The organism is Cryobacterium sp. MP_3.1, from assembly GCF_035984795.1.
Taxonomy (GTDB): Bacteria; Actinomycetota; Actinomycetes; order Actinomycetales; family Microbacteriaceae; genus Cryobacterium; species Cryobacterium zongtaii.
Map to the genome: position 1 here is coordinate 57,331 of NZ_JAXCHV010000001.1, position 56,876 is coordinate 114,206.

General features: G+C 67.0%; 54 protein-coding genes (2 of these 54 only partly in view). 24 read left to right on the top strand and 30 right to left on the bottom strand.

What is annotated here, in order from left to right; genetic code table 11:
- Window positions 1-17, bottom strand: partial view of a type I glutamate--ammonia ligase gene (gene glnA / locus RCH12_RS00275; protein WP_088456157.1) — the beginning only. The gene continues 1,408 nt to the left of window position 1, outside the view; 17 of the gene's 1,425 nt are visible here — the first part of the coding sequence; its start codon is at window positions 15-17; its stop codon lies off the left edge, out of view.
- A 244-nt stretch (window positions 18-261) separates the two neighbouring features.
- Between glnA and RCH12_RS00280 the strand changes: the two genes are divergently transcribed.
- Window positions 262-606: an RDD family protein gene (locus RCH12_RS00280; protein ID WP_327015720.1), complete on the top strand. Its 345-nt coding sequence runs from the start codon at window positions 262-264 to the stop codon at window positions 604-606.
- Window positions 607-673: 67 nt separating this feature from the next.
- On the opposite strand, the gene RCH12_RS00285 is transcribed toward RCH12_RS00280, so the two are convergent.
- From RCH12_RS00285 to lipB, 3 genes are read right to left on the bottom strand one after another with little or no spacing between them, the layout of a single operon-like run.
- Window positions 674-1,384 (bottom strand): DUF4191 domain-containing protein, encoded by a 711-nt coding sequence (locus RCH12_RS00285; protein WP_103431793.1) that lies wholly within the window; start codon window positions 1,382-1,384, stop codon window positions 674-676.
- A 48-nt stretch (window positions 1,385-1,432) separates the two neighbouring features.
- Window positions 1,433-2,419 carry a lipoyl synthase gene (lipA, locus tag RCH12_RS00290; protein WP_103431794.1) on the bottom strand — a complete coding sequence of 329 codons (987 nt, stop codon included), beginning with the start codon at window positions 2,417-2,419 and terminating at the stop codon, window positions 1,433-1,435.
- Window positions 2,416-3,051, bottom strand: a complete 636-nt coding sequence (gene lipB / locus RCH12_RS00295) for a lipoyl(octanoyl) transferase LipB (RefSeq protein WP_327015721.1) — start codon at window positions 3,049-3,051, stop codon at window positions 2,416-2,418. The genes lipA and lipB overlap by 4 nt, the downstream gene beginning before the upstream one ends.
- Window positions 3,052-3,156: 105 nt before the next feature.
- Between lipB and RCH12_RS00300 the strand changes: the two genes are divergently transcribed.
- Window positions 3,157-4,668: a hypothetical protein gene (locus RCH12_RS00300; protein WP_327015722.1), complete on the top strand. Its 1,512-nt coding sequence runs from the start codon at window positions 3,157-3,159 to the stop codon at window positions 4,666-4,668.
- A 22-nt stretch (window positions 4,669-4,690) separates the two neighbouring features.
- On the opposite strand, the gene sucB is transcribed toward RCH12_RS00300, so the two are convergent.
- The 3 genes from sucB to RCH12_RS00315 all read right to left on the bottom strand — a co-directional run bounded on the left by sucB (window position 4,691) and on the right by RCH12_RS00315 (window position 9,157).
- Window positions 4,691-6,121 carry a 2-oxoglutarate dehydrogenase, E2 component, dihydrolipoamide succinyltransferase gene (gene sucB / locus RCH12_RS00305; protein WP_327015723.1) on the bottom strand — a complete coding sequence of 477 codons (1,431 nt, stop codon included), beginning with the start codon at window positions 6,119-6,121 and terminating at the stop codon, window positions 4,691-4,693.
- Between the two features lie 67 nt (window positions 6,122-6,188).
- Window positions 6,189-7,562, bottom strand: coding sequence for a dihydrolipoyl dehydrogenase (gene lpdA / locus RCH12_RS00310; protein ID WP_103459770.1), 1,374 nt, complete (start codon window positions 7,560-7,562; stop codon window positions 6,189-6,191).
- A gap of 107 nt (window positions 7,563-7,669) precedes the next feature.
- A complete protein-coding gene (locus tag RCH12_RS00315; protein WP_327015724.1) occupies window positions 7,670-9,157 on the bottom strand; it encodes a leucyl aminopeptidase in 1,488 nt (495 codons plus the stop codon).
- A gap of 95 nt (window positions 9,158-9,252) precedes the next feature.
- Here RCH12_RS00315 and RCH12_RS00320 point away from each other — a divergent pair, with 95 nt between their 5' ends.
- The 5 genes from RCH12_RS00320 to RCH12_RS00340 all read left to right on the top strand — a co-directional run bounded on the left by RCH12_RS00320 (window position 9,253) and on the right by RCH12_RS00340 (window position 15,184).
- Entirely contained in the window at window positions 9,253-10,176 is a 924-nt protein-coding gene (locus RCH12_RS00320) for a proteasome assembly chaperone family protein (RefSeq protein WP_103431800.1), read from the top strand.
- A 66-nt stretch (window positions 10,177-10,242) separates the two neighbouring features.
- On the top strand, window positions 10,243-11,577 hold the full coding sequence (locus RCH12_RS00325) for an MFS transporter (protein ID WP_327015725.1): 1,335 nt from the start codon (window positions 10,243-10,245) through the stop codon (window positions 11,575-11,577).
- Between the two features lie 253 nt (window positions 11,578-11,830).
- Window positions 11,831-13,171, top strand: a complete 1,341-nt coding sequence (locus RCH12_RS00330) for an RNA polymerase sigma factor (RefSeq protein ID WP_327015726.1) — start codon at window positions 11,831-11,833, stop codon at window positions 13,169-13,171.
- Window positions 13,172-13,175: 4 nt separating this feature from the next.
- A complete protein-coding gene (locus RCH12_RS00335; RefSeq protein ID WP_327015727.1) occupies window positions 13,176-14,450 on the top strand; it encodes a MurT ligase domain-containing protein in 1,275 nt (424 codons plus the stop codon).
- The gene (locus RCH12_RS00340) at window positions 14,447-15,184 is read left to right on the top strand and encodes a type 1 glutamine amidotransferase (protein WP_327015728.1); all 738 of its coding nucleotides are present in this window, start codon (window positions 14,447-14,449) and stop codon (window positions 15,182-15,184) included. Before RCH12_RS00335 ends, RCH12_RS00340 begins: the two co-directional genes overlap by 4 nt.
- Before the next feature lie 51 nt (window positions 15,185-15,235).
- On the opposite strand, the gene RCH12_RS00345 is transcribed toward RCH12_RS00340, so the two are convergent.
- Window positions 15,236-15,472 carry a DUF7455 domain-containing protein gene (locus RCH12_RS00345; RefSeq protein WP_066595309.1) on the bottom strand — a complete coding sequence of 79 codons (237 nt, stop codon included), beginning with the start codon at window positions 15,470-15,472 and terminating at the stop codon, window positions 15,236-15,238.
- 201 nt (window positions 15,473-15,673) lie between these two features.
- Between RCH12_RS00345 and RCH12_RS00350 the strand changes: the two genes are divergently transcribed.
- Window positions 15,674-17,752 (top strand): DNA gyrase/topoisomerase IV subunit B, encoded by a 2,079-nt coding sequence (locus RCH12_RS00350; RefSeq protein WP_207795522.1) that lies wholly within the window; start codon window positions 15,674-15,676, stop codon window positions 17,750-17,752.
- A gap of 108 nt (window positions 17,753-17,860) precedes the next feature.
- Here RCH12_RS00350 and RCH12_RS00355 read toward each other — a convergent pair whose 3' ends face one another.
- Entirely contained in the window at window positions 17,861-18,568 is a 708-nt protein-coding gene (locus tag RCH12_RS00355) for an SDR family NAD(P)-dependent oxidoreductase (protein WP_327015729.1), read from the bottom strand.
- Between the two features lie 73 nt (window positions 18,569-18,641).
- Window positions 18,642-21,128, bottom strand: coding sequence for a DNA gyrase/topoisomerase IV subunit A (locus RCH12_RS00360; RefSeq protein ID WP_103431807.1), 2,487 nt, complete (start codon window positions 21,126-21,128; stop codon window positions 18,642-18,644).
- Between the two features lie 119 nt (window positions 21,129-21,247).
- Between RCH12_RS00360 and RCH12_RS00365 the strand changes: the two genes are divergently transcribed.
- On the top strand, window positions 21,248-22,375 hold the full coding sequence (locus RCH12_RS00365) for an alkaline phosphatase family protein (protein ID WP_279326949.1): 1,128 nt from the start codon (window positions 21,248-21,250) through the stop codon (window positions 22,373-22,375).
- Window positions 22,376-22,436: 61 nt separating this feature from the next.
- On the opposite strand, the gene RCH12_RS00370 is transcribed toward RCH12_RS00365, so the two are convergent.
- Complete coding sequence (locus RCH12_RS00370; protein ID WP_103431809.1) at window positions 22,437-23,033, bottom strand: DUF3043 domain-containing protein; 597 nt, start codon at window positions 23,031-23,033, stop codon at window positions 22,437-22,439.
- 39 nt (window positions 23,034-23,072) lie between these two features.
- Between RCH12_RS00370 and RCH12_RS00375 the strand changes: the two genes are divergently transcribed.
- The 5 genes from RCH12_RS00375 to ctaF all read left to right on the top strand — a co-directional run bounded on the left by RCH12_RS00375 (window position 23,073) and on the right by ctaF (window position 28,317).
- Window positions 23,073-24,509, top strand: a complete 1,437-nt coding sequence (locus RCH12_RS00375) for a dipeptidase (protein WP_103431810.1) — start codon at window positions 23,073-23,075, stop codon at window positions 24,507-24,509.
- A gap of 141 nt (window positions 24,510-24,650) precedes the next feature.
- On the top strand, window positions 24,651-25,007 hold the full coding sequence (erpA, locus tag RCH12_RS00380; RefSeq protein ID WP_088456177.1) for an iron-sulfur cluster insertion protein ErpA: 357 nt from the start codon (window positions 24,651-24,653) through the stop codon (window positions 25,005-25,007).
- A gap of 259 nt (window positions 25,008-25,266) precedes the next feature.
- Window positions 25,267-26,154, top strand: a complete 888-nt coding sequence (gene ctaC / locus RCH12_RS00385; protein ID WP_088456178.1) for an aa3-type cytochrome oxidase subunit II — start codon at window positions 25,267-25,269, stop codon at window positions 26,152-26,154.
- A gap of 3 nt (window positions 26,155-26,157) precedes the next feature.
- A complete protein-coding gene (gene ctaD, locus RCH12_RS00390) occupies window positions 26,158-27,894 on the top strand; it encodes an aa3-type cytochrome oxidase subunit I (protein WP_088456179.1) in 1,737 nt (578 codons plus the stop codon).
- Window positions 27,895-28,317, top strand: coding sequence for an aa3-type cytochrome oxidase subunit IV (gene ctaF, locus RCH12_RS00395; protein WP_088456180.1), 423 nt, complete (start codon window positions 27,895-27,897; stop codon window positions 28,315-28,317).
- A gap of 68 nt (window positions 28,318-28,385) precedes the next feature.
- On the opposite strand, the gene RCH12_RS00400 is transcribed toward ctaF, so the two are convergent.
- From RCH12_RS00400 to ctaE, 5 genes are all read right to left on the bottom strand, one after another.
- Complete coding sequence (locus tag RCH12_RS00400; protein WP_327015730.1) at window positions 28,386-29,231, bottom strand: hypothetical protein; 846 nt, start codon at window positions 29,229-29,231, stop codon at window positions 28,386-28,388.
- Between the two features lie 73 nt (window positions 29,232-29,304).
- A complete protein-coding gene (gene qcrB / locus RCH12_RS00405; protein WP_174776331.1) occupies window positions 29,305-30,903 on the bottom strand; it encodes a cytochrome bc1 complex cytochrome b subunit in 1,599 nt (532 codons plus the stop codon).
- 14 nt (window positions 30,904-30,917) lie between these two features.
- On the bottom strand, window positions 30,918-31,991 hold the full coding sequence (gene qcrA / locus RCH12_RS00410; protein ID WP_088456183.1) for a cytochrome bc1 complex Rieske iron-sulfur subunit: 1,074 nt from the start codon (window positions 31,989-31,991) through the stop codon (window positions 30,918-30,920).
- Window positions 31,992-32,044: 53 nt separating this feature from the next.
- The gene (qcrC, locus tag RCH12_RS00415; protein ID WP_103431814.1) at window positions 32,045-32,857 is read right to left on the bottom strand and encodes a cytochrome bc1 complex diheme cytochrome c subunit; all 813 of its coding nucleotides are present in this window, start codon (window positions 32,855-32,857) and stop codon (window positions 32,045-32,047) included.
- 24 nt (window positions 32,858-32,881) lie between these two features.
- Window positions 32,882-33,511 (bottom strand): aa3-type cytochrome oxidase subunit III, encoded by a 630-nt coding sequence (gene ctaE, locus RCH12_RS00420; protein WP_370289929.1) that lies wholly within the window; start codon window positions 33,509-33,511, stop codon window positions 32,882-32,884.
- Window positions 33,512-33,653: 142 nt separating this feature from the next.
- On the opposite strand from ctaE, the gene trpD reads away from it, so the two are divergent.
- Complete coding sequence (trpD, locus tag RCH12_RS00425) at window positions 33,654-34,706, top strand: anthranilate phosphoribosyltransferase (protein ID WP_327015731.1); 1,053 nt, start codon at window positions 33,654-33,656, stop codon at window positions 34,704-34,706.
- A 25-nt stretch (window positions 34,707-34,731) separates the two neighbouring features.
- Here the strand turns inward: trpD and glpK are convergent, their stop codons facing one another.
- Entirely contained in the window at window positions 34,732-36,246 is a 1,515-nt protein-coding gene (gene glpK / locus RCH12_RS00430; RefSeq protein ID WP_088456187.1) for a glycerol kinase GlpK, read from the bottom strand.
- A gap of 120 nt (window positions 36,247-36,366) precedes the next feature.
- A complete protein-coding gene (locus RCH12_RS00435) occupies window positions 36,367-37,080 on the bottom strand; it encodes an MIP/aquaporin family protein (RefSeq protein ID WP_241990371.1) in 714 nt (237 codons plus the stop codon).
- Between the two features lie 281 nt (window positions 37,081-37,361).
- Here RCH12_RS00435 and dhaK point away from each other — a divergent pair, with 281 nt between their 5' ends.
- From dhaK to RCH12_RS00455, 4 genes are read left to right on the top strand one after another with little or no spacing between them, the layout of a single operon-like run.
- The gene (dhaK, locus tag RCH12_RS00440; protein ID WP_327015732.1) at window positions 37,362-38,363 is read left to right on the top strand and encodes a dihydroxyacetone kinase subunit DhaK; all 1,002 of its coding nucleotides are present in this window, start codon (window positions 37,362-37,364) and stop codon (window positions 38,361-38,363) included.
- A 10-nt stretch (window positions 38,364-38,373) separates the two neighbouring features.
- Window positions 38,374-39,012 carry a dihydroxyacetone kinase subunit DhaL gene (gene dhaL / locus RCH12_RS00445; protein WP_088456190.1) on the top strand — a complete coding sequence of 213 codons (639 nt, stop codon included), beginning with the start codon at window positions 38,374-38,376 and terminating at the stop codon, window positions 39,010-39,012.
- Window positions 39,013-39,014: 2 nt separating this feature from the next.
- Window positions 39,015-39,758: a dihydroxyacetone kinase phosphoryl donor subunit DhaM gene (gene dhaM, locus RCH12_RS00450; protein WP_327015733.1), complete on the top strand. Its 744-nt coding sequence runs from the start codon at window positions 39,015-39,017 to the stop codon at window positions 39,756-39,758.
- Between the two features lie 53 nt (window positions 39,759-39,811).
- A complete protein-coding gene (locus RCH12_RS00455) occupies window positions 39,812-40,132 on the top strand; it encodes a hypothetical protein (protein ID WP_327015734.1) in 321 nt (106 codons plus the stop codon).
- A gap of 373 nt (window positions 40,133-40,505) precedes the next feature.
- Here the strand turns inward: RCH12_RS00455 and RCH12_RS00460 are convergent, their stop codons facing one another.
- Window positions 40,506-42,893 carry an excinuclease ABC subunit UvrA gene (locus RCH12_RS00460; RefSeq protein WP_327015735.1) on the bottom strand — a complete coding sequence of 796 codons (2,388 nt, stop codon included), beginning with the start codon at window positions 42,891-42,893 and terminating at the stop codon, window positions 40,506-40,508.
- A gap of 138 nt (window positions 42,894-43,031) precedes the next feature.
- Between RCH12_RS00460 and RCH12_RS00465 the strand changes: the two genes are divergently transcribed.
- Window positions 43,032-43,628 (top strand): HdeD family acid-resistance protein, encoded by a 597-nt coding sequence (locus tag RCH12_RS00465; protein WP_327015736.1) that lies wholly within the window; start codon window positions 43,032-43,034, stop codon window positions 43,626-43,628.
- Between the two features lie 20 nt (window positions 43,629-43,648).
- On the opposite strand, the gene RCH12_RS00470 is transcribed toward RCH12_RS00465, so the two are convergent.
- Entirely contained in the window at window positions 43,649-44,407 is a 759-nt protein-coding gene (locus RCH12_RS00470; RefSeq protein WP_088456194.1) for an SDR family oxidoreductase, read from the bottom strand.
- 93 nt (window positions 44,408-44,500) lie between these two features.
- On the opposite strand from RCH12_RS00470, the gene RCH12_RS00475 reads away from it, so the two are divergent.
- From RCH12_RS00475 to RCH12_RS00490, 4 genes are all read left to right on the top strand, one after another.
- Window positions 44,501-44,971 carry an NfeD family protein gene (locus RCH12_RS00475; protein WP_327015737.1) on the top strand — a complete coding sequence of 157 codons (471 nt, stop codon included), beginning with the start codon at window positions 44,501-44,503 and terminating at the stop codon, window positions 44,969-44,971.
- 1 nt (window position 44,972) lies between these two features.
- Window positions 44,973-45,947, top strand: coding sequence for an SPFH domain-containing protein (locus RCH12_RS00480; RefSeq protein WP_327015738.1), 975 nt, complete (start codon window positions 44,973-44,975; stop codon window positions 45,945-45,947).
- Window positions 45,937-46,689: a glycerophosphodiester phosphodiesterase family protein gene (locus tag RCH12_RS00485; RefSeq protein ID WP_327015739.1), complete on the top strand. Its 753-nt coding sequence runs from the start codon at window positions 45,937-45,939 to the stop codon at window positions 46,687-46,689. Before RCH12_RS00480 ends, RCH12_RS00485 begins: the two co-directional genes overlap by 11 nt.
- Window positions 46,690-46,807: 118 nt before the next feature.
- Complete coding sequence (locus tag RCH12_RS00490) at window positions 46,808-47,170, top strand: RNA polymerase-binding protein RbpA (protein WP_088456196.1); 363 nt, start codon at window positions 46,808-46,810, stop codon at window positions 47,168-47,170.
- A gap of 49 nt (window positions 47,171-47,219) precedes the next feature.
- On the opposite strand, the gene lnt is transcribed toward RCH12_RS00490, so the two are convergent.
- The 10 genes from lnt to RCH12_RS00540 all read right to left on the bottom strand — a co-directional run.
- Window positions 47,220-48,821 (bottom strand): apolipoprotein N-acyltransferase, encoded by a 1,602-nt coding sequence (gene lnt, locus RCH12_RS00495; protein WP_327015740.1) that lies wholly within the window; start codon window positions 48,819-48,821, stop codon window positions 47,220-47,222.
- Window positions 48,822-48,830: 9 nt separating this feature from the next.
- A complete protein-coding gene (locus tag RCH12_RS00500) occupies window positions 48,831-51,275 on the bottom strand; it encodes a DEAD/DEAH box helicase (RefSeq protein ID WP_327015741.1) in 2,445 nt (814 codons plus the stop codon).
- A gap of 8 nt (window positions 51,276-51,283) precedes the next feature.
- Window positions 51,284-52,072, bottom strand: a complete 789-nt coding sequence (gene tatC, locus RCH12_RS00505) for a twin-arginine translocase subunit TatC (RefSeq protein WP_327015742.1) — start codon at window positions 52,070-52,072, stop codon at window positions 51,284-51,286.
- 11 nt (window positions 52,073-52,083) lie between these two features.
- Window positions 52,084-52,326, bottom strand: a complete 243-nt coding sequence (gene tatA, locus RCH12_RS00510; protein WP_327015743.1) for a twin-arginine translocase TatA/TatE family subunit — start codon at window positions 52,324-52,326, stop codon at window positions 52,084-52,086.
- On the bottom strand, window positions 52,320-52,661 hold the full coding sequence (locus tag RCH12_RS00515; protein WP_327015744.1) for a hypothetical protein: 342 nt from the start codon (window positions 52,659-52,661) through the stop codon (window positions 52,320-52,322). The genes tatA and RCH12_RS00515 overlap by 7 nt, the downstream gene beginning before the upstream one ends.
- Entirely contained in the window at window positions 52,661-53,683 is a 1,023-nt protein-coding gene (locus RCH12_RS00520; RefSeq protein WP_327015745.1) for a helix-turn-helix transcriptional regulator, read from the bottom strand. Before RCH12_RS00520 ends, RCH12_RS00515 begins: the two co-directional genes overlap by 1 nt.
- On the bottom strand, window positions 53,680-54,720 hold the full coding sequence (locus RCH12_RS00525) for a helix-turn-helix transcriptional regulator (protein WP_327015746.1): 1,041 nt from the start codon (window positions 54,718-54,720) through the stop codon (window positions 53,680-53,682). The genes RCH12_RS00520 and RCH12_RS00525 overlap by 4 nt, the downstream gene beginning before the upstream one ends.
- A gap of 76 nt (window positions 54,721-54,796) precedes the next feature.
- The gene (locus RCH12_RS00530) at window positions 54,797-55,762 is read right to left on the bottom strand and encodes an FKBP-type peptidyl-prolyl cis-trans isomerase (RefSeq protein ID WP_088456202.1); all 966 of its coding nucleotides are present in this window, start codon (window positions 55,760-55,762) and stop codon (window positions 54,797-54,799) included.
- 106 nt (window positions 55,763-55,868) lie between these two features.
- Complete coding sequence (locus RCH12_RS00535; RefSeq protein WP_103431829.1) at window positions 55,869-56,870, bottom strand: tRNA (adenine-N1)-methyltransferase; 1,002 nt, start codon at window positions 56,868-56,870, stop codon at window positions 55,869-55,871.
- Window positions 56,867-56,876, bottom strand: partial view of an HAD family hydrolase gene (locus RCH12_RS00540; protein ID WP_327015747.1) — the final stretch only. It continues 722 nt past the right edge of the window; 10 of the gene's 732 nt are visible here — the last part of the coding sequence; its start codon lies beyond the right edge, outside the window — the gene reads right to left on this strand; the stop codon is at window positions 56,867-56,869. The genes RCH12_RS00535 and RCH12_RS00540 overlap by 4 nt, the downstream gene beginning before the upstream one ends.

Consider the following 56,876-nt stretch of genomic DNA (forward strand, 5'->3'; position numbering starts at 1 on the left):
GACGAATCGCGGAACATGCGGGTTGACTCCAAACGACGTAGGCGTGGGTGACTAGAAATGTCGCACACTGCGGCTTCCCCGACACTATTACGGACGGGTTACTTAAGAATGACGCTTATGTTTCCTCCATGTTACAGAGGGCTCGGTCGGTACACTGGTCGGGTGAATTCGACGCCGTCAAGACCCACAACCTTCGGGCAGTTACCGCCCAGCACTTGGCCTGGGGAGCGACTCGGCCTGCCTCGGAGCGGACCGCATTCCGTGGGGCGGGTCGGCAGGCGCATCGCGGCGCTGGCCATCGACTGGGCCGTCGCCGTGGCCCTGACCTGCCTGATCTGGGGGTACACCTGGCTCAACTATGACGGCTTCGTGGTCCTGATGGTCTTCGTGGGCCTCCAGGCCGTGCAACTCGCCGTGTTCGGGGGGAGCATCGGCCACCGCCTGCTCGGCCTGCGCGTGATCGCCCTCACCGGAGGCCGTGCGGGCCTGTGGCGCCCGATCGTCCGGTCGGTGCTGCTGGGTCTGGCCGTTCCCGCCCTGGTCTGGGATTCGGACCAGCGGGGCTTCCACGACAAGATCGCCGGAACCGTCCTGATCAGGCGCTAGTCTCCGGCACGCAGAGAAGGGCACGGGGTTGACCCCGTGCCCTTCGTTTTCTGGTGGATCCGTATGGCTAGTTGCCGCGCTGCGGACGGGCCTTGGTGGGGTCGACACCCTTGGGAATCGGCAGTTTCTTGGTCATGGAGTTGAGGCGGTTGTTGACCGCGAGCACCTCGGCCTTGGTCAGGGTCGGCTTGATCTTGGTCAGCCGCCGGGCGAGCTTGTGCAGCGGAACGGCGTCGGCGTCGGGGCCCACGGCGATGACGGTGACCGCGACGTTGCCGCCGACCTTGGCCACCGAACGCTTTTCCTCGTCCACCATGCGGGCGGTGCGGGTACGCGGTCCCTCGCTGATGAGCACAACTCCACCGCGGCCGACGGCGCGATACACGGCGTCCTGGGTCTTACCGTTGACGGCGACGGGCATTTCGCTCCCCACCCAGCCGCGCTTCAATGAACTGCGCAGAACCGCGCCGACGGCGCCGGGCTGGCCCTCGATCTGCGAGTACGCGGCCTTCTCTGCACGCCGACCCAGGATGATCAGCATCGCCAGGACGCCGGCGAGCACGCCGGCGACGATCCAGAGGGCGATCGTGAAACCGTTGTCGGGGGTCAGCAGCAGCGCAAGGGCCAAGCCGACAACGACGGGGATCAGGAAACCCAGGATCATGAACAGAACGATGTTCGAGTCGTAGCGCCGGGTCATCTGGAAGACCTGCCACATTTGCTTCAAGCGGCCAGGTTCTTTGGGGGTGCGGGGACTCTTGTCCTTGCTTCGTGCCATGGTTCTAAGACTACCCAGTCGGTCGATATCCGCAGAACGGATTTAGGGTCAAACGGCCTGGCTGAAGCCCACGGTCGCGTCGGCGAGGTGCTGCAGGTGGGCGGGCACCGGGCGTCCGGTGGCCGTCATCGACTGTGCCCAGAGCCGACCGGCCCGGTAGGAGGAACGCACCAACGGTCCGGCGAGCACGCCGAGGAAACCGATCTGCTCCGCTTCGGCCTTGAGGTCAACGAACTCCTCCGGTCGCACCCACCTGGCCACTGGCAGATGCCGGGGGCTCGGTCGCAGGTACTGCGTGATGGTGATGATGTCGGTCCCGGCATCGTGCAGGTCCTGCAGCGCTTGGGACACCTCGGCACGTTCCTCGCCCATGCCGAGAATCAGGTTCGACTTGGTGATCAGCCCCGCGGCCCGCCCCTGGCTGAGAACGTCGAGGGACCTGTCATAACGGAAGGCGGGACGGATGCGTTTGAAGATCCGCGGGACGGTCTCGACGTTGTGCGCAAAGACCTCAGGGCTGGCAGAGAACACCTCGGCGAGGTGGATCGGGTTGCCCGAGAAATCGGGGACGAGGATCTCGACCCCGGTCCCCGGGCTTTGGAGGTGGATCTGCCGGATCGTCTCGGCGTAGAGCCAGGCGCCCTCATCGGGCAGGTCGTCGCGGGCGACCCCGGTAACCGTCGCGTAACGCAGGTTCATCGCCACTACCGACTCGGCGACCCGGCGCGGCTCGTCGGTGTCGTAGTCTGCGGGCTTGCCCGTGTCGATCTGACAGAAGTCGCAACGCCGGGTGCACTGGGAGCCGCCGATCAGGAAGGTCGCCTCGCGATCTTCCCAGCACTCGTAGATGTTCGGGCAGGCGGCCTCCTGGCACACCGTGTGCAGGTTCTCGCTCTTCACCAGATCCTGCAGGTGGCGGTATTCGGGGCCCATCCTGGCGCGGGTCTTGATCCAATCGGGCTTCCGTTCGATGGGCGTCTCGGCGTTGCGTATTTCCAGTCGCAGCATCCGGCGTCCCTCGGGTGCGGCGGTCATACGGACACCGCCAGCCGGCTGCGGAAATGGGTCGTGATGGAGTCGACGACATCCTCGGTGCTGACGTCTCGGCCGAGTACCAGGGACATGGTGGTGACGCCGGCATCGACGATGCCGCAGGCGACAATACGGTCGTACGGTTCGAGCGAGTTGTTGCAGTTGAGGGCGAACCCGTGCATGGTCACACCGTCGGCGACCCGGATGCCGATGGCGGCGACCTTGTCCTCGGCCCCGGCGGGCCCGACCCAGACACCGCTGCGTCCGGGCACCCGTCTGCCGTCGATCCCGAAATCGGCCAGCGCGTCGATCAGGATGTCCTCGAGCAGACGCACGTAGCCGACCACGTCGAGAGGATCGGGCAGCCGCAGGATCGGGTAGCCGATCAGCTGACCGGGCCCGTGCCAGGTGATCCGGCCGCCGCGGTCGACGTCCATGACCGGGGTCCCGTCGGTGGGACGGTCCTCCGGCTGGGTGCGTTTGCCGGCCGTGTACACGGCGGGGTGTTCGAGGAGCAGGACGGTGTTCGGTCGTTGACCGTACACCACCGTGCGATGGACGGCGCGCTGGAGCTCAAGGCCCTCGAAATACGGCACGGAGTTGGCGCTTAGCCCCGCGACGACAAAGTCGAGCATGCGGCAAGTCTATGGGGTCTCCTCCCCAGCCTGAGCACCGCTCGAGTTTCCGCCAGATTCCCGCCGAGGGGCGGGGGCCGTCGGTCCGAGCCGCACGGTGGGGTGATGGAGCACAGGCAGATTCCCGCCCGAGAGGAGACCCTGGCCGGGTTCCGGCTGATACGCCGGATCGGCACGGGGAGCCGTTCGATCATCTACCTCGGCCGGGCGCCCGGAGAACAAGGTGAGGCCCTGAATATGGCGCTGAAGGTGTTCGGGCCGGAGGCTGACAGGCCGGCGCTCGACCGGCAGGTGCGAGCCATGCTCACGGTGCCGCCGGCGATGCTCGCGCCGTTGCGGGACGTGGCGACGGCACTCGACGGCAGGCTGTGCCTCGTGCTGGACCGTCTGACCGGTTCGTCGTTGGACCGGCTGCTGGCCGAGCGGGGCACCCTCGGTGCCGGTGAGGTCGTCACCATTGCTGCGACGATCACGGCAGCACTGCAGGCGCTGCACGACGCCGGATTCAGCCACTCCATGATCGGACCTGCCTGCGTCAGGTTCGACGGCCGTGGGCGACCGGTGCTCCTCGGGCTGGGCGCGCTGGAGGATCTGCCCGCCGGGGGAGCCGGTGTCGCGCGGCGGCGGGACGACCTCGTGCGCCTGGCGGGCTGTGTGAGATCCCTCCTTGACCACCTGGACCCGCAGACTCCGGAGGCGGCGACGGCGGAGTCGGTCGTGGCCGAGTTCGAAGCCGCGGCCACGGCGCGACCCGTCCCAGCGGATTTGTCCGGCGTGGAAGCCGTTCTGTTCGACTGGGCTGCAGCGACAGCCGTCCGGGGTGCGGTACCGGGCACCGTGCCGGCAGATCCCGAGGGACCGGAGGACACCCACGCCCTGGCCGAACCGTCGAACCCACTGACCAGACCGGCCCGCCCGGCCGGGGCGCGTGAGCCGGCCATCCGAGCCCAGGGGCGGCCGGCGGGTGCAAAGCGTGGAAGCCCGGCACAACCGACAGGACCGTTGGAGCGGCAGGTGCGGCGAGGGCTGGCCGGATGCCGCTCAGGGCTCGAAGCCGTGAGCGCTCGGTCGCGGGTGGGCGCTCGGTGGCTGCAGGCGCTGCTGCGGAACCGGAATCGAGTACGGCCGGTCATCGTCGGTGTCTGCCTCTCGGTACTGCTCGCCGTCGGGGGCATTGCGGCGCTGTCCCCGGCCGAGTCCCCGGTGGTTGCCGAGGACGGCTCCGGGGACGGCGACGTCCTGTCGGCCCCCGCGACGCGGTCATCGTCACCGGGTGCCGCAGCGACTCTCGCCTCTGACGATCCGGCGGCGGCGACCCTGGTCCTGCTCGAGCTGCGCGAGGGGTGTTTGGCGGAGGCGTCGGTGCTGTGTCTGGAAAGCGTCGACCAGGCCGGTTCCGTGGCCATGGCCGCCGACTCGTATCGGGCACGTCAGATGGAACCGAGCGCCGACCGGACCGCTGCGGGCTTGACGGCCACCGTGCAGGAGCGCCGTGGCAACGCCGCGCTGATTGTTCTGACGCCGGCGGCCGGCGGTCGCGCACACACACAACCGGCCTCAGCCCTGGTGATCAAGGGCGAGGCCGGCTGGCGGTTACGCGAACTCTTCGACTACTGACCCGGCTGGCGGGTCTGTGACACTAGATTCCGAGGTTGGCCTCGAATGCGCCGGCTTCCAGACGCGCCTTCATGGTGGTGAGGAAGCGCGAGGCGTCCGCTCCATCGATGATGCGGTGGTCGTAGGACAGTGCCAGGAACACCGTCGAACGAATCGCGATGGAGTCCAGACCCTTGTCGGTCACGACGACGGGCTTCTTGTAGACAACGCCGGTGCCGAGAATGGCGCTCTGCGGCAGGAAGACCACCGGGGTATCGAACAAGGCGCCGCGCGAACCCGTGTTGGTGAGGGTGAACGTGCCACCGGACAGCTCGTCGGGCTTGAGCTTGTTGTCGCGGGTGCGGGCAGCCAGGTCGGCGATCTGGGCGGCGAAGCCGGCCAGATCGAGGTCACCGGCGTCGCGGATGACAGGAGTCAGCAGTCCGCGTTCGGTGTCCACGGCGATGCTCATGTTCTCCTGGCCCGGGTACACGATCGAGGTGCCGTCGACGGTCGCGTTGATGATCGGGTTCGCCTTCAGCGCCTCGGCCGCGGCCAGGGCGAAGAACGGCAGGAAGGACAGCTTGTTGCCGGTCTTCTCGTGGAAGGAGACCTTGACCTTGTCGCGAAGCATGGCGACACGGGTGACGTCAACCTCCACAACGGTGGTGAGCTGGGCCGTCTGCTGCATCGAGGCCACGGCGCGCTCGGCAACGACCTTGCGCAGGCGCGACATCGGCACGGTGGTTCCGCGCAGCGGAGACACCTCGACCTCGGCGGCGGCCGGCGTCGCGGGCGCAGCCGTGGCGGAGGCAGAGATGATGTCCTGCTTGCGGATGCGTCCGCCGACACCGGTACCGGTGATGGTGGACAGGTCGACGCCGGCCTCGTTCGCGAGCTTGCGGACGATGGGCGTGACGTAACCGCTGGTGCCGGCGTGGGCGCCGCGCGTCGGCTCGGCAGCGGGTGCTGCCGGTGCGGCGGCGGGTGCTGCTGCTACCGGTGCCGGGGCTGCGGGTGCTGCTGCCACGGGTGCAGGTGCTGCGGGTGCAGCGGGTGCAGCAGGTGCAGCAGGTGCAGGTGCGGCTGCGGCGGGCGGCGGCTCCACGGCGGCCGGGGCCGGCGGTGCCACGGCGGCAGGTGCTTCGGCCGGCGCCGGTGCCTCGGTCGAGGGAACTTCGGCGACGGGCGCCTCAGCGGCGGGCGCCTCAGCAACCGGAGCTTCGGCCGCAGCAGAGCCGTCGCCGATGGTCACCAGCGGGGTGCCGACCTCGACGGTCTCGTCCTCCTGGACAAGGATGGCTTCGATGATGCCGGCAACGGGGGATGGGATCTCCGTGTCGACCTTGTCGGTCGATACTTCGAGCAGCGGTTCGTCGACTTCGACGCGGTCTCCCACGTTCTTGAGCCAGCGGGTGACCGTACCCTCTGTGACACTCTCACCGAGTGCCGGGAGGTTGACGGATTCGCTCATGCGTTTGTCTCCTTTGAAACCATTAATGTCTGACCAATGTTAGTGAGAATCTGTGTGCCGAAACGGGCTACATCGCGTGCAAAGGCTTGCCGGCCAGGGCCAGGAAGGCTTCGCCGAGTGCTTCGTTCTGGGTGGGGTGCGCGTGCAGCAGCGGCGCGAGGTCCTCAGGGTAGGCCTCCCAGTTGACGATGAGCTGGCCTTCGCCGATCAGCTCGCCCACGCGGGCGCCGATCATGTGGATACCGATGATGGGGCCGTCAGCCTCGCGGACGACCTTGATCGACCCGGTGGTGCCCAGGATCGAGCTCTTGCCGTTGCCGCCGAGGCTGTACTCGTAGCTGGTGACCTTGTCGGCGCCGAACTTGGCGACGGCCTTGGCCTCGGTGTAACCGACCGATGCGATCTCGGGGTCGCAGTAGGTGACCTTGGGGATGTTCAGGTCGTCGACGACGATCGGGGACAGGCCCGCGATCTCTTCGGCGACGAAGATGCCCTGCTGGAAACCGCGGTGCGCGAGCTGCAGGCCGGGGACGATGTCGCCGACGGCGTAGACGCCGGGGATGTTGGTGGCGAGGCGTTCGTCGGTGATGACGAAGCCGCGGTCCATGGTGATGCCGGCCTCTTCGAAGCCGAGACCAGCGGTCGACGGGCCGCGACCGACGGCGACGAGCAGCAGCTCGGCCTCGATCGTGGTGCCGTTCTCCAGCGTGACGACGACGCCGGAGTCATCCTGCGTGACCGACTGGAACCGCACGCCGAGAGAGAATTCGATGCCGCGCTTGCGGAACGCCCGCTCGAGCTGCTTCGACACCGACTCCTCTTCGTTGGGAGCGAGGTGCGGAAGGGCCTCGATGATCGTGACGTCGGCGCCGAAGGACTTCCAGACGCTGGCGAACTCGACGCCGATCACGCCGCCGCCGAGCACAGCGACCTTCTTGGGCACGTAGTTGAGCTCGAGGGCCTGCTCGCTGGTGATGACGCGACCTTCGATGGCCAGGCCGGGCAGCGACCGGGAGTACGAGCCGGTGGCCAGCACAACGTTCTTACCGACGATGGTGTCCTCGCCGACCTGAACTGTCGTGGGGGAGATGAGCTTGCCCTCGCCGGCGATGACGGTGATGCCGCGGGCCTTGATCAGTCCCTGCAGGCCACGGAACTTGCTGGCGACGATGCCCTCGCGGAACTTGGTCACCGCGTCGATGTCGATGCCCTCGAAGGAGGTGTTCACCCCGTACTTGGCCGACTCGCGGCTCACGTCGGCAACCTCGGCCGAGTGCAGCAGTGCCTTGGTCGGGATACAACCGACGTGCAGGCAGGTGCCACCGAGCTTGTCCTTCTCAATCAGGCCGACGGTCAGGCCCAGCTGAACGGCACGCAAGGCGGCCGCGTAGCCGCCGCTGCCGCCACCGAGAACTACAAGGTCAAAATTCTGTTCAGACACCCAGATACTCCCTCGTGCATCACATACACTTTCACGGCCCGCCCGACGCACGTGTTGTGCGTGGGTAGGCGTTGAACGGCAAGGATTTTCCTGCCTATAAGACCTTACTACTTGCGCGAAAACTCCTCGGCCAGTCGCAACAGGGTCCGCACCGTCACACCGGTCGGGCCGGGGGCGGTGAAGCCGAGCCCGCCGCCGACAAGCTGGGCGCTACCGGCGATGTCCAGGTGAGCCCAGGGAATGGTGGTTGCCTCGGCGCCCTCGCCTGAGCTGCCGATGAACTCGTTCAGGAAGACCGCGGCCAGGAGCATCCCGCCGCCGGTGTTGCCGATCTTGGCGTTCGCGATGTCTGCGACGTCGGAGTTGAGCAGGGCGCGCAGTTCTTCGGGCATCGGCATCGGCCAGGCCAATTCACCCTCGGCCTTGCTCGCGGCGAGAACCTGGGCCACGAGGCCGTCGTTGCCCAGCACCGCGGAGTAGCGGGTGCCCAGGGCCACGATGGCGGCGCCGGTCAGGGTCGCGACGTCGATGATCGCGTCGGGGTTCTCCTCACCCGCGGCGACGAGTCCGTCCGCGAGGACGAGCCGGCCTTCAGCATCGGTGTTGAGCACTTCGACGGTGCGGCCGCCGCGCATGGTCAGCACGTCGTTGGGGCGGATCGCGGATCCGGACGGCATGTTCTCGGCGATACACAGCCAGGCCGTGAGCCGCACGGGCAGGCGCAGGCGGGCCGCGGCCAGCGTCACGGCCAGTACGGTGGCGGCGCCGGTCATGTCGTACTTCATGCCCACCATGGATGCCGGCGGCTTCAAGGACAGTCCGCCGGTGTCGAAGGTGATCCCCTTGCCCACCAGCGCGAGGTGCTGGGTTGCCTCGATCGGGTCGTAACTGACCTTGACCAGTCGCGGAGGCCGGGTCGACCCCTGGCCCACTCCGGCAATACCGCCGAAGCCGTCGGCGACGAGCTGGTCTTCGTCCCACACCGTCAACGTCACGGGGAGGCCTTCAGCGGCCAAGGCGGCGAGGTCTGCGAGCGATTCGGGATAGAGGTCGAGCGGCGGCATGTTCACGAGGTCCTTCACCAGGCTCACGGCATCGGCCACGATCCCGGCACGGTCGGAAGCGTCCTCATCGGCCTCATCCGTGTGCACGGTGATGTCAGTGGCCGGAAGCTTGGTGGCGGCCAAAGACGCCTTGCGGTAGGTCGTGAAGGAGTACCCGCCGAGCGCTGCACCCTCCAGAACGGCTGCGGCCTGGTCAGCGTCGGCCAGTGGGAGGGCGAACGCCACCGTGTCAACGCCGGTGAGCTGGCGCACTGCAGAGCCGGCCGCGTATCGCAGCGACTCCGGTGTGACGACGGAGCCGAGCCCTATCACGGCGATGGTCTTCGCGGCCCCGACGACGGGCGCAAGACGAACCAACTGATCCTTCGTTCCGGACACGGCGACGGCGGCGAATTGCGCGGCGATCTCCTCGAAGCCCGGGTCGGCGAACAGGGTAGGCCCGTCCTTTCCCTGCACGGCACCGATGACGATCACGTCGGCTGTGGATTCGATGGAGGGCTGTGCGGACACGGAAACGCGGGAAACGGTCATGCCTCGATGCTACGGGGCGGACTGTTCGCTCTGGGCACCACGGCGTGAGGAGCGATTCACCGACAGCGGGCGAATCGTCCGCTTAGAGTTAATGGATGCGCGATCCTGATGAAATCTATACGCTCACTTCGGACGCCGCAGGCGTTCCAGAAGGGTTGCATCTTGTCGCGGGCCTGACCGGATTCGCGGACGCCGGTGGCGCCGTCTCCCAGTTCACCGAATACCTGCTCGCGACCCTCGAGCACGAGGTCATCGCCGAGTTCGACGCGGACCTGCTGCTGGACTACCGGGCGCGGCGACCGATCATCTACTTCGATCAGGATCACCTGACCGACTACCAGCCGCCCCGGCTCCGGCTCTACCTGGCCCGGGATGAGATCGGTCAGCCGTTCCTGCTCCTGGCCGGCTTCGAACCGGACTTTCGGTGGGAGCAGTTCACGGCCGCGGTGCTCGATCTCGTGAGCCGCTTCACGGTGTCCTCTACCACGTGGGTGCACGCCATCCCGATGCCGGTCCCGCACACTCGACCCATCGGTGTGACGGTCAGCGGCAATCGCACCGACCTGATCGAGAGCATGTCGGTATGGCGTCCGCACACCCAGGTGCCGGCCAACGCGCTGCACCTGGTGGAATTCAGGTTGCAGGAAATCGGGGCCTGGACCATCGGATACGTCCTGCTCATCCCGCACTACCTTGCCGACACCGAATACCCGTCCGCCGCCCTCTCCGCCCTGGAGAGCACGAGCGCGTCCACCGGGCTGATCTTCCCCACCGATCGGCTGCGGGAAAAGAACCGTGAGTTCATCGGCCGGATCGATGAGCAGGTGGGGGAGAACCCCGAACTCGCCAAGCTCGTCGGCACCCTCGAAGAGCGCTACGACGCCTACATGGAGGGCAACACTCTGCGGTCGCCGTTGACGGACGAGGACGGCGCGTTGCCGTCCGCGGATGAAATCGCGGCGGAGTTGGAGAAATTCCTCGCGACCCGGCGTGGGCGGGATGACGGCCAGCAGCCCTGACCCGACGCCCATCCGGCGGGCGGCGATGGTCGGGGAGGACCGCCTCGCCCGGCTAGATTGAGGCGAGTGAACTCTCGTCGATCCTGGTTGATCTTTTCCTTCGGATCGTTCGTCTACCTGTCCGCCGTCATGCAGCGCACCTCGCTCGGCATCGCGGGAGTGTCGGCAACCGAACGATTCGGCGGCTCGGCCGCCGTCCTGTCCAGCCTGGCCGTTGTGCAGCTGATTGTTTACGCGGCCGCGCAGATCCCGGTCGGCGTGCTGATCGACAGGTTCGGTCCTCGCGTTCTCATGCTCGCCGGGACCGTCCTGATGGTGGCGGGGCAGCTGACGCTTGCTTTCGCACCGTCCATCACTCTCGCGGTGGCGGGGCGGATGCTGGTGGGAGCCGGCGACGCCGCAATCTTCATCTCGGTGATCAGGCTGATCACCTCCTGGTTCTCCGGGCGTATCGTGCCCCAATTGTCGCAATGGTTCGGCAACATCGGCCAGCTGGGCCAGGTGCTCTCCGCAGTGCCGCTGGCCTGGGTCCTGCACGAGTTCGGGTGGACGCCGGCGTTCCTGGGCGCCACCCTGGTCGCGTTCGTTGCCTTCGTGGTGGTCGTCGTGGGCGTCCGCGACCGGCCGGCCGGGTCGCCGGACCAACCGCGTCCGCAGAGCTGGGGGAGCGCCCTGACCCAATTGCGGCACAGCCTCGCCCGACCGGGAACGCAACTCGGCTTCTGGTCCCATTTCGTCACCCAGTCTTCCGGGACGGTCTTCACCCTCCTGTGGGGCTTCCCGTTCATGGTCTACGGTCTCGGCTACGAATCGAGCATGGCCGCCGCGATGCTCACCATCCCGGTCGCTGCCGGGATGATCTGCGGACCGATCCTCGGCGTGCTGACGGCCCGGCATCCGTTGCGTCGCAGCAATATAGTGCTGGGCATCGTGACCGTCATGGCCGCGACCTGGGCCGTCGTCCTGCTGTGGCCGGTGGCGCCACCGTTCTGGCTCATCGTCCTCCTGTTGATCGTGCTGGGCGGAGGCGGCCCCGGCTCGCTGATCGGCTTCGACTTCGCGCGCACGTTCAATCCGCAACGCAGCCTCGGCTCGGCCAACGGGGTCGTCAACGTCGGCGGGTTCCTGGCCAGTTTCGTGATGATGTTCCTGATCGGGGTGCTGTTGGACCTGCAGGACGGGTGGCGGCAGGCCCAGGGTGGCGGCAGTGATCTCTACTCGCTGGAGTCGTTCCGTGTCGCGTTCACCGTGCAGTTCCTGATCGTCGGCTTCGGTGTGGTCATGCTCGTGAGGACCCGGAAGCGCACCAGGCGACTGCTGTCCCGCGATGAGGGAATAGAAGTGGCGCCGCTCTGGGTTGAACTCTCTAGAAGGATGAGGCGACGCGGGCGCGGAGAGTAAGAGCGCGTGGCTCGGTTTATACACAATCCGTGCAATAATTGTCAATAGGACCCGTTCTGGTTCCTGGACGCGCCGATCGTTTGTCGGCTGCAATCCCAGGGACTTGACATGGGTCCTAGTACTGCCCAAAAACGTACGGCCCACAAACGTACTGCCCATAACCCCGCTCTCAGATGAACCCGGCCCGCGCCGAGTACCGCAACGAGCGAGGCCGCGCCGCACGCGCACGAATCACGGCATGAGAGGTGTTCGAATGGCAACCCCAACGAAGACAGAGCCCGAATTGAAGACCACCGAGACCCAGCCGGCCGACGACGCAACCGTCACCGCGGCCAAGACGCCCGCACAGAAGGCCGCTGCGACGCGCGCAGCCACGGCCGCCGCCAAGGCCGCCGCCGCCGCGGCCGGTACCGACGCCCCGGAGAAGGCCGCACCACGCAAACGCGCCGCGAGCACGAAGACCAAGGCGCCCGCGGGCAAGAAGAAGGCCGGCGATGCCGAAGCCGGCGACGACGAGGCCGTCGCTCCCGGTGACGAGCACGACACCGATGACGACGACACCACCGACGGCGCCGCGAAGCGCGTCGCCCCTGCCGAGCCGCTGCCCAGCGGTGCGCTCGTGCTGTCCCTCGTCGACGACGAAGATGAGGTCCCGGTCTACTCGAGCGCCATCACCGGCGCGACCGCGGACCCGGTCAAGGACTACCTGAAGCAGATCGGCAAGGTCGCGCTGCTCAACGCTGCCGAAGAAGTCGAACTGGCCATGCGCATCGAGGCGGGCCTGTTCGCCGAAGACAAGCTCTCCCAGATGACCGACGCCGAGAAGAAGAGCGCGCTCGGACGTGAATTGCAGTGGGTCGCCAAGGACGGCGCCCGTGCGAAGAGTCACCTGCTCGGCGCCAACCTGCGTCTGGTCGTCTCCCTGGCCAAGCGATACACCGGTCGTGGAATGCAGTTCCTGGACCTGATCCAGGAGGGCAACCTGGGCCTCATCCGTGCGGTCGAGAAGTTCGACTACACGAAGGGCTTCAAGTTCTCCACCTATGCGACCTGGTGGATCCGCCAGGCCATCACCCGCGCCATGGCCGACCAGGCCCGCACCATCCGTATCCCGGTGCACATGGTCGAGGTCATCAACAAGCTCGCCCGTGTGCAGCGCCAGATGCTGCAGGACCTCGGTCGCGAACCCACGCCGGAAGAACTGAGCCGCGAGCTCGACATGACCCCGGAAAAGGTCGTCGAGGTGCAGAAGTACGGCCGCGAGCCGATCTCCCTGCACACCCCGCTCGGCGAGGACGGCGACAGTGAGTTCGGCGACCTGATCGAGGACACCGAAGCGGTGGTTCCCGCCGACGCCGTGGGCTTCACGATGCTGCAGAAGCAGCTGGAAAGCCTGCTCGACTCCCTCTCCGAACGCGAAGCCGGCGTCATCCGGATGCGCTTCGGTCTGGGCGACGGCATGCCGAAGACCCTCGACCAGATCGGCGACACCTTCGGTGTCACGCGAGAGCGGATCCGTCAGATCGAGTCCAAGACCATGGCCAAGCTGCGCCACCCGTCCCGGTCGCAGTCGCTGCGCGACTACCTCGAGTAAAGAGTTGGCTGTACGGTACGCGCCGGCGATCCTGCTCGGCAGGGTCGCGCGCACCCTCGCGCGCTGGCGCAAGCCCGGTGGCGGCTCTGCCGTCCCCGGCCTGGTCGTCAACACCATTGCGCCCGGGTTCCTGCCGCGCACCCTGAACGGTTTTCCGGGCGGGCTCGTCATCGTGACGGGCTCGGCGGGGAAGTCCACGACCACCAAGATGCTGGTGGCCGCGCTGCGCGCCCACGGCCTCTCTGTCTTCACCAACCAGTCGACGGCGAACATCAGCCAGGGGCTCACTTCGGCGCTGTTGGAACGGGTCAGCCTGACCGGCCGCATTGCGGGCGACATCGCGGTCCTCGAAATGGACGAGGGCCATGGCGCCCTGATCTCGGGCTCCCTGAATCCCCGCGTCGTCGTGCTGACCAATGTGATGGTCGATCAGATCGACCGCTTCCACGACTCCGACATGGTCGCCGCGATGCTGGCCAAGATCGCCGCACGGGCCACCGGTTCCGTCGTACTGAACGCCGACGACCTCCACCTGTCCCGGCTGGGCGATGGTATCGCCCCCGGCGTCGCCGTGGCCCGCTACGGCGTGGCTGACGAGGTGCTTGCGGCGAACCCGCGGGGTTTGGGCTATACCCTCACCTCACCGACCCGGCTCGACGCCGCCGACGGCATGGTCCTGACCGCTGTCTCCGGGCTCGACGCGACGGTCCTGGTCGACGGACGGGTGCACACACTGCGGTTGCCGGCCAGAGGCACCCACTACGCGGTGGACGCGGTCACGGCCCTTGCCGCCGCCCGGTCGGCCCTGCTCGACAGGTTCGATGCCGCTGTTGCGGTCGCCGCGATTTCCAGCATCCCCCCGGTGTTCGGCCGCGGCGAGATCGTATCGGTGCGCGGCACCACCGTGGAATTCGTGCTGGTGCAGAACCCCGCCAGCCTGCAGCTCAACGTGGACAGCCTGGACCCCGACACCGAACAGATCCTCGTCGCCGTCGGCTCCGACGTGCGCGACCCGTCCTACCTCTGGCCGGCCGACACCTCCGCCCTCGGCCACGTGCTCACCGCCTCGGGGTCGAAGGCCTACGACATCGGCCTGCAATTGGCCTATGACGGCGTGCTCGTCGACCGCATCGAAGCCGACCTCGGCCGGGCCCTCGACGACTTCCTGGCGCTGCCGGAACCCGCCCACGGTGTCAAGACGATCATCTTCTCGGCCGACTCGATGCGGCGCACCCGGGCGCACCTCGGCCTGGAAACCAACGAAGCGGACCCGTCATGACAGTTGACCACCCGGCCGATCTCACCATCGTCACCCTGCTGCCGCGGCTTCTGGACACCAACGGCGACGCCGCGAACGCTCGGGTTCTCGCGCAGCGCGCCCGTTGGGCCGGACTGTCGGCCCGGATAGTGCCCGTGCACGCCGTCGTCGATATTCCCGAGACCGTCGACCTCGTGGTCATCGGATCGGGTACCGACACCGACCTCGTCGCCGCTCGCGACGCACTGAGTACCCTGGCAGAGCCCCTGCGTGCCTGGCTGACCGGGGGAGTGCCCGTGCTGGCCGTCGGTACCGGCTGGGAGCTGCTCAGCGCCGGGCTCAACCTGGCGGACGGCTCGTCGGTCGACGGTCTCGGCCTGGTGCCGGGGCGCGCAGGTGCCCTGCCGACGCGCGTCAGCGACGACCTCGTCGTCGACGCCGACGGGCTGCGCCTGCTCGGCTTCGAAAATCATCTGCGCGGGTACTCCGGCGCCGCGGCCCCGCTGGGTACGGTGGCCTACGGCACCGGCAACGGCGACGGCACGGAGGGCGCCGTCGACGGCAGCTTCATCGGTACTCACCTGCACGGCCCGGTCCTGGCCCGCAATCCGCAGCTCGCCGACCGGATGCTCGGAACTGCTGCCGCTGCCAGAGGCCTCACCCTGGCCCCGAACGCTCAGACCGAATCGGTCGACGGCATAGCAAAAGCCGCACGCAACCAGGTTGCAGTGCGGCTCAGCCTCACCTCGGAGTAACTCCGGTCAAGCGCCGTCGGCGCCGCAGTTACCTGCGGCGCCGACCGGTGATCAGGACTTCTGGTCCTCGAAGAGTCGGCTCGACTCGTCGTGCCAGCTTTCGGCGATGGCGGCGAGCTTCTCCTGGTGCTTGCGTCCGTGGTGGGCGCAGAAGAGCAACTCGCTGTTATTCACGACTACACGAATGTAGGCCTGAGCGCCACAAGCGTCGCAGCGGTCGGCCGCGGTGAGCTGGTGGGGGGCGCCCTGTTGGTCGACGGCACCATTTTCGGTGGCGATCTGGGACATATTCTCCTCCTCCAGACTGATACCAGGTGATACCAATTGAATCCTTACTCACCATGTAAACACGGCCGGGCGTGGATTGGGCCACAGTTGGGTGACATTTCGCTCACCGCGTAGCCTTCCGCGCGGTGGACCCGGCTCGGGGGAGCCTCGCTCGAGTGTCGAACGAGGCTGCAGGCATCCGGGTCGCTATTCTTAACAGTTGTGAGTTCTGACTATTCCGCCCGCCACCTCTCGGTCCTCGAAGGCCTGGACGCGGTGCGCAAACGCCCCGGCATGTACATCGGATCGACCGACTCCCGTGGGCTCATGCACTGCCTCTGGGAAATCATCGACAACTCGGTCGACGAGGCGCTCAGCGGGCACGGGTCATCGATCGGCATCGTGCTGCATCCCGATGAAAGCGTCGAGGTCAGCGACACGGCGCGCGGAATCCCGGTCGACATCGAACCGAAGACCGGACTCTCCGGTGTTGAGGTGGTCTTCACCAAGCTGCACGCCGGCGGCAAGTTCGGCAGCGGCTCCTACGCGGCGTCCGGCGGCCTGCACGGTGTCGGCGCATCGGTCGTGAACGCCCTGTCCGAGCGCCTCGACGTCGAGGTCGACCGCGACGGCAAAACCTGGGCGATGTCCTTCCACCGTGGCGAGCCCGGTGTGTTCGCCGACACCGGCGAGAAGAGCCCGGATGCGCCGTTCACGCCGTTCGAGAACAAGAGCGAACTGCGCGTGGTCGGCAAGGTTCGCAAGGGTGTCACCGGCACCCGCATCCGCTACTGGGCCGACCGGCAGATCTTCACCAAGGGCGCCACCTTCCAGACCGAGGACCTGATGGGCCGGGCCCGCCAGACGGCGTTCCTGATCCCGGGCCTGACCATCGACATCGACGACCGGCGGAGCGCCGTGCCCATCGCGGAGTCGTTCACCTTCGCCGGCGGCATCTCCGAATTCGTGGACCACCTCGCCGTCGACACGCCGATCACCGACACCTGGCGGCTGACCGGCGCCGGGAGCTTCACCGAAACGGTGCCGGTCCTCACCGACACGGGCGCGATGATCCCCACCGAGCTCGTCCGGGAGTGCCAGGTCGACATTGCCCTGCGTTGGGGCACCGGTTACGACACCGTCATCAAGAGCTTCGTCAACATCATCGCCACGCCCAAGGGCGGCACCCACCAGGCGGGTTTCGACGCGGGCATGCTCAAGTTCCTGCGGGCGCAGGTCGAGCAGAACGCCCGGCGGCTCAAGGTCGGCTCCGACAAGCTCGAGAAGGACGACATCCTTGCCGGGCTCACCGCGGTGCTCACCGTGCGGCTGCCAGAGCCGCAGTTCGAGGGCCAGACCAAGGAGGTGCTCGGCACCCCCGCGGTGCGCGCCATCGTGGCCGCGGTGATCAACAAGACCATGACCGAACGGTTCACCTCGACCAAGCGGGACGACAAGACCCAATCGGCCGTGGTGCTGGACAAGATCGTGGCCGAGATGAAATCCCGCATCTCCGCCCGCGCCCACAAGGAGACCCAGCGGCGCAAGAACGCCCTGGAAAGCTCCTCGTTGCCGGCGAAGCTGGTGGACTGCCGCAGCAACGATGTGGCCCTGAGTGAGCTGTTCATCGTGGAGGGTGACTCGGCGCTCGGCACCGCGAAGTTGGCCAGGGACAGCGAACATCAGGCGCTGCTGCCTATCAGGGGCAAGATCCTCAATGTGCAGAAGGCGTCGGTCTCCGACATGCTCTCCAACCTGGAGTGTGCCTCGATCATCCAGGTCATCGGCGCCGGCTCCGGCCGCAGCTTCGACCTGTCCGCCGCCCGCTACGGCAAGGTCATCATCATGGCGGATGCCGACGTCGACGGTGCGCACATCCGCACGTTGCTGCTCACCCTGTTCTTCAGGTACATGCGCCCGATGATCGAAGCCGGCCGGATCTTCGCGGCCGTGCCCCCGTTGCACAGGGTCGTCGTGATGAACCCGGGCAGCAAACCCAACGAGACCATCTACACCTATTCCGAAGCAGAGCTGCAGGGTGTGCTCGCGGCGCTCAAGAAGAGCGGCAAACGCTTTCAGGACCCCATCCAACGGTACAAGGGACTGGGCGAAATGGATGCCGACCAGTTGGCCACCACCACGATGGAACGGGCCCACCGCACTCTGCGCCGGGTCAGGGTCGCCGACGCCGAAATGGCCGGCAAGGTCTTCGAACTGCTGATGGGCAACGACGTCGCCCCGCGCAAGGAGTTCATCATCGAAAGCTCCGACAAGCTCAGCCGCGACCGCATCGACGTCTGACCGGGCCCGACTGTTCCCGAAGCGGACTTCTGCGTCCGGTGTGCCGGACGCAGAAGTCCGAATGGGCAACAGTTACGGGCGTGAGCCGGGCCGCGTCGGGGGCCGCGGTCAGCGTGGCGCGGCGGTGAAGACGGTGCTGGGCAGATCCCGGTCGCCGTCGGCGAGGCCCCGAACAATTCGGGTGCACACGGCCACGGGGTCGAGGCCGATGGGCAAGGGCGGCGCCGTGCCGCTGATCGGATGGCTGGACAGCGCCGTCTCGGTGTGCCCGGGCCGCGCGTCGATGACCCGGATGCCCGCCCGCCGCAGTTCCCGGCCGGCCGCAGTGCCGAAGGCGGCCAGGGCTGCCTTGGACGCCGAGTATGCCGCGAGATTGGCGGTCGGGCTCTCACTGACCACCCCGCTGAGGGTGAGGAAGAACGGTGCGCGGCCGGCGGCGGCCGAGGCCGCGAGCGGCCCGTGGGCGGCCTGCAGCAGCAGCATGGGCGCGGTGGTGTTCACGGCGAAGAGCCGGGCGATGGTGTCTCCGGTCAACTCAGAAGCGGGGCCGAAGGCGACGACACCCGCGGCGACCACGATCCCGTCAAGGTGGCCGGTCACCGTGACCGCCACGTCGACGAGGCGCCGGACGGCGGCGGGATCGGTGAGGTCCGCGGCGATGACGGCGCCGGGCAGTCCGAGTTCGGCGATGGCGGCGGGGTCACGGGCGCTGAGCACCAGGGTTGCTCCGGCGTCGGACAGCTGCCGGGCGATCTCCCGGCCGAGTCCGCCCGTGGCGCCGACGACGAGGATTGTGGAACCGTGGAGTTCGGGCATGTTTCACCCTACTGCGGGCGTCCCGACCGTGGCTGAAACACGGTCAGGAAACGAACGGCGCTCGGAGAGCCCGTCAGCCGATACCCGAACCGATCGAGCCGACGACGGCGTCCAACATGGTCCCGGAAGCGTCGCGTCGCGCCCCGGTGTCCGGCAGGGTCCGGGGAGAGCCCTCGACGCCGAGTGCGCGGGCGGGTGCCGCGCCCACCCAGGCCACAGCGAGGACGTCTTCGCCCTTGAGGAAGCGGTGCGAGCGCACCCCACCGGTGGCTCGGCCTTTGGCGGGGAACTCGGTGAAGGCCGACACCTTGGCGCTGCCTGGATCCGTTCCCGGCAGGGTCTGGCTTCCGGAGGCGATCGTCGCCACCACGGCGTCCTCGGCGGCGTCGGCCGGCAGGCTCGTGAAGAACACCACCCGGGCGTCCGGGCCCAGCTTGATGCCCGCCATCCCGCCGGCCGTCCGGCCCTGCGGGCGCACCGTCGATGCGGGGAACCGCAACAGCTGGGCATCGGAGGCGACGAAGACCAGCTCGTCGTCCTCCGCACCCTGGACGGCGCCGACGACCTCGTCTCCGGCCTTGAGCGCGATGATCTCGAAGTCGGGCTTGTTCGCCCAGTCGTTCGGGGTGACCCGCTTGACGATGCCCTGCCGGGTGCCGAGCGCGATGGCGCGTTCGCTGTCCAGAGAGACCAGGGCACGGACCACCTCACCGCCGCTGCCCAGCGAGAGGTAGTCGCGCACCCGCACACCGGCCGCCAACTGGATCGAGGTGGGTGGCAGCACGGGCAGGTCGACGGGGGAGAAGCGGATGAGTCGGCCGCGATTGGTCACGGCACCGATCTCCGAACGGCTGGTGGTGTCCAGCGCCGAGAGCACAGCGTCGTGCTTGCTGCGGCGGTGCGCCGGTGTGATGCGTTCGGTCTGGTCGTCGCCGGGCTGCGGTAGGTCCACCCTGGCGATGCGGCCCGTGCTGCTCAGATAGACCCGGGTGGGGGAGTCTGAAACCTCCAGCACGGCCGTCTTCCGCGCCGAGGCGCCGGCGATGCTCGGACGTGCCTCGGTGAGCAGCGTGCGTCGCGGGGTGCCGAACCTGTCGGAGATGGTGGCCAGCTCGTCGGAGACCAGAGTGCGGATGGCCTGCTTGCTGGCGAGCAGGGCTTCCAACTCCTTGATCTCGGCGAGCAGCTGGTCTCGCTCAGTTTCCAATTCGATGCGGGAGAACCTGGTGAGCCGGCGCAGCCGCAGCTCGAGGATGTACTCGGCCTGCAGCTGGCTGAGGTCGAACACGTCGATGAGCCGGGTGCGGGCCTGCTCGGTGTCGTCGCTGGCGCGAATCACCTGGATGACCTCGTCGATGTCGAGGATCGCGATGAGCAGGCCCTCGACCAGGTGCAGGCGTTCGCGGCGTCGGGCCAGCCTGTACGCGGAACGCCGGGTGACGACCTCGACGCGGTGGTTGACGTACACCTGCAGCAGTTCGACCAGGCCCAGCGTCTGCGGACCGCCGTCGACGAGAGCGACGGCGTTGATGTTGAAGGAGTCCTCCAGCGGGGTCACCCTGTACAACTGCTCGAGCACGGCCTCCGGGCTGAAACCGGTCTTGATGCCGATCACCAGGCGCAGACCCTTGGTGCGGTCGGTGAGGTCGGTGACGTCAGAGATGCCGCTGAGCTTCTTGGAGTTGACGCCGTCCTTGATCTTCTCGATCACCCGTTCGGGTCCGACCAGGTAGGGCAGCTCGCTGACGACGAGCCCGGCCTTGCGGGCGGTGATCGCCTCGACCGACACCTTGGCCCTGGTCTTGAAGCTGCCGCGCCCGGTCAGGTAGGCATCCTTGATGCCGGCCAGGCCGACGATGGTGCCGCCGGTGGGCAGGTCAGGGCCCGGCACGAACTCCATGAGCTCGTCGAGGGTCGCACGCGGGTGGGCGAGCAGGTGCCGGGCGGCACCGATGACCTCGACGAGGTTGTGCGGGGCCATGTTGGTGGCCATGCCCACCGCGATGCCGCTGGCCCCGTTCACGAGCAGGTTGGGGTACGCCGCCGGCAGCACGTCGGGCTGGGTGAGCTGATTGTCGTAGTTGGGCACAAAGTCGACGACGTCTTCATCGAGGTGTTCGGTCATCGCCAGTGCCGGTGCCGCCAGGCGCGCCTCGGTGTACCGGGGCGCAGCGGGGCCGTCGTCGAGCGAACCGAAGTTGCCGTGCCCGTCGATGAGCGGTACCCGCAGCGTGAAGGCCTGGGCCATCCGCACCATGGCGTCGTAGATGGCCGTGTCGCCGTGCGGGTGCAGCTTTCCCATCACCTCGCCGACGACGCGCGCCGACTTCACGTGCCCGCGGTCGGGCCTCAGGCCCATCTCGCTCATCTGGTACAGGATGCGGCGCTGCACAGGCTTGAGGCCGTCCCTGGCGTCCGGGAGAGCTCGGGAGTAGATCACCGAATAGGCGTACTCGAGGAACGACCCCTGCATCTCCGTCGACACATCGACGTCTTCGATGCGCTCGGTGGACGCGGCGGGCCCCTGGTTGGCTGACACTGTCTTGTCTGAGCGGCTCATTCGTAGATTCTGCTGTGTGGTGCATGTCGGCGGAACCGGGAGCACCAGGCTGATGCGCACGGACCTGCGCTGAGGAAACCTGCGGCCGGGTCTATGTCAGACTGGGCCAGATGCCCCCTATGTTACCGGTCCGGCCCTTCAGCGCCGTTCGCCTTGCCGACGTTTTGACAAGTTCGCTGGCCTCGCTCCGGTCCCAGCCGAACCCGCTCGGGCTCCCGCCCGCGGGTAAGGCCTTGGTGCTCCTCGCGGACGGTCTCGGGATGAGCAACCTGCGAGCTCGCGCCGGGCACGCCCGGTTCCTCACCTCGCATCTGGCCAAGACCGACGTCGTTGACGGGGTGTTCCCGGCCACGACCGCCGCGGGCATCGCCTCGCTGACCACCGGGGTCGCGCCGGGCACCCACGGGCTGGTCGGCTACAAGGTGCTCGACGCGGCCAACGACAGGGTCGTCAACCAGCTCACGGGCTGGGACGAGCGGATGGAGCCGCACAGCTGGCAGAACCAGCCGACGGTCTTCGACACGGCCGCGGAGACGGGGATCCCCAGCTTCGCCGTCGGCCCCAAGAGGTTCACGGATTCCGGCTTCAGCCGGGCCGTGCTTCGCGGTGCCGGCTACGTGCCGGCCGAGACCATCGGCGCGCGGTTCGACGCGGCGCGGGCGATTTTCGACGCCGAACCTACGGCCCTGATCTACCTGTACGTGCCCGAACTGGACATCAACGCGCACGCCCACGGCTGGGAATCCGCGAGGTGGTTGGCGCAGCTGGAAAACCTCGACGCCGAAACGGCCCGGTTCGCCGCCACCCTGCGCCCGGACGAGGCCATGATCGTCACGGCCGACCACGGCGTCGTGGATGTTCCGGCGGCCAAGCAGGTCCTTTTCGACACCGTGCCGGACCTCGTCGCCGGGGTGCGCCACATCGGCGGTGACCCGCGCTGCCTGCAGCTGTACACCGAGGCCGGCGTCGACGCCGACGCGCTGGCCGAAACCTGGCGTGCCGTCGAGGGCGAACGCGCCTGGATCTTCACCCGGAGCGAGGCCGTGGCCGCGGGACTGTTCGGTGCGGTGCGCGACGACGCCGCGGCACGGATCGGCGACGTCATCGTGGCCGCCCGGAAGCTGATCGCGTACTACGACTCCCGGGAACCCAATCAGTCCGCGCGCAGCATGGTCGGCCAGCACGGCTCCCTGACCGATGAGGAACTGCGTGTACCGGTCATCAGGTTGGGCGCATACCGGCGTTGACCCGATGCACGCAAAAACCCCTCGGAGCCGGCTCCGAGGGGTTTTTTCGTGTTGTCGTGGATCAGGCCGGGTACTGGCCGCGCTTCACCTGGGGCTTCGGCAGGCGCATGACCCGCAACTGCAGGGCTCGCATGGCCGCATACCAACGGACCTTCTCGGCCCGGTCGGCGCCGAACTTGGCCTCGACCTTCTTGGTGAGGATGAAACCGAGCACTATGCAGTCCGCGATCGCGACCAGGAAGAAGGCCCAGAGAGCGAGGATGCCATACGTCTGAACTGACGGATCCGGGAAGAAGGTGAGCAGGATGACCAGGAACATCACCGGGATCATGAACTCGCCCACGTTGAATCTGGCGTCGATGTAGTCACGGGCGAAACGCTTCTGCGGTCCACGCTCGCGCACTGGGAGGTACTTGTCGTCACCGGCGGCCATGCCCAGACGAGCCCTCTCACGGGCCTCGGCGGACTTCGCCCGCGCCTGCTTGGCGGCCAGTTTGCGGTCGTCCGGAACCAACGGGCGTTTGTTCGCGGCCTCCTGCACACGGCGGCTCGGCGTGGGCTGGCCCTTGCGCGTCGACTGACCGGCCAGACGGGACTTCGTCTCGTCGGCGGATTCGATCGACGGTTCTGCGCCGGGATTTACAGGTTGCTTAGCCACATCAGTTCCTTGCAGTTAGGTTGCCTTAAGATTACTCGCATGACGGATACCGCGGACACAGCAGCAGCAACCACCCAGCAAGTCGCAGCACACTCCCGTGAATCGGCGCTGCGGAACGCCGTCGAACGCGAGCTCCCGCGGACGGTCGCCGACCTGTGCGCGCTCGTGCGGATCCCCTCGGTGTCCTGGGCCGCATTCGATCGCGATCACGTGCGCGCCAGCGCCGACGCCGTCGCCGAGCTGGTGCGGGAGATCGGGATCTTCGACACCGTCACGGTCACGCAGGCCGGCATCCCCGGTACCGACGAACTCGGACAGCCCGCCATCCTCGCGACCCGCCCGGCCAAGAACGGCCGCCCCACGGTTCTGCTTTACGCCCACCACGACGTGCAGCCTCCCGGGCTCGACGACGCGTGGGACTCGCCGCCCTTCGAACCGACCCTGCGCGGGGACCGCCTGTACGGCCGCGGCGCCGCGGACGACAAGGCCGGCGTGATGGCGCACGTCGCCGCATTGCGCGCACTGCTCGCGGCCACCGACGGGGACCTCGACCTCGGCCTGGCCCTCTTCATCGAGGGCGAGGAGGAATTCGGCAGCCGCTCCTTCGCCACTTTCCTCACCGAGAACCGGGAGGCGCTCCGCGCCGACGCTATCGTCGTCGCCGACTCGAACAACTGGGACATCGACACTCCTGCCATCACCATCGGGCTGCGCGGCAACGTGACCTTCAGGCTCACCGTGAGCACGTTGGCGCACGCCTCGCACTCCGGAATGTTCGGCGGCGCCGTACCGGACGCCATGATGGCGACCATCAAGCTGCTGGGCACCCTGTACGCCGCAGACGGGTCCGTGGCGATCAGCGGTCTGACCAGTCACGACGCGCCGACGCCGCCGTACGATGAATCCGCGCTGCGAGCGGAGACCGGCCTGCTCGACGGAGTCTCCCCGATCGGACACGGATCCATCCTCAGCCGCATCTGGTCCCAGCCCGCGCTGACGGTGACCGGAATCGACGCTCCCACCGTCGCCAATGCGTCCAACACCCTGACGCCCGCGGTCAGCGTGCAGATCAGCGTGCGCATCGCGCCCGGCCAGTCCGCCAGGGAAGCTGCCGGCGTGATCGAGGCGCATCTGCGTGCACACGCACCGTTCGGGGCCCACCTCGCCATCGACGACCTGGACACCGGAGAACCGTTCTTGGTCGACACCGGCGGGTGGGCCGTGGCGGAGACCCGCCTGGCCATGACGGCCGGCTGGGGCGTGGAGCCCGTCGACATCGGTGTGGGCGGGTCGATCCCGTTCATTGCGGACCTGGTCCGGGAGTTCCCGGAAGCGCAGATCCTCGTGACCGGTGTCGAAGACCCGGATTCCCGGGCGCACAGCCCCAACGAGTCGCTGCACCTGGGCGTCTTCAAGCGGGCCGTGCTCAGTGAGGCCTTCCTCCTGGGCCGCCTGAACGACCGCACCGGCCACTGACCCCACCACTGGGCCTGAGACGGCGTCCGCGTCATCAGCCCGCTCACGGCCCGGGCGGATACACTAGGTACAGATTCGCCGGCGGACCCCATGTGCGTGGGATGCTCACCGACGCGAAACCGGATAATACCGAGGAGCACCATGACCGACACGATCGAAACCAGCACCATTGCCCACGGCGTCGGTCTCACCGACGTCGCCGCCGCGAAGGTGCGCAGCCTGCTCGCCCAGGAAGGCCGCGAAGACCTTCGACTGCGCGTCGCCGTGCAGCCCGGCGGCTGTTCAGGCCTGATCTACCAGTTGTACTTCGACGAGCGCACCCTCGAGGGTGACGCCGTCATGGACTACGACGGTGTCGAGGTCGTCGTCGACAAGATGAGCGTCCCGTATCTCGAGGGTGCGTCCATCGACTTCGAGGACACCATCCAGAAGCAGGGCTTCACCATCGACAACCCGAATGCCGGCGGCAGCTGCGCCTGTGGGGACTCCTTCAACTAACGCGCGATCATAAAAAAAGGAGACCGTCCACTGGATGGTCTCCTTTTTGCATACCCGGGTCGGGTCCCACCGTCGTCGGCGCTTCTGCCTCAAAACCGCTCAGGACGGGCCCTTCGACCCTGTTGTCATTCCCCGATCGGAGCGGAGAATTGCGACGGGTCCGTCGCTCGTGCACTCGGGTGCGACCGGCGCGGAGTAAGCTAAAGATGATAAACGCACTTCCTGTGTAGTGCCTTCACGTCTTTCCGAAAGGTCACCGGTGCTCAAAAACCGCCGTCTCCGATGGGCCGTCATACCGGTCGCAGCAACGCTAGCCATTGTCCTCGCCGGATGCACCCAGGCTCAGCTCAACGGGTACCTGCCCGGTTTCGAGGAGGGCGAGTCCCCGGTAACCAACAACACCGAGCGTGTGTCCGGTCTGTGGACCACCTCATGGATCGTGCTGCTCATTGTCGGCCTGATCACCTGGGGCCTCACGATCTGGTCCGTCGTCGTCTACCGTCGGCGCAAGGGCCAAACCGGACTCCCGGTGCAGCTGCGGTACAACATGCCGATCGAGATCTTCTACACGATCGTCCCGCTCATCCTCGTGCTGGGCTTCTTCGCCTTCACGGCTCGGGACCAGAACGCCATCGAGGCACGGTTCGACGAGCCTGACCTGCAGATCGAAGCGATCGGCAAGCAGTGGGCCTGGGACTTCAACTACGTCACCGACGATGTCTTCACTCAGGGGATTCAGGGACAGCCCGACCTCGAGGGTGAGAAGGGCGCGCTGGTCGAGTCCGAGATCCCCACGCTCGTCCTGCCGGTCGGCAAGAAGATCGAGATCGCGCTGGAAGCGCGCGACGTCATCCACTCCTTCTGGGTCATCGACTTCCTCTACAAGAAGGACATGATCCCGGGTAAGACCAACTACATGTCGGTCATCCCCGAACGCGTCGGCACCTACGCCGGCAAATGCGCCGAGCTCTGCGGCGAGTACCACTCGTTGATGCTCTTCAACGTGGAGGTCGTCTCCGAGGCCGACTACGAGGCCTATGTCGACTCCCTGCGCGCCGCCGGCAACGACGGCCAGGTCGACAGCGAATACGACCGCAACTTGAACCAACCAGGCACCGATGCCCCGACGGCTGAGGAAGGCAACTAGACCATGAGCACCACCACAGCTCCCGCCGGCGCTCCGGCAGCGTCCTCGGCCGCCCGGCCGACCGGCGTTGACCGCAAGGGCAACATCGTCGTTCGGTGGATCACCTCCACCGACCACAAGGTCATCGGGTACATGTACCTGATCACCTCGTTCATCTATTTCTGCCTCGGTGGGGTGATGGCGCTCGTGATGCGCGCCCAGCTCTTCGAACCCGGACTGCAGATCGTGCAGACCAAGGAGCAGTACAACCAGCTCTTCACGATGCACGGCACCATCATGCTGCTGATGTTCGCGACACCACTGTTCTTCGGCTTCGCGAACGCGCTGATGCCGCTCCAGATCGGTGCACCCGACGTCGCGTTCCCGCGACTCAACGCGTTCTCCTTCTGGCTGTTCTTCTTCGGCAGCCTGATCGCGGTCGGCGGCTTCCTCACCCCGCAGGGAGCGGCGTCGTTCGGCTGGTTCGCCTACCAACCGCTGGCGAGCACGACGTTCTCGCCAGGGGTCGGCGGTAATCTGTGGATGGTCGGCCTGGGGCTCTCGGGCTTCGGCACGATCCTCGGTGGCGTGAACTTCATCACCACCATCATCACCATGCGTGCCCCCGGCATGACGATGTTCCGGATGCCGATCTTCACCTGGAACACCCTCGTCACCTCGCTGCTGATTCTGATGGCGTTCCCGGTTCTCGCCGCCGCCATGCTCGCGGCCGCCAGCGACCGGATCTTCCTCTCGCACATCTACGACCCGGCCAATGGTGGTGCCATCCTCTGGCAGCACCTGTTCTGGTTCTTCGGTCACCCCGAGGTGTACATCATCGCCCTGCCGTTCTTCGGCATCGTGTCCGAGGTGTTCCCGGTCTTCAGCCGGAAGCCGATCTTCGGGTACAAGACCCTGATCTACGCGACCATCTCCATCGCGGCGCTGTCCGTGACGGTGTGGGCGCACCACATGTACGTGACCGGCTCGGTCCTGTTGCCGTTCTTCTCCCTGATGACGATGCTCATCGCGGTTCCGACCGGCGTGAAGATCTTCAACTGGATCGGCACGATGTGGCGGGGTTCGCTCACCTTCGAGACCCCCATGCTCTGGGCCATCGGCTTCCTCATCACCTTCACCTTCGGCGGACTGACCGGCGTCATCCTGGCCTCACCGCCGCTGGACTTCCACGTGTCAGACACCTACTTCGTGGTTGCCCACTTCCACTACGTGGTCTTCGGCACGGTCGTCTTCGCCATGTTCAGCGGGTTCTACTTCTGGTGGCCCAAGTGGACCGGCAAGATGCTCAACGAACGCCTCGGCAAGTGGCACTTCTGGCTCCTGTTCATCGGTTTCCACACCACCTTCCTCGTGCAGCACTGGCTCGGCGTGGTGGGCATGCCCCGCCGTTACGCGTCCTACCTGCCCGACGACGGGTTCACCTGGATGAACCAGCTCTCGACCGTCGGCTCGATGATCCTCGCGATCTCGATGATCCCGTTCTTCCTGAACGTGTACGTCACCGCCCGAACGGCTCCGAGGGTCACAGTGAACGACCCGTGGGGCTACGGCGCCTCCCTGGAGTGGGCGACGTCCTGCCCGCCGCCGCGCCACAACTTCACGTCGATCCCGCGTATCCGCTCCGAGCGTCCCGCATTCGACCTGAACCACCCGGAGGTCGGTATGCCCGTCGGCATCGGTCCGGCAAAGGACGCCCCGGATGCTCCCACCTATGACGCAGGATCGGAAAAGGTTAAGTAGATGAAAGCCAATGTCAACCTCTACTGGATCCTGACCGGATTCCTCGCGCTGGTAGCAGTCGCGTACGTCGTGTGGGGCCTCGTCGATCCGAGCCAGGGTCGAATCGAGTGGGTCGGAGCCTTCGCGATCTCCCTCTGCGCCCTGCTCGTGGCGTTCATCGCGTTCTACCTCTCTCGCGTCTACAAGGCGCAGGGCGGCGAACTTCCCGAAGACATGCTCGACGCCAACATCGATGACGGCGACCCCGAGCTGGGCTTCTTCAGCCCGTGGAGCTGGTGGCCGATCATGCTCGCGGCCAGCGCGGCACTGTTGTTCCTGGGACTGGCCGTTGGCTTCTGGATCTCCTTCATCGCCGTCGGCATCGGCGTGATCAGCCTCGTCGGCTGGGTCTACGAGTACTACCGCGGACTCTTCGCCCGCTAGGCCCCCGCCACCGCACGACACAGCGCCAGTGACCTTCGGGTCACTGGCGCTGTGTCGTGCAGCGATGCTCAGTCCAGCGAGCGGCGGAACCCGAGGAGCCGGAACGCCACGGTGACCTCGGTCGACCCCGGCGGTCCGGCGGGGTCTCCGGGGTCTGTGGATGAAATGTGGTGCGAGGACGGGCCCATGCCGATGAGGGCGGCCACGTCGTCGGGGGAGAGCACCAGGACCTTGGAGAGGTCTGCCGTGGATTCCAGGTGAAAGCCCGGCGCCAGGCTGGCGACCAGGTCATCGGTCTTGTTCCCGTGCACGTCCAGGGCCAGGCCGGCGGCGCGCAGCTCCTGGAGATGACTGGGGTGCGGCACCACAACGGCGAGGAGTGCTCCGGGAGCCAGGATGCGATGGAACTCGGCCGGATTCCGGGGAGCGAACACGTTGACGGCGACGTCGGCGGCCCCGTCCCGGATCGGCAGCGGCGACCAGACATCCGCGACGAGTCCATCCGTGGTCGAGTGAGGATCGGTCAGACCAGCTCGGACGGTTCGTGCGACCGCGGCCGCTGACAGGTCCATGGCCAGCGCCGCGACGCCCGTGGTAGGAGACGGCGGGGAACCGGGGGAGCGGCCGGCGGAGGCGGCGTGCAGGGCCCCCCGGAGGTAATAGCCGGTGCCGCAGCCGATGTCGATGACTCGGTGCGGGGATTCGGCGGCGACGAGAGCGCTGAGGGCGTCGCGGAGCTCGGTGTACCAGCCGCGTTCCAAGAAGGCGTCGCGGGCGTCCAGCATCCCGGCGGAATCGCCGATGAGTTTGCGTGAACCGACCATGAGGGACGCGAAGCCGCGCCGGTTCGTGTCGAAACGGTGGCCGGTGCTGCAGGCGAGAACCCGGTCGCCGGCCGGGACGAGGTCGCCCAAACAGTTCGGGCACCGCAGCCACTCAGACAGAGTCTGGAGTGGGTGCGGTGCCCGAACCGATTCGGCTGAGGAACTAGTGGTGATCGCCGTGGCTTTCTTCGAGTTCCTTGGTCCCGACCGGGGCAATCCGATCTTCGAAGAACCAGCGGGACAGGCCGGCACGAACACGCTGAACGGGGGACACCTTGCCCTGGGCGTTCGGAGTCAACTCGAGCGGCTTGTAGTTGGTGTAGCTGACCAACTTCCAACGCTCGTACTCGTCGACGGGCTGGTGCACCTCGATGTACTCGCCGCCGGGCAGACGGACGATGCGACCGGACTCGTAGCCGTGCAGGACAATCTCCCGGTCCTTCTTCTGCAGCGCCAGGCACACCCGCTTGGTGATGAAGTAGGCGATGAACGGGCCGAGGATCACGACGGCCTGAAGGGTGTGAATGACACCCTCCATGGTCACCGAGAAGTGCGTGGCGATGATGTCCGAGGACGCCGCCGCCCACAGGCCGGCGTAGAACGTGACACCCGCGGCGCCGATGGCCGTGCGGGTCGGCGCGTTGCGCGGACGGTCCAGGATGTGGTGCTCGCGCTTGTCACCGGTGATCCACGCTTCGAGGAACGGGTACAGCAGGACAACGCCGATGAACATGCCGAGGCCCACCAGGGGGATCAGGATGTTGAACGACCAGGTGCCGCCCAGACCAACCCATTCCAGTCCCGGCGGAATCAACCGGAGGGCGCCGTCGGCAAAGCCGATGTACCAGTCCGGCTGGGTCCCGGCGGACACCGGTGAGGGGTCGTACGGTCCGTAGTTCCAGATCGGGTTGATCGTGAAGAACGATGCCATCAGCATCACGACGCCGAAGACGATGAAGAAGAATCCACCGGCCTTGGCGGCGTAGACCGGGAGAACCGGGTAGCCGACGACGTTCGTGTCCGTGCGGCCCGCTCCGGGGTACTGGGTGTGCTTGTGCACCACGACGAAGAGCAGGTGCAGCGCGATCAAGGCGACGATGATCGCAGGAAGCAGCAGGATGTGAAGCGAATACAGTCGACCGACGATGTCGGTGCCCGGGAACTCGCCGCCGAACAGCAGGAACGAGATCCAGGTTCCGACGACGGGGATGCCCTTGACCATGCCGTCGATGATCCGCAGGCCGTTTCCGGAAAGCAGGTCGTCGGGCAGGGAGTAGCCGGTGAAGCCCTCAGCCATAGCAAGGATGAACAGGACGAAGCCGATCACCCAGTTCAGCTCGCGAGGCTTGCGGAAGGCGCCGGTGAAGTAGATGCGCAGCATGTGGAGTCCGATGGATGCCACGAACAGCAGCGCAGCCCAGTGGTGTACCTGACGCATCAGCAGGCCGCCGCGCACGTCGAAGGAGATGTCCAGCGAGGATGCCATGGCCACCGACATCTCCACGCCCTTGAGAGGCACGTAGGAGCCTTCGTAGTGCACTTCGGCCATCGAGGCCTGGAAGAAGAAGGTCAGGAACGATCCGGACAGCAGGATGATGACGAAGCTGTACAGCGCCACCTCACCGAGCAGGAAGGACCAGTGGTCGGGGAAGATCTTGCGACCCAGTTCCTTGACCGCGGTGGAGATGCTGGTGCGCTCGTCTATGTAGTTCGCCGCGGCGCCGGTGAAGCCACCGGACTTCTTCGACTCGGCGGGTTTCATATCGGTTGTGGTACTCACTGTCGCTCCCAAAAGCTCGGTCCGACCGGTTCAAGGAAATCGCTCTGCGCGATGAGGTACCCCTCGGAGTCCACGGCGATGGGCAGCTGCGGAAGGGCTCGTTTGGCGGGTCCGAAGATGACTTTCGCCTGGTCGGCCACGTTGAACTGTGACTGGTGGCAGGGGCAGAGGAGGTGGTGCGTCTGCTGTTCGTACAGGCCGACGGGGCAGCCGACGTGTGTGCAGATCTTGGAGTACGCGACGATCCCGTCGTAGGACCAGCTGGCCCGCTCGGGAGTTTCGATGAGATCCTCGGGCTTCATGCGCACGAGGATCACCACAGCCTTGGCCTTCTCTTCGAGACGGCCGTGCTCAAGATCCATCAGGCCCTCGGGGATCACCGCGAACGACGAACCCAGGGTGACGTCTGAGGCCTTGATCGGCGCACCGGACGGGTCCAGGGCCAGCCTGGTGCCCTTCTCCCACATGGTCTGCTTGAGGAGGGCGACGGGATCCTGGTCCATCGGGGCGAGCCCGCGGAACAGAACGACGGCGGGGAGCGGGAAGACCACGAGGGCCCCGATGAGGCTGTTGCGAATCACGGCGCGTCGGCCGATGCCGGACTCCGTGTTGGCTTCCTGGAAGATCTCGACCGCGCGGGCGCGGGTCTCGTCGCTGCCCCGGACCGGGTGACGCTCGTCCACGCCCTCCTCGTCGTGCATCAGCGCCTTGCCCCAGTGCACCGCACCGATGCCCAGCGCCAGCAGCGCCAACGCGAGCCCGATCCCGATGAACAGGTTGTTCAGCCGCACGGAGCCCGGGTCCTCGGGGACGATCGGGAAGATGATGTACGCCGCGATGGCGAAGATGCTGCCGACGATCGACAGGTAGAACAGGGTGTACACCGTGCGCTCGGCGCGCTTCTCGGCGCGCGGGTCGAGGTCGGTGATCCGGGGACGGTGCGGCGGGAAGCCGGGGTTGGCCACGGCGTCGCGGGCGACGACGGCGGTGCCGACGGCGGCCGTGACGTGCTCGACACTCGAGGAGTCGGCAGCGGTCAGATCCTTTCCGCTGGTCTCATCGCTGGCCATTGTTCTCCTTCGTGGGCGCTGTCTGTGCTGGGTGTGTCATTGCCGGTTGCCGATCAATTCGATTTCGCCGTGATCCACACGGTCAGGGCCACGATGGCACCCAGACCGAAGATCCAGAGGAAGAGGCCTTCGGACACCGGTCCGAGGGATCCGAGGGCGAATCCACCCGGCGACGGGTTGTTCTCGATGTACTTGAGGTAGGTGATGATGTCGCGCTTGTCTTCCGGCGAGACGTTCATGTCGTTGAACACCGGCATGTTCTGCGGGCCGGTGATCATGGCCTCGTAGATGTGCTGCGGGGTGACGCCGTCCAGCGCGGGAGCGTACTTGCCCTCGGTGAGCGCGCCGCCTGCTCCGGCGACGTTGTGGCACATGGCGCAGTTGATCCGGAACAGCTCGGCGCCGGCGGCGGCGTCGCCCTCGGCATCCAGGTATTCGGCTTCGGGGATGGCGGGGCCGGGGGCGAGGGATGCGACATAGGCGACGAGAGCCGCGGTCTGCTCCTCGGTGAACTGCACAGGCTTGACGATGGCCTGCGGGCCGTTGGCCTGCATGGGCATGCGCCCGGTGCCGACCTGGAAGTCGACGGACGCGGCGCCCACTCCGATCAGGCTGGGACCGGTGCCGGTTCCGTCGGCGCTGAGGCCGTGGCAGGTCGCGCAGTTCGCGGCGAAGAGCTTCTCGCCCTCGCTGACGGTCTGCTGCGACGCCGTTTCGGTCTGCGCGGTGGCCGTGCTGGTGCTGATCATCGCGTACGCGCCGCCGGTGAAGAGCAGGCCGATCGCGATCAGGGCGACGCTGGCCAGAGGGCTGCGCCGACCGGTGCGACGGGTGCGGCCGTTGGTAGGTTTCTGAGTCCTGGGCATACTGTGTGTGTCCGCTCCTGCTTGTTATTTAAGAACGTAGATGACCAGGAAGAGCCCGATCCACACGACGTCGACGAAATGCCAGTAGTACGAGACCACGATGGCGCTGGTGGCTTCCTTGTGACCGAAGTTCTTGACCGCGAAACCGCGACCGATCACGAGGAGGAAGGCAATGAGTCCGGCGGTCACGTGGATGCCGTGGAATCCGGTGGTGAGGTAGAACGCCGAGCCGTAGGCGTTGGACGCGAGGGTGACGCCCTCCGACACGAGGGTCGCGTACTCGAGGACCTGGCCGGAGACGAAGATGGCGCCGAGGGCATAGGTGAGGAAGAACCACTCGACCATGCCCCACTGGCTGGGCTTCCACCCGGTGGACCTGGCCTGCAGGCGCTCGGCAGCGAAGACGCCGAACTGGCAGGTGATCGAGGAGGAGACCAGGATCAGGGTGTTCACCAGGGCGAAGACGAAGTTGTGTTTTTCCGTCTCGAACTGCCACAGCTCCGGGGAGGTGGACCGCAACGTGAAGTAGATGGCGAAGAGGCCAGCGAAGAACATGACCTCACTGCCCAGCCAGACAATGGTGCCAACCGCCACGCTGTTGGGCCTGTTAACTACGGGAATGGTCGCCCGGGGAGTAATTGAGGTCGTCGTCACTATTCCATTATGACCGATTCCTCCACAGGTTTTTCTCAAGGTGAAGTGCCATAAGACCCTAATGTGAAAATTGGTATCCCCAACCGAGGCCTGACGACGCCGAAATACCGGTCGGGGGAGCGCCGGCGCTTAAGATTGGGCCATGCTCGAATCCCAGTCTTGGCCCGCCGTTCTTGATGCCCTCCTGCGTAGAGAGGACCTGAGCGTCGCCGATGCGGCGTGGAGCATGGAACGCATCATGCTCGGCGAGGCCAGCCCGGCTCAGCTGGCCGGATTCCTGGTGGCTTTGCGCGCCAAGGGCGAGACGGTCGATGAAATCGTCGGTTTCCGCGACGCGATCCTCGACCACGCGGTTCCGCTGAACGTCGACTCGATGGGGCTGGACATCGTCGGCACCGGGGGAGACCGGTTCGGGACCGTGAACGTCTCGACCATGGCGTCGATAGTGTGCGCGGCAACCGGTGTGCCGGTGATCAAACACGGGAATCGGGCGGCCAGTTCGGCATCGGGTTCGTCGGACGTGCTTGCGGCGCTGGGCATCGACCTGACCCTGTCGGCCGGCGCCGTGGCCTCGATTCTGGCGGCCACCGGCATCACCTTCGCCTATGCTGCCGCGTTCCACCCCGGTTTCCGGCATGCCGCCGCCGTTCGGTCCGAGCTGGGTATCCCCACGGTGTTCAACTTCCTCGGCCCTCTCGTCAACCCGGCCCGGCCGGAAGCTTCCGCCGTCGGTGTGGCCAACCTCGACAGGGTTCCTCTGTTCGTCGGGGTGTTCCAGACCCGCGGAGCGTCGGCGCTGGTGTTCCGCGGCGACGATGGCCTCGACGAACTCACCACGACCGGGCACAGCCACGTGTGGGAGGTGTCCAGGGGTCTGGTCACCGAGCACGACATCGACCCGCGCGATCTCGGCATCCCGCGGGCGACCATGAGCCAGCTGATCGGCGGTTCGCCGGAACACAACGCGGCAGTGGTGCACTCGGTCCTCGCCGGAGAGCAGGGACCGGTGCGGGACATCGTGCTGCTGAACGCGGCAGCGGGCCTGGTCGCCTACGACCTCGCCCACGATCCCGCTCAGTCCCAGGTCAGCATCCTTGACCGGTTCCGGGCGAAACTTGCCGTGGCCGCGCAGGCCGTCGACTCCGGCGCGGGAACCGCGAAACTCGCCGACTGGGTGCAGGCCAGCCGCGCCTGACCTGCACCACTGGGCGGTCTGACGGTTAGAGCACGTCCTCGTCGACCCAGTCGAAGGTCTTGGTGACGGCCTTCTTCCAGTTCCGCAGCTGCCGGGCGCTCTCGTCTGCGCTCAGCTTCGGTGTCCAGCGGCTGTCTTCCTGCCAGTTCGACCGCAGCTCGTCCAGGGTGCTCCAGAAGCCCACGGCCAGGCCTGCCGCGTACGCGGCGCCGAGCGCGGTGGTCTCCGCGACAACCGGGCGGATCACCGGCACACCGATGATGTCGGCCTGGAACTGCATCAGCAGGTTGTTCTTGATCATTCCGCCGTCGACCTTGAGCTCGGTCAGCGGCACCCCGGAGTCCGCGTTGACCGCGTCGAGGACCTCGCGGGTCTGGAAGGCCGTGGCCTCCAGCGCCGCCCGGGCGATGTGGCCCTTGTTCACGAACCGGGTCAGGCCCACCAGGGCGCCGCGCGCATCCGAACGCCAGTACGGTGCGAAGAGGCCGCTGAACGCCGGCACGAAGTAGGCGCCGCCGTTGTCATCGACCGTGGCGGCCAGGGTCTCGATCTCCTCAGACGACGTGATCATGCCCAGGTTGTCGCGCAGCCACTGCACCAGGGCGCCGGTGACGGCTATCGACCCCTCCAGCGCGTAGTGCGGTTCGGCGTCGCCGAGCTTGTAGCCCAGGGTGGTGAGCAGGCCGTTCTTGGAGTGGATGATGTCGGTGCCGGTGTTGAAGATCAGGAAGTTACCGGTGCCGTAGGTGTTCTTGGCCTCGCCCTGGTCGAACGCGGCCTGGCCGAAGGTGGCGGCCTGCTGGTCACCGAGGATGCCCGCGATGGGCACCTCGCGCAGCAGGCTGTGCTCGTTGACGGTGCCGTAGACCTCGCTGGAGGACTTGATTTCCGGCATCATCGACTTCGGTACGTTGAAGATACTCAGAATCTCGTCATCCCACTGCAGCGTCTCCAGGTCCATGAACAGGGTGCGACTGGCGTTGGTGACGTCGGTGGCGTGCACGCCGCCCTCCAGGCCGCCGGTCAGGTTCCAGAGCACCCAGGAGTCGGTGGTGCCGAACATCAGGTCGCCGGCGTCCGCCTTCGCCCGCGCTCCCTCCACGTTCTCGAGGATCCAGACGATCTTGGTGCCGGAGAAGTAGGTCGCCAGCGGCAGGCCCACCTTCTGCTTGAAGCGTTCCACGCCGCCGTCGGCGGCGAGACGGTCGACGATGGGCTGGGTGCGGGTGTCCTGCCAGACGATGGCGTTGTAGACCGGCTTGCCGGTGGTGCGGTCCCAGACCACGGCGGTCTCGCGCTGGTTGGTGATGCCGACAGCGGAGATGTCGTGCCGGGTGAGGTTGGCCTTGGAGAGCGCCTGGCCGATCACCTCTCGGGTGTTGTCCCAGATCTCCATCGGGTTGTGCTCGACCCAGCCGGCGCGGGGGAAGATCTGCTCGTGTTCGAGTTGTCCGGTCGAGACGATGGACCCCGAGTGGTCGAAGATGATGGCGCGAGAACTCGTGGTGCCCTGGTCGATGGCGAGTACGTACTTAGCCATGGTGTACCTCCTTGTACGTTGCATGATGGCTTGAACAGACTATAAAACCGTGTGGCGGTTTTCAGGTGGAGTGGTGCACAGCGAAGCAGGCCGGTCCGGGGAGGGACCGGCCTGCCACGGTCATACCATGGGCAGCCAGACCAGCGATGCCCAGCCCGCCAGGACTCCGCCGATGACGGGTCCGACCACGGGGACCCAGGAATAGGCCCAGTCCGAGGACCCCTTGCCCTTGATCGGCAGGATGAAGTGCGCGATCCGGGGGCCCAGGTCACGGGCGGGGTTGATGGCGTATCCGGTCGGGCCACCGAGTGAGACGCCGATGACCAGAACGAGGAGGGCGACGGGCAGGGCGGCTACGGCCCCCACGTCACCGGACTGGCCCCAACCACCGAAGGCGAACACGACGAAGACCAGGACGAAGGTGCCGATGATCTCGGTGACGAGGTTCCAGCCGTAGGAACGGATGGCCGGCCCGGTCGAGAAGGTACCGAGCTTGTTCGCCGGTTCCGGTTCCTCGTCGTAGTGCTGCTTGTACGCCAGCCAGACCACCACGGCGCCGAGGAAGGCGCCGAGGAACTCGCCGGCCAGATACACGAGCGTCGACAGGAAGTTCACCGGGACGTCCGCAGCGCCGCCGAAGGTGTCGGAGCCCGATGCGACGATGCCGAGGGTGACGGCCGGGTTGAGGTGGCCACCGGAGTTGTACGCGACGACCACGCCGACGAAGACCGCGAAGGCCCAGCCGATGGTCACCATCAGGAAGCCACCGCCGAAGCCCTTGTTCTTCGTCAGGGCCACGTTCGCCACGACACCACAACCGAGGAGGGTGAGCATCCCTGTGCCCAGCACCTCCGACAAAAACACTAGACCGATATTGTCCACGATGACCTTTCTCGTAGTAGCGAGATGCCGGCAGTACCGGAGCAATCCCTTCGCGGTGAGCGATTTCGCAGTCACCATAGCGCGGGCGGGGCGTGAGCGAAATAGTCCCGATGGGCTGCATCATCTGCCTCTTACCGAGACCGGTGGCAGCGCGTAGGTTGGGCACGGAGCACAGTTGCGTGCCCGGCGCTCTAGCCTGCGCCGATCGATCCCGACGAAACGAAGGAATGGTCATGAAAAAGCTTGTCAACGACCCGAAGAACGTTGTCGACGAAGCCGTCGCAGGTTTCGGTGCCGCGCACGCGGATATCGTGCGAGTCTCGCTGGATCCGGTGTTCATCGTGCGGGCAGACGCTCCGGTGGCCGGCAAGGTCGGCATCGTCAGCGGTGGCGGCAGCGGGCACGAGCCTCTGCACGGTGGATTCGTCGGGTCGGGCATGCTGGACGCCGCGGTGCCCGGCGCTGTGTTCACCTCGCCGACACCCGACCCGATCCTGGCCGCGACGAAGGCCGTCGACGGGGGAGCGGGGGTGCTGCACATCGTGAAGAACTACACCGGCGACGTGCTGAACTTCGAGACCGCGGCCGATCTGGCCGAGGCCGATGAGATCGAGGTGCGCACGGTGATCGTCAACGATGACGTCGCCGTGAAGGACTCGCTGTACACCGCTGGGCGCAGGGGAGTGGCTGGCACCGTGCTCGTGGAGAAGATCGCCGGTGCGGCCGCCGAACGCGGTGATGACCTGACGACCGTGGCGACCGTCGCCGAGAAGGTGATCGGCCAGGTGCGCTCCATGGGCGTGGCACTGACCCCCTGCGTCGTGCCGCACGCCGGCGAGCCGAGCTTCACCCTGGCCGACGACGAGATCGAGATCGGCATCGGCATCCACGGTGAGCCCGGGCGCGAGCGGATCAAGCTCGAACCTGCCGACGCCATCGTCGACCGGATCCTCGGTCCGATCCTGGACGACATCCCCTACGCATCCGGAGACAAGGTTCTGCTCTTCGTCAACGGAATGGGCGGGACGCCCCAGGTTGAGCTGTACATTGTATTCCGACGGGCCGCCGAAGTTCTCGCCGAACGAGGCATCGAGGTGACTCGCACGCTCGTCGGCAATTTCACAACATCACTGGAGATGCAGGGCATGTCGATCACGATTCTCAAGCTCGACGATGAGTTGACCGCCCTGTGGGATGCTCCGGTGCACACAGCCGCACTGCGGTGGGGAAAGTAGGGAAGACCGAATGAGCGTAGACGTCGCATGGGCCCAGGCCTGGATCAGGAGCAGCGCAAAGGTTCTCTCCGAGCACCGCGCAGAGCTGAACACCCTCGACCGCGAGATCGGCGACGGTGATCACGGCGAGAACATGGACAGGGGCTTCCAGGCCGTCCTGCCCAAGCTCGACGCGCTGGCCGACGCTGCCACGCCCGGCGAACTGCTCAAGACTCTCGCGGCGACGCTCATTTCCACCGTCGGTGGTGCGGCCGGTCCGCTCTACGGCACGGCGTACCTCAAGGCCGCCGGCGCCGTGAGCGGGGCCGCCGAACTGGATGGCCCGGCCGTCGTCGCCCTGCTGACGGCCGGGCGGGACGGCATCGTCCTGCGCGGTAAGGCCGAATCCGGTGACAAGACGATGGTGGATGCCTGGACCCCGGCAGTGGAGGCGGCCGTCGAGGCCGAAGCCGCCGGGGCCAGCCCCAGCCTGATCCTGGCCGCCGCCGCTGACGCGGCCGAGGCCGGTGCCGTCGCGACCGAACCCTGGGTCGCCCGCAAGGGGCGGGCGAGTTACCTGGGGGAGCGGGCCATCGGCCATCGTGACCCCGGCGCCCAGTCGACGGCGCTCATCCTGCGCTGCGGCGCCGATGCGGCCGCACAGTCCTGATCGTGGCTGACTCTAACGACGCTGACCAGAGCGTGGCAGCGGCCCGCGTCGGTGTGGTGTTCGTCTCACACAGCGTCGAGATAGCGTCCGGTCTGGTGACGCTGGCCCGTCAGATGGCCCCTCACGTCGCCTTGGTGGCCGCGGGCGGAATGGACGACGGCGGCATCGGCACCAGCTTCGACAAAATCGCGGCAGGCATCGAGGAGGCCGACCACGGCGGCGGCGTCGTGCTGCTCTGCGACCTGGGCTCGGCCATCCTGACCGCGGAAACCGCGGTGGACTTCCTCGACGACGACGACGTGCGGGCACGGGTGCGCATCGCCGACGCACCGCTCGTGGAGGGCGGCGTGTCTGCCGCCGTGGCCGCCGAGATCGGGGGAGACCTCGCGGCTGTGCTGGCGGCGGCCGAGTCGGCCGGTGGCGTCGGGTCGGCGCCGGCAGGTGCTGCGCCGCCCGCACCGGACGCAGCCGCAACCGACGACCTGCCGCAACCGGTCAGCCGCACGGTGACCTTGCGGAACCGGGACGGGCTGCACGCCAGACCGGCGGCCGACTTCGTGAAGCTCGCCAGCCAATTCGACGCTGAAGTGTCCGTGAACGGCAAGGACGCGCACAGCCTGCTGGGCATCATGTCGCTCGGATTGACCCGGGGGATGAGCGTGGAGATCTCCGGACCCGACGAACGATCGCGGGCGGCGGTCGACGCCCTGGCCGAGTTGATCGAGACCGGCTTCGGCGAAGAGTAGTCCCGCGCTGCCGCTGGCTGGCTGGGCGCGCTGCAGGGGCGTACGCTGTGGCCATGGTCCAGAATGAGAAATCCTCGGCCCAGGCTCACCGCACGGGCGCCAACCGCTTGTTCGACTGGGTAGAAGACCGACTCCGGCCCGCCTTCGACTCGCCGCCCGTCGGCACCTACGACGCGGCCGAGACGACCGGGCTGGCCCAGTGCCCGGTGTGCGGCCGGCCGATGACCGAGCACACCATCGAGCACTCGGCGCATGACACCGTGTTGAACTGCCCGGTCCCGCACCCCGGAGCCTGGGACCGGGATGCTTTCGAGCCGGTGAATGAGTACGGCATGGTGATCCGTCGTCGCCCGGACGAGGGCGTACCGGAGTGAGTCTGCGCAGACTGCGACCGCTGGTGGCGGTCGTCACGCGGATCGCCGACGAGATGTGAAACCCTCAACCCGAGAGTGATTCTCGGTACGATCTCCGCTTGTTGACATAATGTGCATTATCGGTCATATCCTGAGGACGGGAAATCAGGGTCGGTCCTCGTCGATCCAGCGGTGGAAACCCTCCGGCTGGATCCCCATCACTGCCCGCTCGGGTCGCCTCGGCAGGGTTTTCGATCGCACGCCAGTCACGGCACGAGAGCGTACGGAAACCCGACGGCACCGCAGGAACGGCGCCGGTTGCACCGGTCGTCGCACCCCTTCTGGCTGAAACGGCTCGGCCCGGCCAAACGCGTATTATGTCAAGAAAATCGGCTCAGTCGCCGACGTACGCCGCCAGATGCTGGCCGGTGAGGGTGGAACGTGCGGCGACAAGGTCTGCCGGAGTTCCCTCGAAAACGATCCGGCCGCCGTCACGACCGGCCCCGGGACCCAGGTCGATGATCCAGTCGGCGTGGGCCATCACCGCCTGGTGGTGTTCAACGACGATGACAGTCTTGCCCGCATCGACCAGCCTGTCCAGCAGGCCGAGAAGCTGTTCGACGTCAGCGAGGTGCAGGCCCGTCGTCGGCTCGTCGAGCACGTACACGCCGCCCTTTTCCGACAGATGCATGGCCAGCTTCAGCCGCTGCCGCTCTCCCCCGGACAGCGTCGACAGCGTCTGGCCCAGGCTGAGGTAGCCGAGCCCCACGTCGGCCAGACCGACGACAATGGCGTGCGCGGCCGGGATCCGGGCCTCACCGGCGCCGAAGAACGCCACGGCCTCGGTGACAGACATCGCGAGAACCTCGCTGATATCCCGGCCGCCGAGCCGGTACTCCAGCACGGATGCGTCGAACCGCTTGCCCTCACACACCTCGCAGGTGGTCGAGACCGTCGCCATCGGGCCCAGGTCGGTGAAGATCACGCCGGCGCCGTTGCAATTCGGGCAGGCGCCCTCGGAGTTGGAGCTGAACAGGGCCGGCTTGACACCGTTGGCCTTTGCGAAGGCCTTGCGAATAGGTTCGAGCATTCCCGTGTAGGTGGCCGGGTTGCTCCGGCGTGAGCCGCGGATCGCACCCTGGTCGACCGATACCACGCCCGCGCCGGCGGGGATCGACCCGTGCACCAGCGAGCTCTTGCCCGAACCGGCCACGCCGGTGATGACCACGAGCACCCCGAGCGGGATGTCCACGTCGACGTCCTCGAGGTTGTGCTCCGTCGCGCCACGGATCTCCAGGGCGCCGGTGGGTGTGCGCACGCCCGTCTTCACCCTCGCGCGGTAGTCGAGGTGGCGGCCGGTGAGGGTGTCGCTGGCCCGGAGGCCCTCAAGGGTGCCCTCGAAGCAGACCGATCCGCCCGCCGTGCCGGCGCCGGGGCCGAGGTCGATGATGTGATCTGCGATGGCGATCATCTCCGGCTTGTGCTCCACCACGAGCACGGTGTTGCCCTTGTCCCGCAGGCGCAGGAGCAACTCGTTCATCCGCTGGATGTCATGCGGGTGCAGGCCGATGGTGGGTTCGTCGAAGACATAGGTGACGTCGGTGAGTGACGAGCCAAGGTGCCGGATCAGCTTGGTACGCTGCGCCTCTCCCCCGGACAGGGTGCCGGCCGGCCGGTCGAGCGACAGATAGCCCAGGCCGATCTCGGTGAACGAATCGAACAGGTGCTGCAAAGCCGCCAGCAGCGGGGCCACCGACGGGTCGTGAATGGTGCGCACCCACGCGGCGAGGTCACTGATCTGCATGGCGCAGGCATCCGCGATGTTGACGCCGTCGATGCGGGACGACCTGGCACCCTCGCTGAGACGAGTGCCACCGCAGTCCGGGCAGGTCGCGAAGGTGACGGCGCGGTCCACGAAGGCGCGAATGTGCGGCTGCATCGCCTCACGGTCCTTGGCCAGGAACGACTTCTGCACCTTGGGGATCAGGCCCTCGTAGGTCATGTTGATATCGCCGACCTTCACCTTGACCGGCTCCCTGTACAGGAAGTCGTGCCGTTCCTTCGTGGTGTAGTCACGGATCGGCTTGTCGGGGTTGAGGAAGCCGGAGCCCGTGAAGATCTTGACGCCCCAGCCTTCGGCGGTGTAACCGGGAATGGTGAGCGCACCCTCGTTCAGCGACTTGGATTCGTCGTACAGCTGGGTCAGGTCGATGTCGTTCACGGTGCCCATACCCTCGCAGCGCGGGCACATTCCGCCGGTGATGCTGAAGCTGCGCCGTTCCTTGGTCGTGGTGCCGCCCCGCTCGATGGTGACGGCGCCGGCGCCGGAGATGGATGCGACGTTGAAGGAGAACGCCTGCGGCGAGCCGAGGTGCGGCTGGCCGAGCCGGCTGAACAGGATGCGCAGCAGCGCGTTGGCGTCGGTGGCGGTGCCGACCGTGGACCGGGCGTTGGCGCCCATCCGTTCCTGGTCGACGATGATCGCGGTGGTCAATCCGCTGAGCAGGTCCACATCCGGTCGGGCCAGCGACGGCATGAAGCCCTGCAGGAAGGTGCTGTAGGTCTCGTTGATCATCCGCTGGGACTCCGCGGCGATGGTGCTGAACACCAGTGAGCTCTTGCCGGAGCCGGAGACGCCGGTGAACACGGTCAGGCGGCGTTTGGGGATCTCGACGCTGATGTCCTTGAGGTTGTTCTCCCGGGCGCCCTGCACCCGGATCAGGTCGTGGCTGTCCGCAACCTGGTTGGACGACGACGGGGCCGTCGGGGCTGAAGCGTTCATCGTGTCTCCAAGAATGGGTGCCGGGACTGCAGTCGACCAGCTTCGAGCATACGTGAGGATCGCCATGGTCACCGGGCAGTTCGGGTGTCGGGTCGACGGTGCGTAGCCGTGGGAGCGGCATCGGATTAGGTTGGCGCCATGCCCAACACCGTCGGACCCACCAGCGCAGTCTTCGCCATCGCCATCGACCCTCGGCAGCTGAGCGCCCGAGAGATAAGCGGCATCCGGGTGGCCTTCGCGGTCAGTGCCCTGGTTGCCATCGCCATCGGGGCGATCCTGCTGGTCTGGACCGAGGCCACTCTCACGGTCATCGCGGTATTGTTCGGGCTCTATTTCGTGATCAGCGGTGTCGTCAGGATCGCGCGCGGGGTGGCCAGGACCGGGTCGGCCGCCGGCGGCCGGGTGCTCAATATAGTTCTCGGGGTGCTGGTGCTGATCCTGGGCATCCTGGCGCTCCGGAACCCCGAGGGGTCGTTGGCCGTTCTCGGACTGGTCGTCGGCATCGTCTGGATCGTCGAGGGCGTGGCGGCGTTGGTGGAGTACACCACGGACTCCAGCCGCTGGCCCGGAATCCTGCTCGGCGTCGTCGGCGTCCTGGCGGGCCTGATCGTGCTGTTCGCCCCGGTGCAGACCATCGGCGTGCTCGTCACGATCGGCGGCATCATGCTGATCATCTCGGGACTGGTTCAGCTGGTGCGCGCGTTCACCTTCGGGCGCGGCGTCAGTACTGGGTAACTGCCGGGTGAGCGACGGGACTAGCTGGTGAAGTCGGAGGTGTCGCCGACGTAGCGGGTGTTGTTCGCCGGGACGGGCTCGACGGCGGCCAGCACGATCTCCGCGGCGAACTCGCTGACGTTGTACAGCTTGCCGGCAGAATCCTGGCGGGCGCTGATGGCACCGGGATTCGCGCGCTCGAGCAGGACCGCCGTGATGGTGCCCTGGATCATGTCACCGGAGACGACGACAAAACCGATGCCGGCCTCGGCCAGTTCGGGGATGACGGCGCGGAGCGCGTCCTCGCCGGCACGCTTGCTGCGGGCCACCGGCTCGTAAACGGCCACGTTCGACGCGGTGTCGACGAAATGCGCCTGGTGGCTGGTGATGAAGACCACGCGGGCGCCGTCGCTGAGCAGCGGCACGGCCGCGGTGAGCAGGTTGACCTGGGCGTCCCGGTTCAACTGCATGGCGTAGTCCTCGGCCATGCCGGACTCCATGCCTCCAGAGGCATTCATCACGAGGATATCGAGTCCGCCGTATTCGGCGCGGATGGTGTCGAACATGGCCGAGACGGATTCCGCGTCGGTGAGGTCAGCGGCCACGGTGATGGCGGTTCCGCCGGCGGCGCGGATGGCGTCGGCCAGCTTGGTGGCGCGCGCTTCCTTGTTGCGGTAGTTGATGACGACCTTCGCGCCGGCTTCGGCGAAGTAGGCGACGGTGTCGGCTCCGATCCCCCGGGACGAGCCCGTGACGAGGATGCGCTTTCCCGAGAGGCTGCCGGGCTGGAGGGGATTCATCGTAGGTGTGCTCACGGTGATAAACACTACCAACATGCCCAACACCTCCAAGTGCTAGCGTCATCTGCAAGCGACGCTAAGAGGGGCGACGACATGGTGGATTTGACGGACTACCTGTGGATCGTATGGCTGGTCTTCATCCTGGTCTGCGTCATCATCGAGCTGCTCACCCTGGATTTCACCTTCCTGATGATCGCCGTCGGCAGTCTCGCCGGGCTGGGAGCGAACCTGCTCGGCTGGGACTGGTGGGTGCAGATCCTCGTCGCCGGGGCCGTCTCGGTACTGCTGTTGCTGCTCATCCGCCCGGTGCTCTTGCGCCTGATGGCCAAGAGCGCGGCGGCGGTGCCACCGAGCAACGTGGCCGCGCTGATCGGCATGGGCGGGCGGGTGTCCTCCACCATCGCCGAACTGGGCGGCCTGGTCAGGCTCGACAACGGCGAGACCTGGACGGCCCGCCTCTCCCCCGACCGGACCCAGACCCGTATCGATCCCGGTGAGCGGGTCCTGGTGTCGGCCATCGAAGGCTCCACAGCTGTTGTCGTCCCCGACGAAAGGACCGATTGACGTGCCGAATCTTGATCAACTCCTGCTCCAGATCTTCGTTGTGGTCCTCATCATCGTCGTTCTGGTCTTCGTTGTGGTGGTTCTTGTGCGCACCATCCGCATCATCCCGCAGGCCAGTGCCGGTGTCGTCGAACGCCTCGGCAAATACCACAAGACCTTGATGCCCGGCCTCAACATCCTGGTGCCGTTCATCGACCGGGTGCGGCCGCTCATCGACATGCGCGAACAGGTGGTGTCCTTTCCCCCGCAGCCGGTGATCACCGAGGACAACCTGGTGGTATCGATCGACACCGTCGTCTACTTCCAGGTGACGGATGCCCGCGCCGCGACCTATGAGATCGCCAACTACCTCGGCGCGGTCGAGCAGCTGACCACGACCACACTGCGCAACGTGGTCGGCGGACTCAACCTCGAAGAGGCTCTGACCAGCCGGGACAACATCAACGGGCAACTGCGGATCGTGCTGGACGAGGCCACCGGGAAGTGGGGCATCCGGGTCGGTCGGGTGGAGCTGAAGGCCATCGACCCGCCGCACTCGATCCAGGACTCGATGGAGAAGCAGATGCGTGCCGAACGAGACCGCCGGGCTCTGATCCTCACGGCCGAGGGCACCAAGCAGTCCGCCATCCTCACGGCGGAGGGCGCGCGTCAGGCCTCGATCCTGCAGGCGGAAGGCCAGGCCAAGGCCGCCGTGCTGCGGGCCCAGGGAGAGGCGGAGGCCATCACCACGGTCTTCAAAGCCATCCACGACGGCGACCCCGACCCGAAGCTCCTCGCCTACCAGTATCTGCAGACCCTGCCCAAGCTGGCAGACGGCACGGCGAACAAGCTCTGGATCGTGCCCAGCGAGCTGACCGAGGCGATGAAGGGGATCGGTCGGGCCTTCGGCCCGAATCCGGTTGCCGGCTCCCACCCGACTGCCGCCGACGCAGCCGGGATCAGCCCAGAGACACCGGGACCCGAACGTGAACGCTGACCTGCCGACGTTCCTGTCCCCGCCAGGGCCGCGGATCCTCGCGCACCGGGGCCTGAGCACGCAGGCGCCGGAAAACACCCTGCTGGCTTTCCTGCAGGCCATCGTCGGCGGGGCGACGCACCTCGAAACCGATGTGCACGCCAGCAGCGACGGCGTCGCCGTGATCAGCCACGACCCCGTCCTGCCCAATGACGGCCCGGCCGTGAACGCTCTCACGATGGCCCAGCTCAGCCGGGTCGACCTCGGCGCGGGCCAGACCTATTGCTCACTCGCGGAGGCGTTGGCCGCCTTCCCGGACGCCAGGTTCAACATCGACGTCAAGTCCGCCGACGCCGTGCTTCCGGCCGCGCGCGCCATCCGGGCGGCCGCGGCATCCCGCCGGGTGCTCCTCACCTCGTTTTCTGAGAGCCGGCGACGTCGGGTGCTCCGCGCCGTCCCCGGCGCGGCGACGTCGGCGTCTGCCCAGGGAATCGCCCTGATGCTGGCCGCGGTCGGCCTCCGGCAGCACTGGGCGCTCCCCCGCATCCTGCGCGGAGTCCACGCCATCCAGGTGCCGGTTCGGGCCGGACGGCTGCGCATCGTCACCCCGCGGGTGATCAACCGGATGCATGCCATCGGCGTGGAGGTGCACGTGTGGACCGTCAACGACCCGGCCGTGATGGCCCGGCTGTTGGCGCTCGGGGTGGACGGTCTCGTCACCGACCGCTGCGACCTCGCCGCCCATGTGGTCGCCCGGCGGTGAAACCGTCTGCGACGAACGGCGGTTTCTGAGAGATCCCCGCGAGATCAGCGGTAACGGAAAGATAACGCACAGCTTGATGGTTTAGAACTATGAATGCATCGCGAGAGGAGACCACACGATGGCAGATCGTAGTTTGCGTGGCATGAGGTTGGGTTCACAGAGCCTGCAGAGCGAAGAGGGCGTGACCTTTTCCCCACGCGTGAGTCACACGTACTTGTGTGCGACGTGCGAACGCGAGACGGTGATGATTTTCTCCGCCGAAGCCGAGGCACCAGATGAGTGGGAGTGCCGTTTCTGCTCCCAGACCGCAACCCGGTTGGTTGATTCGAAGCCCGTGGTCGTCGACCACTCCGACGAAAAGATCGCCCGCACCCACTGGGACATGCTCCTGGAGCGTCGCACCCGGGCCGAGCTCGAAGAGCTGCTGGAGGAACGCCTCGCGGTCCTGCGTCAGCGTCGGGGTCAAAAAGTCGGCGCGTAACCGGCTCAGCGGGCAGCCTGGCTCCCGCACACACACCTGACGGCGTCGGCTAACCCCGGCGCCGTTTGCGTATCTTCGCGCGGTCGGCGACAACCGGCACCGGCGCCAACCGGGGGCCGGCATCGGAGAGACCCAGGGCTCTGGCCGACACGACGCAGAACAGCAGCCCCGCCAGGCCGAGGCCGGACACGAACCACTCCAGGGGCCGGCCCGCCGACATCGCCGGTGTGGTCGACACGCTCAGCGGAACGGTTTGGATCATCGCACCGGGCACCCAGGTGGGCAGGCTGTCAAGTGTCTCACCGTCCGGCGTGATGATCGCGCTCGTTCCGACGGTCGAAATGTTCACCACCGTGCGTCCGGCCTCAATGGCTCGGAGCCTCGCGATCGCCAGCTGCTGCACCGACTCGTCCGTGCGACCGAAGTCGGCGTTGTTGGTCTGGGCCAGGATGATCTCGGCGTCGTCGTCGATCATCTCGTGCACGAGCTGGTCGTCGGCGATGTCGAAGCAGATGGCGATGCCCGCGATGATGCCGTCGATGTCGAAGACATTGTCCCGAGTGCCGATCTCGTAGTCCCGGGACACCAGGTCGATCAGATCGGGCGCAAACGGTCGCCAGAAGGCCCGGTCCGGCATGTACTCCGCGAACGGGACCGGGTGCACCTTGTCGTAGAGGTCGACGGCGCCGTCGTCGGCCTTCCAGAGCAACGAGGTGTTGTAGAACTTGCCGTCCCGCTCGGTGATGGTTCCCGCGATCAGCGGAGCGTCCATGGCCCGGCTGATGTAGTCCGCCACGCGGGCCGATTCCGTCGAGCGGAGCGGGTCGACGTCGATGCCGTTCTCCGGCCAGACGACGAAGTCGACAGGTTCGCCCACCAGCGGCAGGGTCGCCGAGACGTGGTCGTTGAGGATCTGGCCGGGTTCATTCTGCGCAAACAGGCCGGCGTCGGAGGCGCCCTGCACCGCCGCGATACGTGCGGTCCCGCTTTGCAGGGTCGGCCAGGCAGGGAACGCCAAGAGCACGGCCACCGCGGCCACCGCGATCGCAGACCTGACGCCGACGCGAACCCCGGGCTCCCGGCACAGCTGCACGGCCAGGGCGCTGAGCCAGACCATCACAAAACTGAGACCGGACATGCCCACCCAGGCGATGAGCCCGTTGAACGGGCTCTCGGATTGTGAGATCGCGATGCGGCCCCAGGCGAAACCACCGTACGGCCACACCGCGGAAATCGCTTCCCGAGCCGTCCACAACCCGGCGACGACGACCGGCAGCACACCGATCCGGCCGGCGACGGACGGCCAGACCCGGGGGCCGACGTTCAGCACCACCCCGGTGAGCGCCAGGCCGACCGCGAAGAAGAGCGCCTCGAGCCCAGCCAGGGCCAGCCAGGGCACCGGGCCGAGGTACAGAGTGAGCCAGCTGATGTGGATGAGCCAGAACGACAGGCCGGCCACCAAGCCGACCAGCAGGCCCGTCCAGGGCCCACGCCCGAGCAGCGCCAGGAACATCAGCGCCGCACCGACGGGGGCCAGGATCCACCAGGACCGATCCGGGAACCCGGCGTCCATGATCGCGCCGGCGCCGGCGGCCAGCAGAATCGCCGCCCACAGGGGCAGGCCGGTGCGTCGGAGTATGCCGGTGTTCACTTCAACAGCCTAAGCGACCGAGGAATACGCGACGATCCCGCGCCGAATGGAGTCCATCGCCACCCGCGCCGTGCGACCGACGGGGCCGTCCGCGACGAGCGAGAGCTGGTCGAGGAGGTCGATGGTCTGCTTGGTCCAACGCACGAAGTCACCCGCAGCCATCTCGGCCTCCTCCAGCACCAGGCCGAGCGAGTCGCCCCGCGCCCATTTCCACATCGCCAGGCTCAGGCCACCCGCGAGGGGATTGCTGCCGGGCAGCTTGTGGTCCCGTTCAAGGTCGTCGAGCTGGCTCCACAGGATCTGGGTGGCGTCCAGCGCGGGCCGGAACGGGCCCTTGGGCAGGAACCTCTCGTCGGTCTCGCCCTCGTCCCGGCGCGGTTCGAAGACCAGGGCGCACGCCATCGCGGCGAGGCTGGGCGCGTCGAGGGAGTTCCAGAGGCCACGGCGCAGCGATTCGGCGACGAGCAGGTCGCGGTCGGCGTAGATGCGGCGCAAGATGCGGCCGCTCTCGCTCAGCGTGACGGCGCGGCCCTCGCCGGGCACCAGGTAGCCGAAGCCGAGCAAGACATCGGTGACCCTGTCGAACACCCGGGCGACGGCCCCGGTGCGGGCCGTGATCTGGCTGGTCAGCGCCTCGGTCTCCCGGGTCAGTTTCCACCACCTCTGGGCCCAGCGGGCGTGGGCTTCGCGGTCCGGGCAGCTGTGGCAGGGGTGCGCGCGCATGCGCTTCCGCAGAGCGGCCAGTTCCTTCTGGCGCCGGTCCCGGCCCCGCGCGTTCGAATCGGCGGCGGCATTCTCACGTTCGAGGTCGGACAGACGTCGCCGGATGCCGGAATACTCGGTGAAGTCGCCCAGGTGGCAGGCCATCGAGGTGGCGTACCCGTCCAGCGAACTCTGCTGTTGCCGCACCCGGCGGGCCAGGTCCACCACGGCGCGGTCGGCCTGGAACTGTGCGAACGAGGACTCCAGAACCTCCCGGGTGTGTTCCCGGCCGAACTGGTCGATCAGGTTGACGGCCATGTTGTAGGTGGGTTTGAAACTGGAGTTCAGAGGGTAGGTGCGCCGGGACGCCAGCGAGGCGACGGCCTGCGGGTCCAGGCCCTGCTGCCACTGGATGACGGCGTGCCCCTCGACGTCGATGCCGCGGCGGCCGGCGCGACCGGTGAGCTGGGTGTACTCCCCCGGTGTGATCGGAACACGCGCTTCACCGTTGAACTTCTCGAGCTTGTCGAGCACAACGGTGCGGGCCGGCATGTTGATACCCAATGCCAGCGTCTCCGTGGCAAAAACGGCTTTGACCAGCTTCTTCTGGAAGAGCTCTTCGACGACTTCCTTGAAGGCGGGCAGCATGCCGGCGTGGTGGGCTGCCACGCCGCGTTCAAGACCGTCCAGCCACTCCCAGTAGCCGAGAACGGCGAGGTCTTCGTCGAGCAGGGTGCGGCAACGTTCGTCGACGATCTGCCGGATCTGATCACGCTCGGCGGTGTCGGTGAGGCGCACGCCGGCGCGGAGGACCTGGCGCACGGCCTGATCGCAGCCGACCCGGCTAAAGATGAAGAAGATGGCGGGCAACAGGTGCTTGCCCTCGAGCATCCGCACGATCTCGGCTCGGTCCATGCGACCGGACTCCGCTTGCGCGCGCTGCTGGTGGTACCTGCTCTGGTTCGAGCCGCGGCGGCCACGGCCTGACCTGTCGGAGAGCGGCCGACCGCCGGCCTGATTCAGTCGCACCAGCTCCGGGTTCACCCGGTGGGTGGCGGCCAGCCCCGACGAATCGAACAGGTCCAGCATCTTGCTCTTGACCAGCACGTGCTGGTCCAGTGGGACCGGCCGTTCCTCCGAAACAATGACGTCGGTGTCGCCGCGGACGGCCTGCAACCAGTCACCGAATTCCTCAGCGTTGGACACCGTCGCGCTCAGGGATACCATCCGCACCGACTGGGGCAGGTGGATGATGACCTCTTCCCAGACCGCCCCGCGGAAGCGATCGGCCAGGTAGTGCACCTCGTCCATGATGACGAACGCGAGATTGCCGAGCAGGTCGGAATCGGCGTAGAGCATGTTGCGGAGCACTTCGGTCGTCATCACGACGATCCGGGCGCCGGCGTTGACGTTGGTGTCCCCCGTGAGCAGGCCCACCTGGTCCGCGCCGTATTCGGCGACGAGCTCTTGGAATTTCTGGTTGCTCAGCGCCTTCATCGGCGCGGTGTAGAAGACCTTGGCGGTCTTCTGCTGCATGGCCAGGAAGATGGCGAACTCGGCCACGACGGTCTTGCCGGCACCGGTGGGCGCGGCGACGAGCACGCTGTTCCCGGCCTCGAGCGACGCCCCAGCGGCGAGCTGGAAAGAATCCAGGTCGAAGCGCAAGCCCCGACGGAATGTCTCGAGTTTGGGGGTCTGCGCCCGCAGGCGTGCTGCCGTGTACCGGTCCGCCGGTGACTGGAGGTCTGTCATCTGGTGCGCTAGAGCGCCAACTCCCGTTCGAGGGCACGGGCGCGCCGGGCGGCGCGCTTGTCGTGCAGGTACGCGATTCCGTACGCGGCGAAGTACAGCAGGATCATCGGGACCGCGAGCATGAACATCGAGATCACGTCGGCGGCCGGGGTGGCGATGGCGGTGAAGAGGATGATCACCAGAACGGCGATGCGCCAGGACTTGATGATTGAGGCGGCGCTGATCACGCCGGCAAAGTTGAGCAGGACCACAAAGACGGGCAACACAAAGGCGATGCCGATGGCGACGAGTAGTTTGAGGGTGAAATCCAGGTAATTCTGGGCGTTGATGAAAGCCGCGTCCTCCGGCGGCGCGAAACTCGTCATGAGGCCGACGACCTGAGGCAGCACATACCAGCCGGCCGCACAGCCGGCGAGGAACAGGGGCACCGCCGTCAGCACGAAGCCGTAGACGTACTTCTTCTCGCCGCGGGTGAGGCCCGGCATCAGGAACGCGAAGATCTGGTACAGCCAGATTGGGCTGGACACCACCAGGCCCACGTAGAACGCGATCTTCAGCTTGAGGTCGAAGGCGGAGGTGATGTCGGGGTAATTGATCTGCGCGTTCCGGTCCTGTGCCTCGATGATGGCGTAGATCGGTTCGCGCAGCGCGGACCAGACTCCCTCGGAGAGCATCCACCCGATGATGGCGCCGACGAGGATACCGGCGGCGGCACGGAACAGGCGCTTGCGCAGCTCGACCAGATGCTGGCCCAGCGACATCGTGCCCGCACGGTTCGCACGCTTGGTGGTGCGCACGGCCACGGGAGTTAGGACTTCGTCTGGTCGCCCGGGCCGACGGTCCGCGTCGTACCGTCAGCGGCGTCCGGGTGCGCCGGCGTGCCGGTCTTGTCTGCAGGCTCGTCGACGCTGTCGCTCTTGATCTCGTTCTTGAAGATCTTCATTGACTGGCCGAGGCTGCGGGCCAGGCCGGGCAGCTTGGGCGCACCGAACAACAGCAGGATGACGACGAGGATGATCAGAAAGTGCCATCCGGTCAGATTGCTCAACATGAGGGTCGATCCTCTGGCTTGTAGGGAGTGTGTTGGATTAGTTTACCCCGGTTGATCCTGAGATCCCGCCGGTGCGCTCGTCGGTGCGCACGCTCGATGCGAGCCTGGTCGATCGCGGCGGCCAGGTCCCGTCGCTTCTGGAACACCGCCGGTGAGAATGCTCTCCTCGGCAGCGCGGTGTCGAGGTCGAGTTCGGCCAGCTGGTCACCGAGGTCTTCGAGGGCGCCGAAGGTGACCATCAGCTTGCGAAACAGGCGCACCGCGAACCAGGCCAGCATCGCGAGGAGCCCGGCGACCAGCAACGCCCAGATCAGGATCCAGGACCAGACCGGCATCAGGTCGTCGCCCCGGCGGTGGGCTCGCTCTGCGCGGTAGCCGGCGACTCGTACCGGGCGGCGCCGGCGGCGGCCCACTCGGCGACGGTCTGTCTGGCCAGGCCCGGATCCACCACGGTGACGACGCCGGACAGGCCGGCGACGAGCCGCTTGAGACCGTGGAAGTGCGACACCCGCAGCTGCGCCCTGGAGCGTCCGTCGTCGTCGGCCGGTCCGTGCGGAACCGGCCCATAGTCGGCGAGGAGTTCCAGGGCCGCAGCCGGCAGTTCGATCGTGACGGTGAGGTCGTCGGCCGTGCCCTGGAACAGGGTGTCCGGCAGGAGGACGCCGTCATCGTGGGCGTCTGCTGGCACATCCGTCGAACGCAGGTTGCTCATCCGGTCGAGTCGGAAGGTGCGCATGGCCTCGCGCAGATGGCACCAGCCGCGCAGGTACCAATCGTTGTCGACCGATTCGATCCTCAACGGGTCGACGCAGCGGTGCTCATCGGTCCCCCGGGCATTGAGATAGTCGAATTCCACCTGGGTACCCGCCCGCACGGCGGCCTGGATGACCGAAATGGCCACGTCGGCGTCGGTGCGGGACACCGCGAGCTGGCTGGGAGCGCCCGTGGAGCTGCGGGTGAGCTTGGCCATCAGGGTGGCGATGGCGTCCCGGTCGCCGTTCTCGGGGAGGGCGGAGAGATACTGCAGCCCGGCGATGAGCGCGGCTGCCTCTCGGGCCGAGAACCGCGGCGAATCGTCGATGGCGACCAGGTGGGTGAGGACGATGTTGTCGTTGGTTTCGAATTCGTCCCACTGGATGTCGAAGAGGTCGCCGTGCAGGTACTGGCGGGTCTCCCCGGGCACTCCCGACATGGCGATGAGGTTCACCGCATCCCGCACCCGCTCGGGAGTGACCCCGAAGTGGTCGGCCACCGCGGTGACGCTCACCCTGTCGTGGTCCATCAGATACGGCACGAGGGACAGCAGGAAGGTGAGCTTGTCCGATGCCCCGAACGCGACGGGCTTGGCGGCGGTCATCGTGCGGCCTCCGGCCGGGGCAGTGGCGTCTCCACCAGTGGGGCGTGGCTGTCCCGCACCCGGCGGAGGCGTTCCAGGACGGCGTCGATCAGGGTGGGTGGGGACAGCACGTAGACCTCCGGTCCGTAGCCGGCCAGCTCGTCGGCGAGGATGTTGACGTCGGTGTAGTGCAGTTCGACGCTGTCCGCGGCGCGGCCGGGCTCGCCGCGCTTGCTCAGCCGCACCGCGGCATCCGAGCCGGGTTCGACGGTGATCAGGGCGACCTGGGCCTGCCAGAGTGCGTCGAGTTCGGCGAGGGCCCGTTCGCCCTGACCGTCCTCGGCCGGTGCGATGGTGCGACCGGGCACGGTCACCACGGGGCCGACGATCCTGGCGAGCAGGAAGGTGCGGGTGGCTCCGGCATCCTGATCGGCGGCGTACAGGTGCCACCGGCCCTCGTGCAGCACCACGGCCAGCGGGGCGATGACCCGGCGGCGCGGCGCGCTCTCGCCCGGTTTGAGGTAGAGGAATGCGACGACCTGGCCGCGGTCCATGGCCTTGCCGAGGGGTTCGAAGGACGCTTCGCGGGCGCGCAGCGACGGTGCGTAACCGATCACGGGGTCGCTCGAGTCGATGCCGAGAGAGTTGAGCTTGGTGAGTGCGCGGCGGGATTCGGCCGAGAGGGACCCCTCCCGCCACACCGCGGCGGCGAGTTTGAGGAGCATGATCTCGTCGGGCGAGAAAACGATGTCTGCCGGCAGGTCGTAGAGCCCCTTGGGGATGCGGTAGCGCAGGTGGTGGTTGCTGCCCGGGTCGTCGGGCGACTCGATGGTCTCGAGCGGGATACCCAGTTCCCGGATGTCGTCCTTGTCGCGTTCGAACTGCCGCTCGAGGCTGGCGTTGTCACCGCCGACCCGGAACCGCTGCCGGTAGCCCTGCACGGTCGAGAGGATGTCGGCCTTGGTCAGGCCGATCTGGGTGGCAATGAGCGCAAGGACCAGGCTGAAGAGGCGTTCCTCGACAGTGACCGGGTGCGGCTGTTCTGGGGTGGGCGACACGTACGCGATTCTATCGGTGGTGCACTCAATGGTCGGCCCATCCCTCAGAGGACCGCGGGATGGGCCGGGAAGCCGGTTAGTCGACGCCGAGGATGTCCACGACGAAGACCAGCGTGGAGCCGGCCGGAATGGTGTCGGTCGCCTGGTCGCCGTAGGCCTGGTCGGGCGGGAGGACGGCAACGATCTGGGATCCGACGGTCTGGCCGATGAGAGCGTTGGCGAAGCCGGGGATCACGCCGCCCTCGGTGGTGGAACCGTCCGCGGCCACGAAAGCGGCCGGAGTTCCGGCGGCCCAGCTGGAGTCGAAGACCTCCTTGGAGTCCCAGACGACACCGGTGTAGTGCACGGTGACCGTGGACCCGTCGGTGACGGTCTCGCCGTCGCCCTTCTTGAGCACGCCGACCTTCAGCTCGGTGGGCGGCTCGGCCGAGGGAATCGTGATGCCGGGGGTGCCGTCATCCGCGAGGACCACGGCGGGCAGTCCGGCCACGGGCAGCTGGTCGGCGCCGTCGGCGCGGGTGAGGTACGCCTTGACGACATCGAGCACGAACACGAGCGAATCGTCCGCGGCGACGCCGATGTCTTCGTTGCCGCCGGCCGGACCGAAGGTGTCGGCCGCCGACGCGACAACGGCGACCCTGGAGCCCACCTGGGCACAGAGCAGACCGTCGGTCAGTCCGGTGAGGGTCTGGTCGTTGAGGACAAAGCTGGCCATGGTGGTGCCGTCGTACGAGCTCTGCTCGATGGCCTCACCCGTGGTGGCATTGAAGACGCTGAGGTCGACCTGTACCTTCTGGCCTTCGGTGAGGCCGGGGCCGGTGCCGTCGATGATCTCGCTGCGCTGGGTGGTCTCGGTCTTCAGCGGGGTCGGGAAGTCGACGGTGGGGGACGAACCGAACTTGCCGGTCACCTCCACCAGCTTGGACGCGTCGCCGGAGGACACCGGAGCCGTGCAGTCGGCATTGTCGGGGCCGGCGCTGCAGGCGGTCAGGGTCGCGAGCACCAGGCCGGCGGTTGCGATAAGTGCGGGAACTTTACGCACGGGTCCTCATTTCGATACGGGGAGGCGGCAGCGTGATGCCGTCGAGTGACTGTCGGGGTGGATGCTGGCCGAATCCGCTGGTGCGGGCGGCAGGCCGAAGCCCATCCTATCCGGCGTCGAGGTCCCGAGCCTTGGAGAGCGCCGCGCCGTTCTCTGCGGTGCGGTTGCGCTTGCGCATCACCTTGGCACTGACGGACCTCTCACCCAGGGCGCCCGGGGTCCACAGCTCGACGTCGGCGTCGCTGAAGTCGGTTTTGGAGGGGCGACGCTTGAGCTCGGGCAGGATCGTGTCCGGTGCGAGACGGCGGGCGGTGATGAGGAAACCGGTGTGACCGATCATCCGGTGGTCGGGGCGAACCGCGAGGCCTTCCACGTGCCAGCCGCGCACCATCGTCTCGTGTGAATCGGGGTTGGTGTAATTGCCGGTGGCGCGGATGGCCTCCGCGACGCGGGACAGCTGGGTGACGGTGGCCACGTAGCAGAGCAGCACTCCCCCGGGCTTGAGCGCGTCGGAGACGACATCGATGCACTCCCACGGGGCGAGCATGTCGAGCACGACCCTGTCGACGGACTGGGCCGGCATGGTCTCCGGTAGCGTGTCGGCGAGGTCGCCGAGCGTGATCGACCAGTTCTGCGGGTCGCTGCCGAGGAAGGTGGCGACGTTGGCGCGGGCGACGTCGGAGAATTCCTCCCGGCGTTCGAAGGAGGCCAGGGTGCCGGCCGGGCCGATGGCGCGCAGCAGCCAGAGGGACAGCGCGCCGGAGCCGACGCCGGCCTCGACCACCGTGGCGCCGGGGAAGATGTCGGCCTGGGCGAGGATCTGGGCGGCATCCTTGGGGTAGATGATGGCCGCGCCGCGGGGCATGCTCATGACGAAATCGATGAGCAGCGGACGCAACGCGAGGTGTTCGACGCCCACGTTGTTGGTGACGACGGACGCGTCGGGCAGGCCGATGATGTCGTTGTGCTCGAGGATGCCCCGGTGGGTGTGGAACGTCTTGCCCGGTTCGAGGGTGATGGTGTTCAGCTTGCCCTTGGGGCCGGTGAGCTGCACTCTGTCGCCGGCGCGGAACGGACCGCTGTTCTGGATGACCTGGTTGTCGCTCATGCGAGT

What these genes read in the sequence shown, in the direction of transcription:
- RCH12_RS00355 (WP_327015729.1), bottom strand. Translation starts at nt 18,568, where the DNA reads ATGCCCGAACTCCACGGTTCCACAATCCTCGTCGTCGGCGCCACGGGC.
- RCH12_RS00345 (WP_066595309.1), bottom strand. Translation starts at nt 15,472, where the DNA reads ATGTCCCAGATCGCCACCGAAAATGGTGCCGTCGACCAACAGGGCGCC.
- RCH12_RS00470 (WP_088456194.1), bottom strand. Translation starts at nt 44,407, where the DNA reads ATGAATCCCCTCCAGCCCGGCAGCCTCTCGGGAAAGCGCATCCTCGTC.
- sucB (WP_327015723.1), bottom strand. Translation starts at nt 6,121, where the DNA reads ATGAGCGAATCCGTCAACCTCCCGGCACTCGGTGAGAGTGTCACAGAG.
- RCH12_RS00375 (WP_103431810.1), top strand. Translation starts at nt 23,073, where the DNA reads ATGACGGATACCGCGGACACAGCAGCAGCAACCACCCAGCAAGTCGCA.
- lipB (WP_327015721.1), bottom strand. Translation starts at nt 3,051, where the DNA reads ATGCTCGACTTTGTCGTCGCGGGGCTAAGCGCCAACTCCGTGCCGTAT.
- RCH12_RS00475 (WP_327015737.1), top strand. Translation starts at nt 44,501, where the DNA reads ATGGTGGATTTGACGGACTACCTGTGGATCGTATGGCTGGTCTTCATC.
- RCH12_RS00360 (WP_103431807.1), bottom strand. Translation starts at nt 21,128, where the DNA reads ATGAGCCGCTCAGACAAGACAGTGTCAGCCAACCAGGGGCCCGCCGCG.
- RCH12_RS00340 (WP_327015728.1), top strand. Translation starts at nt 14,447, where the DNA reads ATGACAGTTGACCACCCGGCCGATCTCACCATCGTCACCCTGCTGCCG.
- ctaF (WP_088456180.1), top strand. Translation starts at nt 27,895, where the DNA reads ATGAAAGCCAATGTCAACCTCTACTGGATCCTGACCGGATTCCTCGCG.
- RCH12_RS00435 (WP_241990371.1), bottom strand. Translation starts at nt 37,080, where the DNA reads ATGCTCACCCTCCTCGGTTGTGGTGTCGTGGCGAACGTGGCCCTGACG.
- glpK (WP_088456187.1), bottom strand. Translation starts at nt 36,246, where the DNA reads ATGGCTAAGTACGTACTCGCCATCGACCAGGGCACCACGAGTTCTCGC.
- RCH12_RS00500 (WP_327015741.1), bottom strand. Translation starts at nt 51,275, where the DNA reads ATGACAGACCTCCAGTCACCGGCGGACCGGTACACGGCAGCACGCCTG.
- RCH12_RS00460 (WP_327015735.1), bottom strand. Translation starts at nt 42,893, where the DNA reads ATGAACGCTTCAGCCCCGACGGCCCCGTCGTCGTCCAACCAGGTTGCG.
- tatA (WP_327015743.1), bottom strand. Translation starts at nt 52,326, where the DNA reads ATGTTGAGCAATCTGACCGGATGGCACTTTCTGATCATCCTCGTCGTC.
- RCH12_RS00455 (WP_327015734.1), top strand. Translation starts at nt 39,812, where the DNA reads ATGGTCCAGAATGAGAAATCCTCGGCCCAGGCTCACCGCACGGGCGCC.
- dhaL (WP_088456190.1), top strand. Translation starts at nt 38,374, where the DNA reads ATGAGCGTAGACGTCGCATGGGCCCAGGCCTGGATCAGGAGCAGCGCA.
- RCH12_RS00535 (WP_103431829.1), bottom strand. Translation starts at nt 56,870, where the DNA reads ATGAGCGACAACCAGGTCATCCAGAACAGCGGTCCGTTCCGCGCCGGC.
- RCH12_RS00315 (WP_327015724.1), bottom strand. Translation starts at nt 9,157, where the DNA reads ATGACCGTTTCCCGCGTTTCCGTGTCCGCACAGCCCTCCATCGAATCC.
- RCH12_RS00490 (WP_088456196.1), top strand. Translation starts at nt 46,808, where the DNA reads ATGGCAGATCGTAGTTTGCGTGGCATGAGGTTGGGTTCACAGAGCCTG.
- erpA (WP_088456177.1), top strand. Translation starts at nt 24,651, where the DNA reads ATGACCGACACGATCGAAACCAGCACCATTGCCCACGGCGTCGGTCTC.
- qcrA (WP_088456183.1), bottom strand. Translation starts at nt 31,991, where the DNA reads ATGGCCAGCGATGAGACCAGCGGAAAGGATCTGACCGCTGCCGACTCC.
- lipA (WP_103431794.1), bottom strand. Translation starts at nt 2,419, where the DNA reads ATGACCGCCGCACCCGAGGGACGCCGGATGCTGCGACTGGAAATACGC.
- qcrB (WP_174776331.1), bottom strand. Translation starts at nt 30,903, where the DNA reads ATGAAACCCGCCGAGTCGAAGAAGTCCGGTGGCTTCACCGGCGCCGCG.
- ctaD (WP_088456179.1), top strand. Translation starts at nt 26,158, where the DNA reads ATGAGCACCACCACAGCTCCCGCCGGCGCTCCGGCAGCGTCCTCGGCC.
- qcrC (WP_103431814.1), bottom strand. Translation starts at nt 32,857, where the DNA reads ATGCCCAGGACTCAGAAACCTACCAACGGCCGCACCCGTCGCACCGGT.
- RCH12_RS00320 (WP_103431800.1), top strand. Translation starts at nt 9,253, where the DNA reads ATGCGCGATCCTGATGAAATCTATACGCTCACTTCGGACGCCGCAGGC.
- RCH12_RS00285 (WP_103431793.1), bottom strand. Translation starts at nt 1,384, where the DNA reads ATGGCACGAAGCAAGGACAAGAGTCCCCGCACCCCCAAAGAACCTGGC.
- RCH12_RS00515 (WP_327015744.1), bottom strand. Translation starts at nt 52,661, where the DNA reads ATGCCGGTCTGGTCCTGGATCCTGATCTGGGCGTTGCTGGTCGCCGGG.
- trpD (WP_327015731.1), top strand. Translation starts at nt 33,654, where the DNA reads ATGCTCGAATCCCAGTCTTGGCCCGCCGTTCTTGATGCCCTCCTGCGT.
- RCH12_RS00465 (WP_327015736.1), top strand. Translation starts at nt 43,032, where the DNA reads ATGCCCAACACCGTCGGACCCACCAGCGCAGTCTTCGCCATCGCCATC.
- RCH12_RS00300 (WP_327015722.1), top strand. Translation starts at nt 3,157, where the DNA reads ATGGAGCACAGGCAGATTCCCGCCCGAGAGGAGACCCTGGCCGGGTTC.
- dhaK (WP_327015732.1), top strand. Translation starts at nt 37,362, where the DNA reads ATGAAAAAGCTTGTCAACGACCCGAAGAACGTTGTCGACGAAGCCGTC.
- RCH12_RS00520 (WP_327015745.1), bottom strand. Translation starts at nt 53,683, where the DNA reads ATGACCGCCGCCAAGCCCGTCGCGTTCGGGGCATCGGACAAGCTCACC.
- RCH12_RS00330 (WP_327015726.1), top strand. Translation starts at nt 11,831, where the DNA reads ATGGCAACCCCAACGAAGACAGAGCCCGAATTGAAGACCACCGAGACC.
- RCH12_RS00365 (WP_279326949.1), top strand. Translation starts at nt 21,248, where the DNA reads ATGTTACCGGTCCGGCCCTTCAGCGCCGTTCGCCTTGCCGACGTTTTG.